Below are 56,600 nucleotides of genomic sequence, written 5' to 3' on the forward strand. Positions count from 1 at the left end.
TCGGCCCAGGCATCGGCCACCTCATGGAACAGCGCCGGCAGGTCGGCGGGTTTCTCGGCGTAGTAGGTCTGGCCTTCCAGGTCGATCACCGTGCTGCCCGAGGCTGGGGTCAGCGGGTTGGGGAAGGGCCGGGTCTCGAGGCCGAGCTTGTCGACATAGTGGTAGAAGGCTGTCGACGATACCGGGAAACGCATGCCGCCGAGCTCGGCGATGATCCCGTCGGTGCCGTTGAACGCCTGGGAGCGCAGGCGCCCACCCAGTTTGGAGGCCTCGTACACCACTGGCTTGAGGCCCAGCTTCATCAGTTCGTAGGCCGCCACCAGCCCGGCGATACCGGCACCGACGATCGCCACTTCCTCGCCATGTCGCTCGGCTGGAATGCTGCCCAGGCCAGCGGGGTGCTCCAGCCAATCGTCGAACGCGAAGGGGAAGTCCGGGCCGAAGATGGTGATGGGTTTCTTGCCGTCGGCGGGATGGCGGTTTTTCTTGTTCATGTGAGGACCTTGCCAGGGAGGCTGCGCAGGGGCGGAGCCTGAGTATAGGAAATGCCTGGTGGCCATTTTATGGAGCGGGGTGTTCGTAATTAAGATGCAGAGTGGCGTCGTTATGCTGTGTTAATCGTCTTAATGACATTAATTGATTGCATAATGACGACATTCAGCCCAGCGCGGCCAGGTGCTCGAGCGTTTCTGGGCACTTCTGCACCAGGCGGATCAGCGCCACCGCCTGGGCGTTGGGTCTGGAGCGGCCCTGCTCCCAGTTCTCCAGGGTGCGGGCATTGGTGCGCAGGTAGCTGGCGAATACGGCTCGGGACATATTCAGGCGTTGGCGCAGCTCGATCAGTTCGTTGGCGGCCAGTGGCGCCAGTTCCTGAAACGCCATTTTGTGGGTGCGCAGGGTCAGCTTCCCGGCGCGCTCCTCGGCGAGGGCGTCGAAGCCTTCGGTGAGTTCAGTGAAAATGTTGCGTGGCATGGGTTGTCCTCGTCAGGTATTCGCGTTCCAGCAGATGCTTGATTGCCTGCCGTTGGAGAGGGCTTAGGTCGTCCTGCAGGTCTTTTCCATAGAGCGTGAACAACCAGAACTGGTAACCCGCTTCCCACCCGTAGTAGATCACCCTGATACCCCCTCGCTTGCCCTTGTGGCGTTGGGGAGCGGCAAAGCGCATCTTGCGCAGCCCTCCGGTACCCGGGATGACATTGCCGACATAGGGATATGTCAGGAGTGTCTGCTGCAAGGTGCGAAAGCCCTCGTCATCGAGGTGTTCCGCGCGGTGCCGCTCGAAAGCCGGCAGTTCGATAAAGATCGCTTCCATGATCTGTACGCTACCTGCGTATAGCTTGGGGGTGTGGCCGCTCGTCAAGGGGCGACCTCTGGCAGCCTATCCGGGGGGAGGCACAGAGGTTGGGCTTGAGGTTTTCGAGGTGTTTCGGGGAACGTTTGCCTGGCGCTAGCCTCCGGCGAATGGCTCGCCAGTTGCCATGTTCGATGTAAAGGCAGCAATACCAAGCTTGGCGGCCGTGCTGGGAGAAGGACTTGTTGAAGTCTGGATCCGGAGCGGACGAGCCATTTCCTACAGACCTGCTTGTATTCAGGAACTATCCTACGAGCGTTGTCCACGCTAGCCTTCTGGCGCGCGGCATCGATGAAATCGCCAGTGACTGCGCCCAGCACCATGCCCGGAGAATGGGCGCGGGATGATTTGGTCGATCCAGCACTCGGCAGAAACGCTCAAGGCCCTGCTGGAGGGTGTGCTCGACGGCCAGGGCGCTTGATGCCCATCCAGGCAGCCGGCCCTCAGCCCGGCTGCCCCCGATCCACCTTGCTACTGAGGATGATGGAAGTGGTGGTCTTTTCCACGCCATCGAGGCTGCCGATCTGGTCGAGCAGTTGGTCCAGTTGCTCCGGTGAGTCGCTGTTCAGCCAGGCCACATAGTCGAATTCGCCGCTCACCGCGCACAGTTGCTGGACCTGGCCCATGGCGCTGAGGCGGCGCACGATGTCCTTGCCCGAGCGCGGCTGCACCTTGATCCCCACGTACGCTTGCAGGCCGCCACCGATCAGGCGCTGGCCCAGGCGTACGCCGTAACCGGTGATGACCTTGGCCTTTTCCAGCCGCGCCAGGCGCGAGTTCACCGTGGTCCGGGCGATACCCAGGTGGCGAGCGAGGGTGGCGACGCTTTCGCGGGCGTTGATCTGCAGCAGGGCGATCAGCTGGCGGTCGATTTCGTCGAGAGCGATGGGGCGGTAGTCGGACATGCAGGCTTCCTGTCTATATGGCCGCTTAGCCTAGATGGGACGTCAAGCGTGTACAAGAAAGCGGGCAACAGGGTTTCGTCTGTCACCATGGAAATACCGCGGTTATCATGCCTGGACGCGGCGATGTTGCCATCGCCAATCACACGAGTGACTTGGCCCAGGCCAGTGTGGGATGCATCTTGAATTTCGAACAGTTGCTTGAATGTTGGCGCATGGAGGTCTCCAACAAGAAAAAGCCCGGACGCAAAATCAGCTTGTTGCTCAACGTTCTCCGGCGGGCACGCAAGGACAACAAACTCCGCTACCTGTTCTGGTTTCGTATTGCGCAATACTTGTGCGCAAAGGGGGGGCTGCGTGCCGGCTATGCTCGGCGGCTCAACCAACGCCTGAATCTGCGGTACGCCGTCGACATAGACGTGGGGGCATCGATCGGGCCTGGGCTGCGCATCGCTCATCTCCCGGGCATTGTCATCAGTGGGCATGCGCGCATCGGCCGCAATCTGTTCATCCGCCAGAACAGTACGATTGGCATCAAGACGTTGGGGCGTGAAAGCTACAGCCTGGTAATCGGCGACAATGTGAGCGTGGGCGCGAACAGTTGCATCATCGCCGACCAAGTGCGAGTGGGGAACAATGTGACGATCGGGGCGATGTCTTTTGTCAACAAGAGCATTTCCGATAATTGTGTTTTCTATAACCAGCGCAATGCGGTGATCATCGAGAAATGAACAGCCGTCAGGGTTGCGGCGGCAACTCCACCATGGCGCGGAACCTGTCCAGCGTGATCTTGGGGATGACGTCGTCCGGAATCCTGGAGGTCGCGGACAGGTTATATATCCTGAAGCGATCCCCTACGACCTGGCGAGCCGTCAGTTCGAAGGATGGCAGGATCCTGCCTTGGAAGTGCTGGTCGAGTCCGCAAGGAGACTTGTCTGAACCCTCCTGCTCGTAGAAGCGGCCAGCCGACTGCTGCAGATCGACACCCACGAGAAACACTTGGGTGAAGCCGACATGGTAGGCGATCTGCAATGCCACATAAGCGACCGTGCGAGCATCGAAGAAACCCTGTTGAAGGTCCTTGCTGAAGCCCAGCGAGCGGGCTCTCTTGTCGAAGCTATTGCGGCTGCGCACCAGAGCCTGTTCGTTGCTGAGCAGTCGCTGGAGGAATGAAAGATCCCTGACTTTCCTGAGCAGGAAAACCTCCCCCTTTGGTGGCGGCTGAAGGTTTTCGTACTGGTCCTTCCACAGCGCTATCCGTTGGCTCTTTTCCATGGCCAGCGAGAACAACTCGGGTTGTTGGCGGGCAAAATCCCTATCAGTGCAGGCATAGAAGAACGGCGCTATTCCTGCTTCCAGCAACAGTGAGATCGAGCCATTCATGGCAATCACCGGGACATGGGCGAACTCAGCGATCGGAAAGTTTTTCGCCGATGTGCCGGATGCCAGAAGGATGACGGGGCCATTTGTGATATCCCGACAATCCGCGAATGCCCGAGGAGACGGAAGGACTGAGGACATTGACGCGCTCCATAGTGGGGTTGTGTAGGATCAAGTGCCTAATAATGCTGGAAGTGGTGCTTTCTACAAAGTCTGGATCAGCTGCATCTTGTAGGCGAAATCTGGGTGGTTCGCAGCTTTAAAGGACGCAGCCCGTCTTGCCTGTGAAAAAGGTAGGAGCACTCTCGCAAAGACCTAACCACCGGCTGGCCCATCATCCACCATCAGAAAGCCGCCCCGATGGCGAAAAAATGATACGACACGTCGGGTTCGCGGGAGTGGTCGCCTGACATTTGCGTTTATCGTTTTGCCCAACACAGCGGGAAGTTGGCCATGCACAACGAAAGAGCAATGATCGATAGCCATGTTCATTTCTATACAGAAGCGGACCTTGAAAAAGTCGCCGGAAAACTTCCCTATACGCTGCCGAAGCCTCATTCGTTAACGGGCTACTTGGCGCAGCTTTCAAAAAACAATGTGCTCCCGCGATTCTTGAACAATGTTCACCTGAGCATTCTTCCCGATTCGGAAAACGTCTTCGCTTCGTTCGAAGAACTCAAGGATTTACAGGCCCGTGACCCGGCCACGTATTCCGGCATACGCCTGGTCGGCACGATCAAGGCCGATCCTGCCTATGCGACGCAAGTCCGCCTGGCTCATCCGCAAGTGGCGGGAATCAGGATCGTGCTGCATGACGCGAAACCCGGCTCGGTTCGGGACGGTGCCTACAGCGATACGGCCTGGAATGCATTGTACGACCGTCTGCGCGATCACCAGCACGTCCATGTCTATGCCCAGGAAGCCGAGACCAACCTTCGCGTCCTCAGGCAGATACCGCGGCATGTGCGGGTGATGATCGACCACCTCGGCAGTTGCCACGCTTCACGGGGCGCGGAAGAAGAAGCCTATGTTTCCCTGCTGCGAGAAGCGCGGGAAAGAGGAAATGTCTGGTTCAAGGGCCCCGGCTATCGAACGTCTACCGACGTTGAAAAAGTGCTGCCGTTTGCAAGTCGCCTGATTTCGGAACTGGGGGCAGGCAAGTTGATTCTCGAAGCCACGGATGCGCCGCATGTTGGTGCTGATAGCGATGGGAGTGATTTTGCGCGCAGTTTCGATACCGCCGGGGCGTTCGGGTTTGTTCAGGATCTGGCCGAGCGGCTGTCGGTTAAATGCGCAATACCGGCCGGACAGATTCTCAGTGGTGCAGCAGCAGAAATATTCAACTTTGATTAAGCCAGAGTGCTAGGCAGGACGAAATATGAACAATAAAGTCTCGATGCAGGAAATTGAATTCGACGTTGACTACGCTGGCCACAGCGTGCGCCTGAAAGGGGCGGTATTCCAGCCCGAACAGGCAAGCGATCTTCCGCCCGTCGTCTTCAACTCTGGCTTCACCGGCGGTGTCTCGATGTACGGCCAGCTGTTCGGCCGCGCATTGGCTGCCCGTGGCTACCGTGTCATGACCTACGATGTTGCCGGATTCTTCTCCAACAAGCAGGTCCGTAACACCCATCAGGTCGGCGACATCACCGTGACCAACGTGAGCCTGGAAGACCAGAAGGACGAGGTGCTGGGCGCCGTGGCCTGGGCGCGTGAGGCCTTCGGCGAGATGCCGGTGGTCGCTTCCTGGGCAATGGGCTCGGTGGCCAGCCTTGCCGCGGTGGCCGAGCTGGCCAAGGCTGGCAAGGAGCAGATCAAGTTCTGGGTGCCGATGAGCTACACCCGCATCCAGGACCTGCAATCGCTGCGCGCCGATGCCAAGGCCGCTGATGCCGCGATTCGCGAACTCGATGGCGACGCGCCCATCCCGCCGTTCGACACCGGCACCGAGGCGACCCGCCTGGGTTACTACCCGCTCGATCCGGCCACCCAGCAATACGTGGATGAACAACTGGGCGCCTACACCGAAGCCGGTGGCGCCGACCGTTGGCCGGGCTGCAGCCACGTAACCGCCAAGTCGTACACCTCCTATGTGGCGTTCGATCCAGAGCAGGCCATCGAAGGGGCAACGGGCTTCCCGCCGGCCTTGATCATCCACGGTGCCAAGAACAGCCTGCACATGCCGGCCGAGTCCGAGCGTCTGTTCCGCCTGTACCCGGGGGACGCCGGTGAAGGCGTGTTCTTGCTGGCTGACATGCAACATGGCCAGCAGAACCAGGCGGACCACCCGGTGTTCCAGGCCATCATCGAGAAGATCGACGAGGCGGTCCGTCGGTACGCCTGAGTCGCAGCATGCAAGCTGGCGGGCCCGCACGTCGGGCCTTCCAGTCGCAGACCTTGTCTCGCCACCCCCCTCGCTGTACCCTCCCGACGCGCTTGGCCACCGATGGCCGGGACGCCAGATCGGTCGCCGCTTGTGTCGCGCTGCGATCGTCGTCGCAGAGTCTGCGCGCGGGCCCCGCCTGCTCCGCCAGCATGTCGTAATGTGGTATGCCTATGACTCGTGTCTCTCGCCCCTGAGAAATATCGAGGAAAGGTATGCTCAGCTCATCCACCGCCAACGTGCAAGGTGAAGCCCCCAAGCGAATCGGGCTGCTCATCCTTCCCCAGTTCTCCATGATGGCCCTGGCTGGCGCCAGCGAGCCGCTGCGGGCTGCCAATCGCCTCGCCGGAAAAACGCTCTATCAATGGAGCTTGTTATCGGAGGCCGGCGGTACCGTCAGCTCCAGCAGTGGCGTGGAGATCAATACCCAGTCGCTCGAAGAGGCGCCTGAGCTCGATCGGGTATTCGTGCTGGCGAGCCTGGATATCGAGCATCAGCGCCCACCGAAGATGATCAGGTTCCTGCACCGCTCCGTCGCCAAGGGCAAGACCGTGGGAGCCTTCAGCACCGGCACGTTCATCCTTGCACGGGCGGGCTTGCTGGAAGGGAAGAAGTGCACGCTGCACTGGGAGTCGATCAACCAGTTCGCCGAAGAGTTTCCCACCATCGAAGTGACGCGCGAACTCTACGTAAACCATGACAATCGCTGGACCTGTGCCGGCGGCACGGCGGCCATCGACCTGATGCTGGCGCAGATCTCCGTCGACTATGGTGGCAAGCTTGCCGCCGCGGTGGCTGAGCAGTTCCTGCATGCCAGGATTCGAGGGCCGGAAGAACAACAGCGGATGTCCATCCAATGGCGATTCGGTGTGCACGATAGACGCATCACAGCGGCCATCGCGCAGATGGAGGACAACTTCGAGCACGTCATCAGCATCGAGCAAGTGGCGCAGGTGTGCAATCTCTCCCAGCGTCAGCTCGAACGCTTGTGGCACCAGCATTTCGGCATGACGCCCCAGCGATTCTACCTGGAGCTGCGCCTGGCCGAGGCGCGGCGGATGCTGAGGGAAAGCACCAAGTCCATTGCCTCGATCGCCTACTCGTGCGGGTTCGTCTCTGCCTCTCATTTGGGCAGTGCCTATCGCAAGGCGTGGGGCTGCAGCCCGGGTGAGGAGCGGCGAAAGTTTGATATGGGCCAGGCATAGGCGCCGGCAGGATGTACCGCGATGGGATATGTCCGCGCCCGGCTTTTGGCGGCCTCGGGGACACGGCATGGTCCGACATAAATAGGTGGCTTAGTAACTAACCGACCTGGGCTTCGGGTGCTGTTTCCTTATATATGGCCGGCCTTTCGAAACGCGCTTTTAGAAGATTTGTACGGTGGTCTGCCGAGTATCAGCCCGTGGCTTTCGCAAGGGATATGCGCGGCATGGGTCATGTCGATTTTTTGATAAAGGTCGTCGAACCTGAAGCTCAGCCGGGAGAAGGGAGCGGGGTAAGGTCGTCATAAATCCGGCATCCGCTCCCGATGACCCGGAAATCACAAGAACCTTGCGGAGATAGGCATAACAAAAATGGAAACGCTAAGTTTCATTCTTTCCAATTCAGGGCTTGTCGCCCAGTTGTTGGGGCAACATCTCTTCATTGTGTTCGTCGCTGTCGGGCTGGCTATCTTGACGGGTGTGCCGGTGGGTATCTTCATCTCCCAGCATCCTCGTGCAAGCCGTTGGGTCTTGTCGTTTGCCGCCATGCTCATGACGATCCCCTCCGCCGCACTGTTTGGCCTCATGATCCCCGTCCTTTCCTTGATTGGCCAGGGGATCGGCGTCGTTCCGGCAATCATTGCGCTCTTTCTTTATTCGCAACTTCCGATCATCCGCAATACCCATACGGCGATCTCCAACGTCGACCCGGCCCTGCGCGAGGCGGCCCGGGGCATGGGCATGTCTTCCTGGCAGCGGCTCTGGAAAGTCGAACTGCCGTTGGCAACGCCCTTGATCATGGCCGGGGTGCGTGTGGCGACCGTGATCAATATCGGCATCGCGGCCATCGCCGCCTATATCGGCGCAGGCGGGTTGGGCAGCCTGATCGTGCGCGGCATCTCCCAGACCGATACGCGCCAACTGCTGGCCGGGGCCATCTTGATCAGCATCATCGCGGTGGCCGCTGATTATGCCCTGTCCGTCCTGCAGCGTGCGTTGACCCCAAAAGGGGTTATCAAGATGAATAACCCCAGCATGAAGGAAGCTACAACGTGATCCAGATTAATAATTTGAATAAAAAGTTCGGCTCTATCACGGCTGTGGAAGATGTTTCCTTTACCGTGGAAGAGGGCAAGATCTGCGTGCTTCTCGGTCCTTCGGGGTGTGGAAAGACCACCACGCTGAAGATGATCAACCGCTTGATCCCGCCGACTTCCGGGCGAATCCTCATTGGCGGGCGTGACACGGCAGAGCTGGATACCGTGACCCTGCGTCGATCGATCGGCTATGTGATCCAGCAAGTGGGCCTGTTCCCCAACATGACTGTCGAGGACAACATCTGCGTAGTGCCCGATCTGCTCGGCTGGGACAAGACCAAGAGCCGCAAGCGTGCCGCGGAGTTGCTGGAGGTGGTGGCGCTGGAGCCTTCGAAGTTTTCCAAACGCTTCCCTTGCGAACTGTCCGGCGGGCAGCAGCAGCGTGTCGGTGTCGCCCGTGCGCTGGCCGCCGACCCACCCGTGATGCTGATGGACGAGCCTTTCGGTGCGATCGACCCGATCAACCGGGACATCATCCAGGACGAGTTCATGCGCATCCAGCGCCAGGTCGGCAAGACCGTCCTGTTCGTCAGCCATGACATCGACGAAGCGGTGAAGATGGCCGACTGCGTGGCGCTGTTCAATGCGGGCAAGGTGGAGCAGTTCGGCACGCCCGATGACCTTCTGGCCCGCCCCGCCAGCGAATTCGTCGCCAACTTCATGGGCGGCGATCGCATCATGAAACGCCTGAGGCTCTTGCGTGCCGGCGATATCGCGCGGCAGACGCCGCCCCAGGAGCAGATGCAGATCGTCGGGGGCAATGGCGCGGCCTCGTTCGCGCCCCTGGTCGTGCAGCACACGGACGATCTGCGCCAGGTGCTGTCGCAATTGCTGGGGCAGGGGCGTGACTGGGCTGTGTGCAACGACAAGAACGGCAAGCTGGTCGGGTTCGTGCACCAGCAAGACATCCTTGCCCGCCTGGTCGAGAACACGACGACGGTGGTGCACTGATGAACGGCGTGGCCAACCTCTGGGAATGGCTCCAGGGCTACTGGAGCGAAATCATCTACCTCTCCCTCCAGCACATGCACATCGTCGCGGTGAGCAGTGCACTGGCGTTGATCGTGGCGCTGCCGGTGGGCATCTGGATGAGTCGCACGGGCAACCAGAAGTATGCCCTGGCTGTCATGCAGGTGCTCAACGTCGGCCAGGCGATCCCGAAGCTCGCGCTGCTTGCCTTGGCCATGAGCTTCGTGGGGGTTGGCGGGCCTGCCGCCATCTTTGCGCTGTGGGTGGCGACGCTGCTGCCGATCACCGTGAACACCTACGAGGGCCTGCGCTCGGTGCCGCGTCACCTGGTCGAAGCCGCCGAAGCCATGGGCATGACGCCGCGCGAGACATTGTTCAAGGTCGAGATCCCGAATGCGCTCAACGTGATCTTCGCCGGTATCCGCACCGCGCTGGCGATCAACGTCGGTACCGCGCCGCTTGCCTTTCTGGTCGGCGGGGGAGGCCTGGGCGAGCTGATCTTCACCGGCATCGACCTGAACGACTACCCCATGATGATCGCGGGTGCCGTGGCGACGGCGGGCCTGGCCATCGCAGTGGACCTGGCCTGCGGCTTCGTCCAGTACGCGACGGTCTCCCGTGGCTTGCGACTTGCGGCGCGATAGTCCTGATAACAACTCAAAACACATAGGTGCTGTATGTTCGCACGAGGCATTGTCGCACTGCTCACGATGGCGCTGCTGGGGGCCGCCCAGGCTGCCCAGCCGAGTGTCGTCGTCGGGGGCAAGAAATTCACCGAGCAACAGTTGATTGCCGAGATGACCGCCCAACTGCTGCGCAGCGAAGGGTACAAGGTGGACAAGCGTCCCGACCTGGGGTCGTCCGTGCTGCGTTCTGCACAGGAGAATGGCCAGGTCGACATTTACTGGGAATACACCGGTACGTCGCTGATCATCTACAACAAGGTCAAGGAGCGGCTCGATGCCCAGCAGACCTACGCGCGCGTCAAGCGCCTGGACGCTGCCAAGGGGCTGACCTGGCTGCAGCCGTCCGAGGCCAACAATACCTATGCCTTCGCCATGCGGGAGGAGGAGGCGAAGGCGAAAGGCATTGCCACGCTCAGCGACCTGGCCACCAAGGTCAACGATGGCGAACACCTGAAGTTCGCCTCCAACGCGGAGTTCTATTCGCGGCCTGATGGTCTGCGACCGCTTCAGGATCTCTATGCGTTCACGTTCGAGCGTGACGACATCATCCGCATGGACGGCGGGTTGACCTACCAGGCCCTGCGTGAGGGGCAGGCCGATGTGGCCTTGGTGTTGTCCACCGATGGTCGCGTTCCGGCGTTCGGCTTCGTGATCCTTGAGGACGACAAGGGATTCTTCCCAAGTTATGCCTTGACCCCGGTCGTCCGCACCCAATTCCTGGAAGCCCATCCTGGCGTCGCCGAGCTGCTCAACACGTTATCCGCGAGCCTCACCAGCGATACCATGGCGACGCTCAACTCGCGCGTCGATGTCGGCAGGGAGTCCATCGAGAAAGTGGCCAGCGAATATTTGTCGAAGAACAATATGCTCGCACCCGCTGTCGCAGGCCCTGCTGACTGATCATTCGACAGGTGCCCGCTGTTCGGGCGCTCCTAATCTATTCGCACCACCAGTAGGATTCGTCATGGTATCCATAACAAGAACCGTGGGCGCGGTATTGCTGTTCGCCACGATAAGTTCACGCGTGATGGCGGCAGACATAGATTCAATGAATCTTCTCCAACTTCGTGAAGCGCTCGATAGGGGAGAGGTGACATCGGAACAGTTGGTACGCCATTTCCAGGCGAACATCCAGAAAGACAATCGCCAGGGCCGGCATATCAATGCGGTGATCGCGGTGAACGGCAAGGCGCTCGAACAGGCCCGTGCCTGGGATGTCGAGCGAGCCCGGAACCCCCAGGACCACAGCGGCCCGCTTGCGGGGATACCGTTTTTGGCGAAGGACAACTTCGACACGCGCGACCAGGTGACCAGCGGTGGCGCCTATGTGCTGCGCGCTTCGATTCCTTCCCGGAACGCCTTCGCTGTCCAGCGCCTGCTGGACAGCGGGGCGATCCTGCTGGGCAAGGCGAACATGTCCGAACTGGCCGCCTCCTTCGGCTGGTTCGGCTACAGCTCGCTGGGCGGCCAGACGCTCAACCCGCTGAACACCAAGCGCGATGCCTCTGGCTCCAGCAGCGGCTCCGCTGCCGCGGTCGCGGCCCGGTTCGCCCCTTTTGCGCTGGGGTCGGATACCAGCGGGTCGATCCGTGGTCCGGCAAGCGTGACCGGCACCGTTGGGCTGCGGCCCTCCATGGGCCTGATCGGCCGCAGCGGCGTCATCCCCTTGTCCCTGACCTTCGACACCGTCGGGGTGGTCACCCGAAGCGTGGCTGACCAGGCGATCGTGCTCGACGTGCTCAAGGGCCAGGACGACAACGATGCGGCCACCCAGGGCATCGCAGCAGAGCGCATCGGGTTCGTCGAAGCGCTTCGCCCCAACGCGCTGGATGGCAAGACCATCGGTGTGGTGACCAACTTCGAAGGCGCGAATGCACAGGTCGACCAGGTTTTCCACCAGGCCCAGCAGCGGCTCGAAGGCAAAGGCGCGAACGTTGTGAGCATCACCTTGCCGAAAGCCTATGAAACCCTCTGGGCAGATGTACTGGGGCCTGTGGGGGATAGTGAGTTCAAGCCGCAGTTCGAGCGCTATCTCTCGACGCTTTCGGCCGATCAGCCGAAAACGCTGGAGCAATTCCTGGCGCGGGCAAAGCCTGAGCAGTCGAAGCGCGATGGGCATCCGATGAACCCCAAGCGTTTCGAGGCGCTGGAGGCGCTCGCTGGGCATTCGCAGGCTGACACGCCCCTGTACATCTCGATCCTGTCCAACCGGATCCCAGGCCTGCGTCGGGATCTTGAAAACCTGATGCAAGCCTCAGGCATCGATGGCTTGATGTTCGCGACCATCAACTGCCCGGCTTCGGTGGTGCATGGGCAGAAGGACGATAGCTTCGAGTGCCAGTCGGACGATACCTATGCGGCGGCCTATATCGCATCCGCCACCGGGTTTCCGGAGATCACGGTGCCGGCTGGAACCATCACGGGTGGGGTGTCGGTGGGGGTGTCCTTCCTCGGGCGCCATGGCGATGACGCGAAGCTCGTCGGCTACGGCTATTCATTCCTGGGTAGGTAAGTTTCTTTCAATATCTTGAATTGAACCCGGCTGGAACAATTGGTGGGCGGTGATTGTTTTTGTTCCAGCGCCTGGGGGCAAGTTCTCTCGGTATCGAATTCTCTTGGCGTAAGCGCTCCGGGTATTCCCTGCCTGGCGTTCAATAATAATTAAAGCGTGAAAGAGGTGGTCATGGTGTTGGCTAACAGGTTTGCACGTTCGGTTGCAGGCTCCAGGCAGTCTATTGGTTTATATATATCGCTGGGCGCGCTCATGCTCGCACCCTCCGTCAATGCGGCGGGGCAGGCAGGGGAAGTTGGGGAGAAGATGGGGCGCCTGAATGTCTTGGCAAAGAACTATTACTACAACACCAGCCGAGGCGAGCAGCGTTCGGATCAGGTGGACTGGACCCAGGCATTCCTTGCCAACTTCCAGTCGGCATTCACGCCGGGGCCGGTAGGGTTCGGTGTCGACCTGTTCGGCTATTGGGGCCTCAAACTCGATGGCGGTAGTGGCCGAACCGGCACCGGCAATCTGCCGGTCGGCGATGATGGGCGGCCGGACGACGAATACGGACGAGCCGGCGGTGCCGTGAAAGCCCGCTTCAAATCAACGGTGCTTCGCTATGGCGAGATGAGCCCGTCGGCCCCTGTCTTCGCCCAGAGCACCAGCCGACTGTTCCCCCAGACCGCCACGGGCTTCCAGCTCACGAGTAACGATTTCGCTCCGTTGCTGGTCGATGCCGGGCACTTCACGGCGGGGACCGATCAGGTCAATACCAACAGCGACGGTGAGCTCTGGGCCACCTATGCCCTGGTCACCACACCTTCGGTCAGCTATGCCGGCGGCAAGTACAGGTTTGCCGAAGGCGTGGTGGCCAGCCTTTACGTCAGCCGTTTCAAGGATGTTTGGGACCAATACTACGGGAACGTCAACTACGCGCTACCTCTGGGGCAGAACCAAGGCCTGACCTTTGACTTCAATGTCTATCGAACCCTCGACAGTGGCCAGGCCAAGGCCGGCACCATCAACACGACAGCTGTCGGCATGCAGGTGGCCTACAAGTACTCAGGCCATACCCTGACGCTTGCGCGTCAGAGCATCCATGGCGACCAGCCTTTCGACTACGTGGGCTTCGGGGATAGCGGGCGGGCCGGAGGGTCGATCTTCCTGCCGAACTCGGTGCAGTACTCGGACTTCAATGGCCCGGGCGAGAAATCGTGGCAACTGCGCTATGACCTCGACATGGTGGTCTATGGCGTGCCTGGGTTGTCGTTCATGGTCCGCTACCTCAACGGCCAGGACATAGACGGCACGAAGGTGTCTTCGGGGGCTTACTTCAACAAGTACGGCTCTGACGACAGCGAGTTCGAAACCGATGCCGAGGCCAGGTATGTGGTCCAGTCGGGGCCGGCGAAGGATCTTTCGGTGCGCCTGCGCCTGGCGTGGCACCGAGGGGATGCGAGTACGGGGGGCACCCAGGACCAGGTCAGGGTGATCACTGAGTATCCCATCGATGTGTTTTGAGAGGCCAAGGCGCTGCGGTTCGTCTCGAGCGAGTATCCCGGATCAAGCCCTGCGCCGGTCAGCCAAGACATGCAACCGCCATTGGGGCCGCTACGCAGCCCCAAAATGACAACTCAACGGCATTGAAGACAGGCCGCCAGGCGCCTAGCGCACCAGGCACGGACGCTTGTTGTCGAACTGCCAGCCGGGAACCAGGAACTGCATGGCGATGCTGTCATCCCGCGCGCCCAGGCCCTTCTGGAAATAGAGTTCGTTCGCCTTGGCCAACTGGTCCTCGTCGATGTCGACACCCAGGCCTGGACGCTCCGGTACCTTGACGAAGCCGTCGACGATCCGAAGCGGGTCGCGTGTCAGGCGTTGGCCGTCCTGCCAGATCCAGTGGGTATCGATGGCCGTGATCTCGCCCGGCGCCGCGGCTGCCACCTGGGTGAACATGGCCAGGGAAATGTCGAAGTGGTTGTTGGAATGGGAGCCCCAGGTCAGGCCCCAGTCATGGCACATCTGGGCCACCCGGACCGAGCCCTGCAGTGTCCAGAAGTGCGGGTCGGCAAGCGGGATATCCACCGACTGCAACTGGATCGCATGCCCCATTTCGCGCCAGTCGGTGGCGATCATGTTGGTGGCCGTCGCAAGGCCGGTCGCGCGGCGGAACTCGGCCATCACCTCGCGGCCGGAGTAGCCGTTTTCAGCGCCACAGGGATCTTCGGCGTAAGCCAGCACGTGGTGCTGGTCACGGCACAGCCTGATGGCCTCCTTGAGCGACCAGGCACCATTGGGGTCGAGGGTGATTCGAGCTTCAGGGAAACGCTCGGCGAGCGCGGTAACCGCTTCGATCTCTTCTTCGCCACGCAGTACGCCGCCCTTGAGCTTGAAGTCGGTGAAGCCGTAGCGTGCCTTGGCAGCTTCTGCCAGGCGTACCACCGCTTCAGGTGTCAGCGCCTTTTCATGACGGATGCGGAACCAGTCATTGTCGGCGTCAGGCTCGCTGCGGTATTCCAGGTTGGTGTCGTTGCGGTCACCGACATAGAAGAGGTAGCCGAGCATCTTCACTGCGTCGCGCTGCTGGCCTTCGCCGAGCAAGGCGGCCATCGGCACACCGAGGTGTTGGCCAAGCAGGTCGAGCAGTGCCGACTCCATGGCGGTGACAGCGTGCACGGTGATGCGCAGGTCGAAGGTCTGCAAGCCGCGCCCGTCGGCATCCCGGCTGGCGAACGTCTGGCGCATGGCGTTGAGCACGCGCTGGTAGTGCCCGATCGGCTGGCCCACGACCAGGCTACGGGCATCTTCCAGGGTCTGGCGGATACGTTCGCCCCCTGGCACCTCGCCGGCACCCGTGTTGCCCGCACTGTCGCGCAGGATTACGACATTGCGGGTGAAGTACGGGCCATGGGCACCGCTGAGATTCAGCAGCATCGCATCGTGCCCTGCAACCGGGATTACCCGTAGCTCGGTGACCACGGGCGTGCCATTGGACACTTGGGTGGAGGGGGTGAAAAAGGGCTGGGTTGGGCTGTGAAGGTTCATGGTCGTCAATTCCTGCAGGAAGTCAGTGAGGCTGGCTCAGCGCCGAGGGATGTTTGGCGTTGTCGTCACCCGCGCCCTTCGGGGCCGTGCGGATGAAGAAGACGAGCAGGGCAGCGAGCAGCGAGGTGCAGGCCAGGCCGTAGAGGCCGCCTTGGATCGAACCGGTCTGCTCTTCGAGAATGCCGAAGGTCGCCGGGGCGACGAAGCCGCCGAGGTTGCCCAGGGAGTTGATCAGGGCAATGACCGCTGCGGCGATGCGTGCATCCAGGTAGGCCTGGGGGATTGGCCAGAACAGCGCAGAAGCCGACTTGAAGCCGATGGCCGCGAAGCACACCGCCACGAACGCGAAGACCGGGCCGCCGGTGGTGGAGAGGAACATCCCCAGGCCGGCGATCAGCAGCGCAGCTGCAACCCACGCCTGCTGGAACCTCCAGCGACTGGCGCAGGCGGCAAAGGCATACATGGCGACGATGGAGATCAGCCAGGGGATCGAGTTGAAGAAACCGACCTGGATATCGCTGAGCCCACCCATGTTCTTGATGATGCTTGGCAGCCAGAAGGTCGCCGCGTAGATGGTCAGCTGGATGCAGAAGTACAGCACGCAGAACAGGATGATCTGGGGATCGCGTAGCAGGCGCCATACGGTAAGCCTTGGCCCCTTCAGCGCTTCACGCTCGCGCTGCTCGCGTTCGATGGCGCTGTTGAGCGCGTTCTTCTCGTCCGCGGTCAACCATTTGGCGTCGTTGGGCGTGGAGTCCAGCCAGAACCAGACGGCGAAGCACAGCACGACGGAGACCATCCCCTCGATGAACAGCATCCACTGCCAGCCGTGCATGCCCAGGCCCTCGATCTGCATCAAGGCGCCCGCCAGAGGGCCTGAAATCAGCGAGGCTGCTGCTGAGCCACTGAGAAAGATGGCGATGGCTTTGCCGCGTTCATCCTTGGGCAGCCAGCGGGTGAAGTAGTAGATGACGCCAGGGAAGAAACCGGCCTCGGCGACGCCCAGGAGGAATCGCAGGATGTAAAAGTGCGTTTCGTTCTGCATGAACGCCGTGGCACTGGCGACCAGGCCCCAGGTGAGCATGATGCGAGTGAGCCACACCCGTGCGCCGACGCGTTGCAGCAGCATGTTCGACGGCACTTCGAAAAGCGCATAGCCGATGAAGAACAGACCGGCACCCAGGCCGAAGGCGGCAGCGCCGATGCCCAGGTCCGTTTCAATGTGCGTGCGAACGAAGCCGATGTTCACCCGGTCGATGTAGTTGACGATGAACATGATGACGAACAGCGGTAGCACATGGCGTTTGACCTTGCCTACCGCGCGGCCGAGGACATCGCTGTCGGCGGCTGAATCTGCGATCTGGTTCATGACCTGATCTCCCACTAATTGTTTTTGTGCGGGCTGTACCGGCCAGGTGGCGTCCCTGGTTGGTGGTTCTTTGTCGCAATGGGCAGGCGGCGTGAGCCGCCAGGCCATCCGCTCTATTGCGGGCGGACTGCGTCGCGGGCAGCGTTCAAATCACCGTTGGCAGTGAAGTCGGTGACAGGGAAGGGCGAAAGCCCAGGAGGAAGGATCGATTTCAACTCTTGAGGATTCATGACGGGTCACAACCTGCTTGGATGTTGTTGTGGAGGAGGCAGCGTGGCTTGTCTGACATGTCGAGGGCGATGGTAGGACCGAAAATGTTGTACGACAAGCGTTTTTCGAGAAAGAATTCACAGGATACAACCTGCTTTTAGTGGCTAATATGCTGGAATATGATCACAATTCAGGCTATTTCATGTTGCTGTCGGGTTGCTCTGACACGTCGTAAATTAGATATAAAAATTAGTTGTCATACAACTTGGCGCTGCTAAAATCTCCCGAAAACGGCTTGGGTTGTCTGTCAACTGCCACCAGAGGTGAGGAAGCATGGCGTTTCAAGAGTCCCCTGCGCCGATCCCGCGCAAGAAAAGCCATACACGTGCTCATGACCTCGTGTCCGACCTGACGCGCCGCATACTGATGGGTACTTTCCAGCCGGGAGACAAGTTGCCGTCCGAGGGAGCTGTCGCACGCGAGCATGGCGTGAGCCGGACAGTGGTGCGCGAAGCGCTGTCGAAGCTCCAGGCTTCAGGCCTTGTTGAAACGCGGCATGGCATCGGTACGTTCGTGATCGAGCGACAACCGCAAAGCGGCTTCCATGTGGGGGTGGAGACAGCGGCGGGTGTACGCCAGGTGCTGGAATTACGCATTGGGCTGGAGGGGCAGGCCGCCGCCCTGGCAGCCCTGAGGCGCACTGACGACCATTTGCGACGCATGCGCCAGGCCCTGGATGACTATCAGGACCTGGCGGCAGCCGGGGATAGCTGCATCGAGCCTGACCGGCGTTTTCACCTGCTGATTGCGGAGGCCACGGGCAATGTCTACTTCACCGAGCTCATGAGCCACCTGGGAAGCGCCCTGATTCCCCGCAACAGGCTCGACCTGGTCGAGCGCTCCGGCGCGAACCTGGCCCGTCATGCATACCTGGCCAACCTGGAGCATGAGGCCATCCTCAATGCAATCCGCCGACAGGATCCGGATGCCGCGCGTGCGGCCATATGCTTGCACTTCACCAATAGCCGGGATCGGCTGGTGCCTGGTGTCGAGGGGGTGGATGGTTAGTCTGGGCAGATGGGCGGGGCGCTTACGTCTTGTGATGTTTCTTTGCTAGCGGAGCTGCGGCGATATCCCGCATTTGATGCCGGTGTGGACGCATTGTGGACGCAAAGGGGCTTGCAGGAGGGGGAGGAGAGGTGGATCGCTGGCTTTGAAAAGACGAAAGCCGCGCAGTGCGCGGCTTCTGGACTGGTGGGCCCACACGGACTCGAACCGTGGACCAAAGGATTATGAGTCCTCTGCTCTAACCAACTGAGCTATAGGCCCCAGGAGGTGGCCGGATTATAACGAGGGTTTCGAGACGGTGCCATCTGAAAGATCCGATAGTGCTATGCGCAGGCAGGTAGCGGCGAACTCCTCGGGCGGTAGAGGCAGGCTGACGATGTAGCCCTGGATCTGCTCGCAGCCTTCGGCGGCGAGGAAGCGTTGTTGTGCCTGGTTCTCCACGCCCTCGGCGATGATGGTCAGCTGCATGCTGCGGCCAAGGGCGATGATGGCGCGGGTGATGGCGGCGTCGTGGGGGTCGTCGGGGAGGCCGCGGATGAAGGACTGGTCGATCTTGAGGATGTCCAGGGGCAGGCGCTTGAGGTAGCTCAGGGACGAATAGCCGGTGCCGAAGTCGTCGATGGCCAGCTGTACGCCAAGGGCCTTGAGCTGGTGAAGAATGGCCAGAGCCTCTTCGGCCTGGCTCATGATGAAGTTCTCGGTGATTTCCAACTGCAAGTCGCCCGCCTTGAGCTGGTAGGCCTTGAGCAGGTGCTCGATGCGCCTGGCCAGGTTGGGTTGGCGCAGTTGGGCGCCGGCGAGGTTGATCGACAAGGGGCCGAACGGTTGATGGGTGCGCTTCCAGGCGTGCATCTGCCGGCAGGCCTGCTCCAGCACCCAGTCGCCCAGTTGGAGAATGGTGCCGTTCTCCTCGGCGAGGTGAATGAAGTGCTCCGGCGGGACTTCGCCGAAGGTCGGGTGGCTCCAGCGGATCAGGGCTTCGGCGCCGACCAGGCTCTGGGTCTTGAGGCTGAACTTGGGCTGGTAGCACAGGCTCATCTCGTTGCGCTCGATGGCGCGGCGCAGTTCATGCTCCAGGGCGATGCGTTCGCTGGCCTGGGCGGTGAGGTCGCGGGTGTAGGCTTCGACACGGTTGCGGCCCTTGGCCTTGGAGCGGTACATGGCGGCGTCGGCGTTGCGGATCAGGCTGGCAACGTCGCTGCCATCCTGTGGATAAAGGCTGATGCCGATGCTGGCGCTGGTGAAGAACTCGTGTTCACCGGCCTGGAATGGGGCGTGGAAGCAGGCCAGCAGCTTATTGGCGATGGCGCTGGCGTCGCTGGGCCTGTGCAGGCCGGGCAGGAGGATGATGAATTCGTCGCCGCCCAGGCGGGCCACGGTGTCGACGTCGCGCACCTGCTCCTTGAGGCGCTGGGCGATGCCTTTGAGCAGCAGGTCGCCGACCGGGTGGCCGAGGCTGTCGTTGATGTGCTTGAAGCGGTCCAGGTCAAGGAACAGCACCGCGCCCTGGCGATTGGAGATCTGTGCGCAGGTGAGGGCGGCTTGCAGGCGGTTCTCGAACAGCGCGCGATTGGGCAGGCCGGTGAGCGGGTCGTGGTGAGCCTGGTAGTCGAGCTTGGCCTGGGCGTGCTTGAGGCTGGAAATGTCGGCGAACACGGCGACGAAGTGGGTGATGCCACGCTCGCTGTTGCGCACGGTGCTGATAGTCAGCCAGCCGGGGTAGAGTTCGCCGTTCTTGCGCTTGTTGTAGATTTCGCCTTGCCAGTGGCCCTCAGCGGTCAGTTGGTGCCACATGGCGGCGTAGAAGGCGCTGTCGTGCTGGCCGGAGGCGAGCAGGCGCGGGGTCTGGCCGAGGGCCTCGATCTCGCTGTAGCCGGTGATCTCGCTGAAGGCGCGGTTGACCGCGCTGATGCGCTGGTCGGGGTCGGTGATCAGTACGCCTTCGGCGGTGTTCTCGAACACCGTGGCGGCCAGCTGCAGTTTTTCCTGCATCAGGTGGCGTTCGGTGATGTCGCGGGCGATCGTCAGCATGCAGTCGACCCCGGCGATCGGCAGTGGCCGAGCGGACAGTTCGCACAGGCGGATCTGCCCGTCGCTGCGGCGGATGTGGCAGCTGAAGTCGCGCACGAAACCGTCGCGCTTGAGTTGCTCGACCAGGCGACTGCGCTCGTTGAGGTCGACCCAGATGCCCAGGTCCAGGGAAGTCTGGTCGATGGCTGGGTTGATGTCGTAGCCGGTCAGGCGGCAGAAGCCTTCGTTAACCTCGATGAGCAGGCCATCGCTCTGGCGTGACAGCAGCAGGCCGTCGGGCGAGGCGTGGAAGGCCTTGGCGAACTTCTCCTCGGAGGTCTGCAACTGCTGTTGCGTTTCCTTGAGCTGGCTGATGTCGCGCACGGCGACCACCAGGGCCGGGATGCCGTCCAGGTCGAAGGTCTCGGCTGAGGTCAGGCCGGTGAACAGCTGGCCATTGCTGCGCCGGAAGCTCATTTCCAGGTTGCGGATGCCGCCGCTGTGCAGGCGTTCGAGCAAGGCCGGGCCGGCACCGGCGACGGCCCACAGGTCCAGCTCGGTGGCGGTGCGGCCGATCACCTGGGCCGCGCTCAGGCCGATCTGCTCCTCGAAGGCCTCGTTGACTTCCAGCAGGCAGCCGTCGCTGTGCCTGGCGATCAACAGGATGTCCGGGCATTGCTGGAACACCGAGGCGAACTTCTGCTCCGACAGGCGCAGGGCGTCTTCGGTGCGTTTGGTCTCGCTGATGTCGATCATCAGGCCGCGCATCAGCGGACGGTGGCCGTGCTCGATCATGCTGACGATATTGCGTACCCAGAGGGTGTGGCCATCGGCGCGGATCACCCGGTAGTCGAGGTTGTGGTCACGCCCGGCGGCGGTTTCGCTGTCGCAGTAGGCCTGGGCCCAGAGCGCATCTTCGGGGTGCAGGATGCTGCGCCAGAAGCCTGGCTTGAGCCACTCGTTGAGCGGGTAGCCGAGCAGGTCCTCGGCATGGGGCGAGACGTAGCTGTAGGTGAAGTCGTTGGCGTCGGCTTCCCAGGCGATGGCAGACAGGCTTTCGACCAGGCTGCGGTAGTGGTACTCGCTGCTGCGCAGTTCCTGTTCGAGGGCGATGCGCCGGGATATTTCCGAGCTCAGGCGCCGGTTGATGCGGATCACCACGGCGAGAATGGCCACCAGCAGCAGGACGGCGGGCAGGCCGTAGAGCAGCATGTCGTGCCAGAAGGTTCGTTGATCCACGACGTTGCCGACCCAGCGTTGCTGGATCTGGTTGATTTCGCCACTGCTCATGTCGGCCATGACTTTGTCGAGGATGCCGACCAGCAGCTTGTTCTCCCGTGGGGCAGCCATGGCCAGTTGATAGCGGTAGGGCGTCTCGCCGCTCACGTAGAGGCCTTCGAGCTTGAGCTGGCGCAGGCTCCAGATGCTCGAGGCGAGGTCGCCGACCACGGCATCCACCTCGTCGATGGCCAGTGCCTGGAGGGCTGAGCTGACATTGGGCAGGGCCACCAGGTTGAGGTCGGGGTGGTGGCTGCGCAGCAGTTCGTGGGGGGCGTAGTTTTCCACTACGGCGATCTTGAGGCCGTACAGGTCTTTCAGTGTGCGTGGTTGCGGGCCGCCTTCGTGGGCGAGGATAACGATGGGGAAATCGAGGTAGGGGCGGGTGAAGGCCAGGTAGGTCTGGCGCTCCGGCGTCGACATGATGCCTGGCAGCAGGTCGATGCGGTTCTGCCGGGCCTGTTCCAGCACCTGGGTCCAATTGCTGGGCTCGACGGGTTTGAGCGTGACGCCCAGGCGTTCCTGGATCAGGGTGATGTAGTCGGCGGCCAATCCCTGGTAGCGGCCTTCCTGGTCGCGGAACTCGAAAGGGGGCCAGGACGCGTCGATGCCCAGGCGCAGCTGTGGATGGGCGCTGAGCCAGGCTTTCTCCTCGTCGGTCAGGGTCAGGGCGCCGGCCGTTGTGTTCCAGATGAGCAGGATCAGCAACAGAAGGGCCGGCATAAAGGGCATAGCGGCCTCTCGTTCAGGGGGTCTGAATTCGAGTGTAGACGGGCATTGGGTGGGCGGTGGGAGATTGTCCGGCCTGCCGGGGCCCGTGGGAGCGGGCTTGCCCGCGAATCGGCTGGCTCGCCGGTGCGGGCAAGAGCCTACCCCAATGCCATTGCCCCAAAAGAAAAACCCCGGCCTGGGCCGGGGTTCGTCATCACTCATCGAGGAACGATCGCAGGTGTTCGCTGCGAGTCGGGTGGCGCAGCTTGCGCAGCGCCTTGGCTTCGATCTGACGGATCCGCTCGCGGGTCACGTCGAACTGCTTGCCCACTTCTTCGAGGGTGTGGTCGGTGTTCATGTCGATGCCGAAACGCATGCGCAGCACCTTGGCTTCGCGTGCGGTCAGGCCCGAGAGCACGTCACGGGTGGCTTCCTTCAGGCTTTCGACCGTGGCTACGTCGATCGGGGACTGCATGGTCGAGTCCTCGATGAAGTCGCCCAGGTGCGAATCTTCGTCGTCACCGATCGGGGTCTCCATGGAGATCGGTTCCTTGGCGATCTTCAGCACCTTGCGGATCTTGTCCTCTGGCATCTCCATGCGCTCGCCGAGCTCTTCCGGCGTCGGTTCGCGACCCATCTCCTGCAGCATCTGCCGGGAAATACGGTTGAGCTTGTTGATCGTCTCGATCATGTGCACCGGAATACGGATGGTGCGCGCCTGGTCGGCGATCGAGCGGGTGATCGCCTGGCGAATCCACCAGGTGGCATAGGTCGAGAACTTGTAGCCGCGACGGTATTCGAACTTGTCCACCGCCTTCATCAGGCCGATGTTGCCTTCCTGGATCAGGTCGAGGAACTGCAGGCCGCGGTTGGTGTACTTCTTGGCGATGGAAATCACCAGGCGCAGGTTCGCCTCGACCATTTCCTTCTTGGCACGGCGGGCCTTGGCCTCGCCAATGGACATGCGGCGGTTGATTTCCTTGATTTCGGCGACGGTCAGGCCGGTCTCGTTCTCGAGGTCGATCAGTTTCTGCTGGCAGGCGACGATGGCGGCGTTCTTCTCACCCAGGGCGGCAGCCCACTTGGTGTTGCGCTTGGACAGGTCGCCGCTCCAGGTCTGGTCGGTTTCGTTGCTTGGGAACAGGCGCAGGAAGTCGGCACGTGGCATGCGCGCATCACGTACGCACAGCTGCATGATGGCCCGCTCCTGGGCGCGCAGACGCTCCAGGGCGCTGCGTACGCGCTCGACCAGGACGTCGAACTGCTTGGGCACCAGCTTGATCGGCATGAACAGCTCGGCCAGGGCCTGCAGGGCGGCGATCCCTTCATCGCTGCCGCGACCGTGCTTCTTCAGCGCCTTGACGGTGACGTCCAGCTGGTCGGACACCGCGCCGAAACGCTGGCGAGCGACTTCCGGATCCGGGCCGCTTTCGCCTTCGTCCTCGCTGTCGTCAGCGTTTTCTTCGCTTTCTTCGTCCTCTTCTTCCTCTTCCTTGGCGGCCGCGGCCTTGGCGCCGAGCTGAGGGGTTTCCTCGGAAGGCGTGGCGATGCTGTCATCGGGGTCGATGTAGCCGCTGAGGACGTCGGACAGGCGGCCACCTTCGGTGGTGACGCGGTCGTATTCGCCGAGGATGTAGTCGACGGTACCCGGGAAGTGGGCGATGGCGCCCATCACTTCACGAATGCCTTCCTCGATGCGCTTGGCGATTTCGATCTCGCCTTCGCGGGTCAGCAGCTCGACGGTACCCATCTCACGCATGTACATGCGCACCGGGTCGGTCGTGCGGCCGATATCGGTTTCAACCGCCGCCAACGCGGCGGCGGCTTCTTCGGCTGCGGCTTCGTCGGTGTCGGCTTCCGCCAACAGCAGGGCATCCGCATCCGGAGCACTCTCGAATACGTTGATCCCCATGTCGTTGATCATGCGGATGATGTCTTCCACCTGTTCAGGATCTGAAATATCCTCAGGCAGGTGGTCGTTGACCTCCGCGTAAGTCAGGTAGCCCTGCTCACGACCGCGGGTGATCAACTCTTTGATACGAGACTGCTGTTGCGCTTTTCCGGACATAACACCCTATCCACTGAAGGTCTTGGCGGGCAAAAAACAAGCCGAGGATTATACCCGAGCATGGACCTCACGCGCCAGATGAGGTCGGGGTTTGTGCGGGAACATTGCGGCTCAGCAGTGCGAGCAGCTGAGATTTTTCCTCGGCGCTCAACTCACTTTGACGTGCTTTCCTGAGCAGATGTTCCAGGCTGCGCTCGCGTTGGCGGGCGGACAAGCTAGTTATAGTGTCGAAAAACTGTTGTTCAAGGTTGTCGGCATCGATCAACCATTCCTTTTCCGCCAGGGCGCGCAGCAGGCGGCCTTGTTCAGTGCCGTGCCAGCGTGCGATCAACTGCATTGAGCTTAGCCCAGGATTCTTCTGTGCGGCCTCGATCAGGGCCACCAGCAGTTGGCTGTAGAGATGCTCTTCGTCGGCGAAGTGGCTGGCGTCCTCGACCTTGCCGGCCAGCAAGGGGTGGTGCAGCAGGGTGCGCAAGGCCGACAGCGTCGGCGGCTCCACCGGGGCCGGCACGCGGGGTGGCGCTTCGCCGCGCTGGCCGTCGCGCTGCCAGGGCTTGCCGCCTTTCTTGTCCCAGGGCTTGCCGTCCCATTGCTTCTTGCCGCCGCCTTTGTTTTGCGTCCAAGGGCGCTGCTCCTGGTGGGCGGGGGCGTAGTCGGGCTGGTGCGTATCGCCATAGTCGGGCGTGTAGCTGGCCATGGCGTCGTAGTCGTAGCCAGGGTCGTAGTCCGGCGTGCTGGTCGCGGGCGCGCTCTGTGCCAGTTGTTCCACCTGCTGGGGGTCCAGTCCGGTGATTTCCTTCAGGCGATTGCGCATCAGCTGACGAAGGTTGGCGCCGGGGATCTTTTCGATCAACGGCGCGGCCAGGGTCGCCATGTGCGCCTTGCCTTCCAGCGAGCGTGGATCGGCCTCGTTGCCCAGTTGCTCGAAGAAATAGTCGGCCAGGGGCTGGGCGTGCTGATTGATGCGCGCCAGGAAAGCGTCGGTGCCCTCGGCGCGGACCAGGCTGTCCGGGTCTTCGCCTTCGGGCAGGAACAGGAAGCGCGCGCGGCGGCCGTCCTGCAGGCTCGCCAACGTGGACTCCAGGGCGCGCCAGGCGGCCTTGCGGCCGGCCTGGTCGCCGTCGAAGCAGAACAGCACGCTGGGGACTACGCGGAACAGGCGCTTGAGGTGCTCCTCGCTGGTGGCCGTGCCCAGGGTCGCCACCGCATTGCGCAGGCCCTGCTGGGCCAGGGCGATGACGTCCATGTAGCCCTCGACGACGATGATCTCGTCGAGGTTGCGGTTGTGCTTGCGCGCCTCGAACAGGCCGTAGAGCTCCTGGCCCTTGTGGAACACCGGGGTTTCCGGGGAGTTCAGGTACTTGGGCTTGTCGTCGCCCAGGACTCGCCCGCCGAAGGCGATGACCCGGCCACGGCTGTCGCGGATCGGGAACATCACTCGGTCGCGGAAGCGGTCGTAGCGCTTGCCGGTCTCGGCGTTCTCGATCAGCAGGCCTGCGTCGATCATGACCTTCTGCTGCAGGGTGTCGGCGCCCAGGTGCTTGAGCAGGTTGTCCCAGCCCGGCGGGGCGAAACCCAGGCCGAAATCGCGGGCGATCTCGCCGGACAGCCCGCGGCCCTTGAGGTAGCCCACCGCCGCCTTGCGGGTCGGGTGGCTGCGCAGGGCCTGGCGGTAGAACTCGGCGGCGGCTTCGAGCAGCGGGTAGAGCGGCGAGTCGGTGGGCTGGCGGGGTTTCTGCCCGCGCCGGCCCTCCTCCCGCGGGACTTCCATGCCTGCGGCCCTGGCCAGCTCTTCGACGGCCTGGGGGAAGTCCAGGTTGTCGTGGTCCATGATGAAGCCGAGCGCGTTGCCACCGGCGCCACAGCCGAAGCAGTAGTAGAACTGCTTGTCGGGGCTGACGGTGAAGGACGGGGTCTTTTCCTTATGGAACGGGCAGCAGGCAGAGAGGTTCTTGCCGGTCTTCTTCAGCTGGACGCGCGAGCTCACCACGTCGACGATGTCGGTGCGGTTGAGAAGGTCGTCGATGAAGCTCTGGGGAATCAGCCCGGCCATGGCAGTCTCGTCATCTGGCAACTGGCAAGTCTAATCGCTACGCGCGGGTTCGGGGCGAGTGGTGCTATTGGAGGGTGCGAGGAAAAAATGTGCTCGTCAGCCACGGAGGGCTCGTCAGTCACGACGTGCACGACTGGCCATTGACCAGCTCTGACGTGTTCAGGCGGATTGCCCGCAAGCTGCTGCAAGGGGCACCTCAGGCTTGGCGCCAAAGGTTTGAAGCTACCGCTGCCATCAACCCGGCACAAGGCCGGGCGGGGCAGAAGCTTTGCGTAGAACGCCTGTATCAGTACAGACGAACGGCGCGGCGCTGTTCGCGCTGGACCTTCTTGGCGTGACGCTTGACAGCGGCAGCGGCCTTGCGCTTGCGCTCGGCAGTCGGCTTCTCGTAAAACTCGCGGCTACGAACTTCAGCCAGTACACCGGCTTTTTCGCAGGAGCGCTTGAAACGACGCAGAGCTACGTCGAAGGGTTCGTTCTCTTTAACTTTGACGGCTGGCATCCAGGGCTACCTTCATTCATTACCGGGGTGGACGCGCTCCTGGCAAAACAAGGGTGTGCTGGAGAACGTCGGTTTTCAAGGGCTGCGGATGTTAACCCTTAGACGGCCGGAATGCAAAGCCTCTGATCGAAAACCGCTGGTCGGCATCGGGTACGGGGACTATCATGCGCGCCTTCGAATTCAGCCTCGACAAGGCACAGACCCATGCTAGTACTGGGATTGGAAACATCCTGCGACGAAACTGGCGTCGCATTATACGACAGCGAGCGCGGCCTGCTGGCCGATGCCCTGTTCAGCCAGATCGACCTGCACCGCATCTATGGCGGGGTGGTACCGGAGCTGGCTTCGCGTGACCACGTCAAGCGCATGCTGCCGCTGATCCGCCAGGTGCTGGGCGAAGCCGGCTGCGTCGCCACCGAGATCGATGCGATCGCCTATACCGCCGGCCCCGGCCTGGTGGGGGCCCTGCTGGTCGGTGCCTCGTGCGCCCAGGCACTGGCGTTCGCCTGGGACATTCCGGCGATCGGCGTGCACCACATGGAGGGCCACCTGCTGGCGCCCATGCTCGAAGAACAGCCCCCCGAGTTTCCGTTCGTCGCCCTGCTGGTCTCCGGTGGCCATACCCAGTTGGTGCGGGTCGATGGCGTCGGCCAGTACCAGTTGCTTGGCGAGAGCCTGGACGACGCGGCGGGTGAGGCCTTCGACAAGACCGCCAAGCTGATTGGCCTGAATTATCCCGGCGGGCCTGAAATCGCCCGCCTGGCCGAGCGCGGTGTACCCGGGCGCTTCGTCTTCCCCCGGCCGATGACCGATCGGCCTGGCCTGGAGTTCAGCTTCAGCGGCCTCAAGACGTTCGCCCTGAATACCTGGCAGCAATGCCGCGATGCCGGGGACGACAGCGAGCAGACCCGGTGCGACCTGTCCCTGGCATTCCAGCAGGCGGTGGTGGAGACTTTGACCATCAAGTGCAAGCGTGCCCTCAAGCAGACCGGGCTCAAGCGCCTGGTGATCGCCGGGGGGGTGAGCGCCAACAAGGCCCTGCGGGCCTCGCTGGAGGCCATGCTGTCCAGCATCAAGGGCAATGTGTATTACGCCCGGCCCCGGTTCTGCACCGACAACGGCGCCATGATCGCCTATGCCGGCTGCCAGCGCCTGCTCGCCGGGCAGCGCCAGGACCTGGCGATCAGCGTGCAGGCACGCTGGCCGATGGAGCAGCTACCGGCGGTATGAAGGTGAATGCCGTTCAGGCTGGCGATTCAGAAATGTCGTTCGCGCCCGGCGAACAGGTCGCGTAGATTGCTGCGGTGGCGCCAGACGATCAGCAGGGTGAGCGCGGCCATCGGCAGCAGTGCCTCGGGCTCGCGCCAGGCCAGCAATGGCAGGGTCAGCGGTGTGGCGATCAGCGCCGCCAGGGAGCTGGTGCGGGTGAGGTAGAAGGTCAGCAGCCAGGCAACGATGGCCAGCAGCGCGGCCGGCAGGTACAGGCCCATGAGCATGCCGGCGGCCGTCGCCACGCCCTTGCCACCCTGGAAGCGGAAGTACAGGGGGAACATATGGCCGACCACCGCACAGAGGCCGATCCAGGCCTGCTCCTGCAGGCCGAGCCCGAGCAGTTGGGCCAGCAGCACGGGCAACAGGCCCTTGCACAGGTCGCCCAGGAGGGTCAGGATCGCCAGCTTGCGGCCCGCCAGGCGCAGCATGTTGGTGGCGCCGGCGTTGCCCGAGCCGCTGGAGCGCGGGTCGGGGCTGCCGCTGAGGCGGCTGAGGACGATGGCGAAGGACAGAGAGCCAAGCAGGTAGGCGAGCAGCGCCAATAACCAAAACATGCTAACTATTCCGGGCGGGGATGCCCTGATTCTAACGGCGCCAGTCGCCCTTGTCGTGCTGTGGAGAGAAGTGCTTGGACAGAGTGTTCATCGAAGGCCTGGAAGTCGATACCGTCATCGGTGCCTATGACTGGGAGCGGGATATTCGCCAGTGCCTGCGCCTGGACCTGAGTTTCGCCTGGGACAACCGTCCGGCCGCCGCCGGTGACGATCTGCGCCTGGCGCTGGATTACGCCAGCGTTTCGGCGCGTGTCCAGGCGTTCGCCGAGCAGGCCCGCTTCGAATTGGTCGAAACCTTTGCCGAGCGCCTGGTGGCGGAGCTGATGGAGACGTTCGGCATTCCCTGGATGCGTCTGAAACTGACCAAGCCGGGCGCCGTACCAGCGGCCCGTGGCGGCGTTGGCGTGGAGATCGAGCGCGGATGTCTCTGAGCACGGTATACCTGGGGCTGGGCAGCAACATCGAGCGCGAGGCGCACCTGTGCGCCGGGCTCGACGCCCTGGCCGGCTTTCTGCGCGACATGCGTTGTTCGCCGGTGTTCGAGAGCCAGGCGGTGGGCATCAAGAGCGGGCCTTTCTTCAACCTGGTGGTGACCGGGCAGACCGATCTGCCGCTGCTCGAGCTGGATCGCCGGCTGAAGTTCATCGAGGCGGACAATGGCCGTTATGCCCCTGAGCGCAAGGGGTTGCCGCTGGACATCGATGTGCTGATGTTCGATGACTTGCTGGGCACCTTCAATGGCCTGGTGCTGCCGCGGGCGGAAATCCTGAAGAATGCGTTCGTGCTCTGGCCCTTGTCGTTGCTGGCGCCGGAGCTGGTGCATCCGGGCGTGGGCAAGCGCATGGCGCAACTGTGGCAGGAGGCGGATATCGAGCAGGTGCTGGCGCCGGTGTCGTTCGAGTGGCGTGGGTTGCAGCTGACCCGGATGTGAGGCGGGAGAGCCTCGGTGCTGGTCAGTCAAGGCATTGAGCGGCCCAATGCAGGCTGGCATCGAGGCACGTCCCACAAGGCGTGCAGGGCCCTGTGGCAGCGGGCTTGCCCGTGCATGGGCAAGCATGAGTGCCTAGGGTTTCTACGCTTCGTATTGTCGTTTGTAGGCTTCCAGCGCCTTCAGTCGCTCTCCCTTGAGCGCCTCGCCCAGCGCTTGCCCGGTCAGGCCTCGCTCCACCAGGCGCTTCACATCGACCTCCTTGGCCACCGCCGCGGCGCCACGCAGGTAACCGGCCTGTGGATAATCCCCGCTTTCCAGCCCCAGGCGTGCACCTGCATCCATCTCGCAGGCCGCGATGAAGTCCTCGAAGCGTTGCGGGCGGCGGTATACGTCGAACGTGTGCAGCAGTTCCAACAGCGCCCCAGCGGGTAATTCAAGGGCTCGTTGGAAAGAGGTGTGGCACTTGCCAACCAACTGCGCCAGTTCCTGGCATTCCCGGGGGGCCTTGAAGCGCTGATTCATCGCTTTGATCTGCGCTAGGCCCAGAGCGTGCAACAGGCAAGCCCAGCGTACATTCAGCGGTTGCCGGTGCCGAGCGGCCTGTTGCAGGACCGCGAGGGTATGGCTGCCGCTGTCGAGCCCGGTTGGTTGTTCGAACAGCGCATCGACCTCGGGCATCAGTTCCGCCAGGGCGTCACACGCACGCAATACCTGGATGAACACCTGTGGTTGGTCTTCCATCAGCGCTCGCTCGATTTCCTTCCAGCTACGCTCGGCGGTCAGCGCCTGCAGCTCGCCCGAGGCGCTGATCTGGCGCATCAGCTCGAGGGTTTCCTCGGCCACGCGAAAACCCAGCGGGGCATAGCGCGCGGCAAAGCGGGCCACCCGCAGAACGCGCAAGGGATCTTCGGCGAACGCCGGGGAAACGTGGCGTAATATGCGCCGTTCCAGGTCTTCCTTACCATGGTAGGGGTCGCACAGCGTGCCCTGCTCGTCCTCGGCCATGGCGTTGATGGTCAGGTCGCGGCGGATCAGGTCCTCTTCGAGAGTCACCTCGGGGCTGGCATGGAAGGTGAATCCGCCATAGCCACGTCCGCTCTTGCGTTCGGTGCGCGCCAGGGCGTACTCCTCGCCGGTCCTGGGATGGATGAATACCGGGAAATCAGCACCGACCGGGCGAAAGCCCTGGGCCTGCATCTGTTCGACCGTGGCGCCGACCACCAGCCAGTCGATATCGCTGACCGGGCGCCCGAGCAAGCGGTCGCGCACCGCGCCACCGACTTTGTAGATCTGCATGAGAAACCTCCATTACTGCCCACAGGATACCCTGTCGACAGCAATGGAGGTGCGCCTGCTAGAGGTGATGCACCACGGCCAGGTCCATGCGGCCGTATTCGCTCGCTTCGCCTTGTTCGCCACGCGGCGGCATGTGATGGGTCTTCATCACCTGGTCGCCCTGAACGGTTTCCAGGTGGATGTCGAAGCCCCAGAGGCGATGCAGGTGCTTGAGCACTTCCTCGGTGGAGTCGCCCAGCGGCTTGCGGTTGTGCTGTTGATGGCGCAGGGTCAGGGAGCGGTCGCCGCGACGGTCGATGCTCCAGATCTGCACGTTGGGCTCGCGGTTGCCCAGGTTGTACTGGGCGGCCAGTTGTTCGCGGATCAGCCGGTAGCCGGCCTCGTCGTGGATCGCCGGAACCAGCAGGTCGTCGCGTTGGTCGTCGTCGAGGATGCTGAACAGCTTGAGGTCGCGGATCACCTTGGGTGACAGGTATTGCAGGATGAAGCTCTCGTCCTTGAAGCTGCTCATGGCGAACTTGAGGGTAGAAAGCCAATCGCTGCCGGCAATGTCGGGGAACCAGCGGCGATCTTCCTCGGTGGGGTTCTCGCACATGCGACGGATGTCGGTGTACATGGCAAAACCCAGGGCATAAGGGTTGATACCGCTGTAGTAGGGGCTGTCGAAGCCTGGCTGGAACACCACGCTGGTGTGTGACTGCAGGAACTCCATGATGAACCCGTCGGTCACCAGCCCTTCGTCGTACAGGTCGTTCATCAGGGTGTAGTGCCAGAACGTGGCCCAGCCTTCGTTCATCACCTGGGTCTGGCGCTGTGGGTAGAAGTACTGGGCGATCTTGCGCACGATGCGCACCACTTCACGTTGCCAGGGTTCGAGCAGCGGGGCGTGCTTTTCGATGAAGTAGAGGATGTTTTCCTGTGGTTCGGCGGGGAAGCGTACATCATCCCGTTCGCCGCCCTTTTCCGCACCCTTGGGAATGGTGCGCCACAGGTCATTGATCTGCCGTTGCAGGTGTTCCTCACGCTCTTTCTGTCGACGGCGCTCTTCCTCGGCCGAGATCGGGTAGGGGCGCTTGTAGCGGTCGACCCCGTAGTTCATCAGGGCATGGCAGGAGTCGATCAGGTCCTCGACGGCATCGATGCCGTGGCGCTCCTCGCATTGGGCGATGTACTGCTTGGCGAAGACCAGGTAATCGATGATCGAGCTGGCGTCGGTCCAGGTGCGGAACAGGTAGTTGCCCTTGAAGAAACTGTTGTGGCCATAGCAGGCATGGGCGATCACCAGCGCCTGCATGCACATGGTGTTCTCTTCCATGAGGTAGGCGATGCAGGGGTCGGAGTTGATCACGATCTCGTACGCCAGGCCCATCTGGCCGCGGCTATAGGACTTTTCCGTGCTGAGGAACTGCTTGCCATAGGACCAATGGTGATAACCGAGGGGCATGCCGACGGAGGCATAGGCGTCCATCATCTGCTCGGCGGTGATCACCTCGATCTGGTTGGGGTAGGTGTCCAGGGCGTAACGCTCGGCCAGGCGGCTGATTTCCCGGTCGTAGGCCTGGATCAACTCGAACGTCCACTCCGAGCCGGTGGAAATGGGTTGGCGTCTCTGTGCTCTGGCGGTCATGTGGCTAACCTGCGCTGGAAGAGTTCACGGAAGACCGGGTAGATGTCGCCGGCCGATACCAACTGCTGCTGGGCGAACGTGTCGGGATAGGCCTCGCCGATGCGCTCGTATTCGTACCATAGCGCCTGATGCTCGCGAGGGGTGATCTCGACATAAGTGTAGTACTGCACATGCGGCATGATCTGGTTGGCGAGGATGTCGCGGCAGATCGGCGAGTCATCGTTCCAGTTATCGCCGTCCGAGGCCTGGGCGGCATAGATGTTCCATTCATTGGCCGGGTAGCGGTCGGCCATGATTTCCTGCATCAGCTTGAGCGCGCTGGAAACGATGGTGCCGCCGGTCTCCCGGGAGTAGAAGAATTCTTCCTCGTCGACCTCGCGGGCGCTGGTGTGGTGGCGGATGAATACCACCTCGATGCGATCGTAGTTTCGCTTGAGGAACAGGTAGAGCAGGATGAAGAAGCGCTTGGCGATGTCCTTGGTGGCCTGGGTCATGGAGCCGGAGACGTCCATCAGGCAGAACATCACCGCCTTGGAGCTGGGGTTGGGCTGCTTGACCAGCAGGTTGTACTTGAGGTCGAAGGTGTCGAGAAAGGGCAGGCGGTTGATGCGCGCCTTGAGGCGTTCGATTTCCGCTTCGGTTGCCTGGATATCGGTGAAGTTGTCGGGCTCCTCGACCTTCAGGCGAGCCAGCTCGGCCTGGGCCTCGCGCAACAGGGCGCGGCTGCTGCCGGTCAGGGCGATGCGCCGGGCATGGGCCGAGCGCAGGGTGCGCACGATGTTGATGCGCGACGGGTTGCCTTCGTTGGCGATGCCTGCGCGCACGGTCTTGAAGGTGTCGGCGCCGGTCAGGTGGCGCTTGACCAGGTTGGGCAGCTCCAGGTCCTCGAACATGAACTCGAGGAATTCCTCCTGGGTGATCTGGAAGACGAAGTCGTCCATGCCTTCGCCGGAGTTGCCGGCCTTGCCACGCCCGCCGCCACCTCCGCCACCCTGGGGGCGCGGGATGTGTTCGCCGGCGGTGAATTCCTTGTTGCCCGGGTGGACGATGGTCTGCTTGCCGCCACGACCATGGTGCAGCACCGGCTCGTCGATATCCCGCGCCGGGATGCTGATCTGCTCGCCATGCTCCATGTCCATGATGGAACGGCGGCTTACGGCCTCTTCGACGGCTTTCTTGATGTGCTCACGGTAACGCCGCAGGAAACGCTGGCGGTTGACCGTGCTCTTGTTCTTGCCGTTCAGGCGTCGGTCGATTACGTAGCTCATGGGCCCTCCGGTAGCTGGAAGCAGCTGCGAGCTTCAAGCGACAAGCTGCAAGACAAAGCAGCCCCCGCTGCCGCAAGCTGTCGCGCCTGTAGCAGGTTCGGCGCTGGACAGCTTGCAGCCCGCGGCTTGTAGCTTGCCGCTTTATTGCGATTTCCTGACCCGCAGATACCATTCCGACAGCAGGCGTACCTGTTTGTCGGTGTAGCCACGCTCCACCATCCGGGTGACGAAGTCGTTGTGTTTCTGTTGGTCCTCCTTGCTGGCCTTGGCGTTGAAGCTGATGACCGGCAGCAGGTCCTCGGTGTTGGAGAACATTTTCTTCTCGATCACCACCCGCAGCTTCTCATAGCTCAGCCAGCTCGGGTTCTTGCCATTGTTGTTGGCACGGGCACGCAGCACGAAGTTGACGATCTCGTTGCGGAAATCCTTCGGGTTGCTGATGCCGGCTGGTTTCTCGATCTTCTCCAGCTCCTCGTTGAGGGCGATGCGGTTGAGGATCTCGCCGGTTTCCGGGTCGCGGTATTCCTGGTCCTGGATCCAGAAGTCGGCGTACAGCACGTAGCGGTCGAAGATGTTCTGGCCGTATTCGCTGTAGGACTCCAGGTAGGCGGTCTGGATCTCCTTGCCGATGAACTCGATGTAGCGCGGTGCCAGGTATTCCTTGAGATAGCGCAGGTAGCGCTCACGCACTTCGGCAGGGAACTGCTCCTGTTCGATCTGCTGTTCCAGCACGTAGAGCAAGTGCACCGGGTTGGCTGCCACTTCGTGGGGGTCGAAGTTGAAGACCTTGGAGAGGATCTTGAAGGCGAAACGGGTCGACAGGCCGTTCATGCCTTCGTCGACGCCCGCGGCATCGCGGTATTCCTGGATCGACTTGGCCTTCGGATCGGTGTCCTTGAGGTTCTCGCCGTCGTACACGCGCATCTTCGAGTAGATGTTGGAGTTCTCCGGCTCCTTGAGGCGCGACAGCACGGTGAACTGGGCGAGCATCTTGAGGGTGTCCGGTGCGCAGTGGGCCTTGGCCAGCGAACTGTTGACCAGCAGTTTGTCGTAGATCTTGACCTCGTCGCTGACGCGCAGGCAGTACGGCACCTTGACGATGTAGATCCGGTCGATGAATGCCTCGTTGTTCTTGTTGTTCCGGAAGGTGTGCCACTCCGACTCGTTGGAGTGGGCCAGCAGGATCCCGGAGTAGGGGATCGCGCCCAGGCCTTCGGTGCTGTTGTAGTTGCCCTCTTGCGTGGCGGTCAGCAGCGGGTGCAGGACCTTGATCGGCGCCTTGAACATCTCGACGAATTCCATCAGGCCCTGGTTGGCCCGGCACAGGGCGCCCGAATAGCTGTAGGCGTCGGCGTCGTTCTGCGGGAATTCCTCGAGCTTGCGGATATCCACCTTGCCCACCAGCGCGGAGATGTCCTGGTTGTTCTCGTCGCCTGGTTCGGTCTTGGCGATGGCGATCTGGTTAAGGATGGAAGGGTAGAGCTTGACCACCCGGAACTTGGAGATGTCGCCGCCGAACTCCTGCAGGCGCTTGGTGGCCCAAGGCGACATGATGGTATTCAGGTAGCGCCGTGGGATGCCGAACTCTTCCTCGAGAATGGCGCCGTCTTCGGCCGCATTGAACAGGCCCAGGGGGGATTCGAACACCGGCGAGCCCTTGATGGCATAGAAGGGCACCTTTTCCATCAGTTGCTTGAGCTTCTCGGCCAGGGACGATTTACCGCCACCCACCGGGCCCAGCAGGTACAGGATCTGTTTCTTCTCCTCCAGGCCCTGTGCGGCGTGGCGGAAGTAGGACACGATCTGGTCGATGCACTCTTCCATGCCATGGAAGTCGGCAAAGGCCGGATAGCGACGGATCACCTTGTTGGAGAAGATTCTCGACAGCCTGGAGTTCGTTGAGGTATCGACCAGCTCCGGTTCGCCGATGGCCAGCAACAGCCGTTCGGCCGCCGAAGCGTAGGCGCTGCGATCCTCTTTGCACAGCTCGAGGTACTCCTGCAGCGAGAGTTCTTCCTGGCGGGTTGACTCGAAACGTTGTTGGAAGTGGCTAAAAATGCTCATGACGTCACCTCGCTCGATACGTGGAGCCGACGCCGGATCAGTCAGCTGATGCTGGCATGCAACCGGGCTGGCCGATTGCTGTATACCCCCCAGAACACCCGTAGAAACGCTACCGATGACCCGCACGCCGGTGTACCGGCTCTCCCCTTTTTTGGATGGCCTGGGCTTAAGGATAGTTGGTTATACGCAAGGTCAAGGGCACGAGGTCGAGAAGATGCCCACGACCGTTCGTCAGCTGATGCCCGAGCCCGCATGGGGCGCGGGCTGCAGGAAAAATAAAAAAATTATTCGGCAGTGCCCTGGGCCGTTTCGGCCGGGTAGGTGCTGCGCCACAGCTCGAAGCCGCCATCGAGGCTGTAGACATCGGAGAAGCCCTGGCCGACCAGATAGGCGGCGGCGCTCTGGCTGGAATTGCCGTGGTAGCAGACCACCAGGGTCGGTGCATCGAGGTCGGCATTGCGAATGAACTCGGCGACCGAATGGTTATCCAGATGTGTGGCGCCGGCGATGTGCCCGGCGGCGAAAGACTGCGGGTCGCGGATGTCGACGACCACCGCACCTTGCTCACGCAGGGCCTGGGCCTGCTCGGGAGGGATGCGCTTGAATTCGCTCATGGGACGGTTTCCTTCAGGACTGGTCATTGATTCTAGCCGGTTGTGCCGGCGGGCGCGGGGTGCCGTCGTCGGCGCAGTCGCAGCGGTGGAATTCGCCGCTGTCGACGTTGTACAGGGTCATCGCGCCGCCCCACACGCAGCCGGTGTCCAGGCCGATGACGTCGGGCACGTCGACACGCCCCTCGAGGGCGGCCCAATGGCCGAAGATGATCTTCACGTGGCGTGAACGGCGATCCTTGTGGGCGAACCAGGGCTTGTAGCCCTTGGGCGCGCTGCCTGGGCCTTCCTTGCTCTTGAGGTCGAGCTTGCCTTCGGCGGTGCAGAAGCGCATGCGGGTGAAGTAGTTGGTGATGACCCGCAGGCGTTCTATGCCGGTCAGGCTCTTGCTCCACTTGTTCGGCTCGTTGCCGTACATGCCATCCAAGTACAGTTTCAGGCGGCTGTCGTCGCGCAGGACTTCCTCCACCTCGGCGGCCAGCTCCAGCGCCTTGCCCAAGGTCCACTGGGGCGGGATGCCGGCATGAACCATGGCGATGCCTCGGGGCTCGTCGTAGTGCAGCAGTTTCTGCCGGCGCAGCCAGTCGAACAATTGGTCGGCGTCCGGTGCCTCGATGATTTCGCGCAGGGTATCGCTTTTCTTCAGGCGTTCGACGTTGTGCCAGGCGGCCAGCAGGTGCAGGTCATGGTTGCCGAGCACGCAGACCAGCGAATCGCGGATGCCATAGAGAAAGCGCAAGGTTTCCAGCGACTCGGGGCCACGGTTGACCAGGTCGCCGACCAGCCAGAGACGATCGACCGTTGGGTCGAAGCGTACCCGTTCGAGCAGGCACTTCAGTGGCTGCAGGCAGCCTTGCAGGTCGCCGACCGCATACACCGCCATCAGTGCAAGGCTCCCGGTACGGCCAGGCGGAAGGGGGCGATGAGGGCATCGAAGTGCTGACCGTCCTCGGCGAGCATCTGGTAGCTGCCCTGCATGGTGCCGACGCGGGTGGTGATCACCGCGCCGCTGCTGTAGGTGTGGCTCTGGCCCGGCTCGATGAGTGGCTGCTGGCCGACCACGCCGGCGCCGCGTACTTCCTCGACCTCGCCGTCGCCGTTGGTGATCAGCCAATGGCGTGACATCAATCGGGCCTTGACCGAGCCGTTGTTCTGCACCGTGATGGTGTAGGCGAAGGCGAAACGGTCGTTGTCGGGGTCGGATTGTTCTGTGAGATAGCGGGTGACGACGCTGACGTCGATCTGGTAGCGGGGGTCGGACATGCAAAGGCCTTGGACGAACGGACGCAAATACGGCAATGGGTGCAGTCTAGGCCATTGGCGGGGGTGTAGGCCAGTTGTGCGGGCGGTCGGTGACTGCCGGGGCCCATTTGCAGGCAAGCCCGCTCTCACAGGTGGCAGCGGTGTTGACGCGTCATGTGCCGTGCAGGGCACCTGTGGGGCTTGCCGGCGATGGGCTGCAACGCAGCCCCATGATTACAAGGCGCTGCCCTGCTGCTCTGCCAGCTGGTCAGCCAGGCGCACGAAGGCGGCCAGGTCGAGTTGCTCCGGTCGCAGGCTGCCATCGACGCCCGCCGCTTCGATGGCCTGGCTGTCGAGCAGCCCCTTGAGGGTATTGCGCAGCGTCTTGCGGCGCTGGTTGAAGGCTTCGCGGACGATACGCTCGAGCAGGCGCGGGTCCTTGGCCGGATGGGGCAGGGTCTCGTGGGGGACCAGGCGCACGATGGCCGAATCCACCTTCGGCGGAGGGTTGAAGGCGCCCGGCCCGACATTGAACAGGTGCTCGACCCGGCAGTGGTACTGCACCATGATCGACAGGCGGCCCCAGTCTCCACCGCCGGGGCCCGCAGCCAGGCGCTCGACCACTTCCTTCTGCAGCATGAAATGCATGTCGCGGATCAGCTCGGCATGCTCCAGCAAGTGGAAGATCAGCGGTGTGGAGATGTTGTAGGGCAGGTTGCCCACGACCTTGAGGCTGCGTGGCGGCACGCCCAACTGGTTGAAGTCGAACTTCAGGGCGTCGCCCTGGTGCAGGCGGAAGTTGGGGTTGCCTGCGAACTTGTGCTGGAGGATCGGCACCAAGTCCTTGTCCAGCTCCACGACGTCCAGCTGTGCGCCGCTGCCCAGCAGGCCCTCGGTGAGGGCGCCCTGGCCTGGGCCGATCTCCAGCAGGTGCTCGCCGGCCTTGGCGTTGATCGCCCGCAGGATGCGGTCGATGATCCCGGCGTCATGCAGGAAGTTCTGGCCGAAGCGCTTGCGCGCCCGGTGTTGGTATTGCTCGTTCATGGTCGGTTCTCGGCCATCTGGTAGGCGGTTTCCAGGGCGACGCGCAGGCTGCCGGTGTCGACCTTGCCGGTGCCGGCCAGGTCCAGGGCGGTGCCGTGATCGACCGACGTGCGGATGATCGGCAGGCCCAGGGTTACGTTGACGGCGGCGCCGAAGCCTTTGTATTTGAGTACGGGCAGGCCCTGGTCGTGGTACATCGCCAGCACTGCGTCGCAGTGCTCCAGGTATTTGGGGGTGAACAGGGTATCGGCCGGCAGCGGGCCGCGCAGGTCCATGCCTTCGTTGCGCAGGCGCTGCAGTGTGGGCTCGATGATGTCGATTTCTTCGCGGCCCAGATGGCCGCCCTCACCGGCATGCGGGTTGAGGCCGCAGACCAGGATGCGCGGATTGGCGATGCCGAACTTGTCGCGCAGGTCGGCATGCAGGATGCGCGTGACACGCTCCAGGCGCTCGGCGCTGATGGCGTCGGCGATCTCGCGCAGGGGCAGGTGGGTGGTCACCAGGGCCACGCGCAAGCCGTGGGTGGCGAGCATCATCACCACCTGGGCGGTGTGGGTCAGGTCGGCAAGGAATTCGGTGTGGCCGGAGAAGGCGATGCCGCTTTCGTTGATCACGCCCTTGTGCACGGGGGCGGTGATCATGCCGGCGAAATGCCCGTCGAGGCAGCCTTGGCCGGCCCGGGTCAGGGTTTCCAGGACGAAGGCAGCGTTGGCCTTGTCCAGTTGCCCCGGCACCACCTTTGCGGCCAGCGGCGTATCCCAGACGTACAGGCTGCCGGCGGGAGCCGGCTGGTCGGGCCAGGCGTCTACCGAGACGGGCAGCAGGTTGACGGCCAGCCCCAGTTGCGTGGCCCGCTCGGCGAGCAGGTCACGGCTGGTGATGGCGATCAGGGGGTGGGGCTGGGCCTCGGCGGCGAGCAGCAGGCACAGGTCGGGACCTATGCCGGCCGGCTCGCCGGGCGTGACGGCGAAGCGCAGGGGCTTCACTGGGCGGCCTGGTCGGCGCCAGGCAGCTTGATTTCAACGTAGGCTTCGTCGCGGATCTGGCGCAGCCAGGTCTGCAGCTCTTCGTCGTACTTGCGGTTGCGCAGGACGTTCATGGCCTGCTGCTCGCGGGCCTGTTCGGTGCTGTCGGTGGCGCGGCGGCCCAGTACTTCGAGCACATGCCAGCCGTATTGGCTGCGGAACGGACGGGACACCTCGCCCTGGGGGGCGCTGGTCATCACTTCGCGGAACTCCGGCACCAGGCTGTTGGGGTCGACCCAGTTGAGGTCGCCGCCGTTGAGCGCCGAACCCGGGTCTTCCGAGAAGCTCTTCGCCAGCTCGGCGAAGTCTTCGCCGTTCCTGATGCGCTCGTACAGGCGTTCGGCCAGCTGTTGGGTAGCCGCTTCGCTGCGGATCTCGCTGGGCTTGATCAGGATGTGACGGACATGCACCTCGTCACGCAGGACGTTGCCGCCGCCACGTTTCTCCTCGAGCTTGAGGATGATGAAGCCGTTGGGGATGCGGATCGGCTGGGTGATGTCACCCACGGCCATGCTGCTGAGCAGGCCGGCGAAGTCTGGCGGCAACTGGCCGGCCTTGCGCCAGCCCATCTCGCCGCCTTCCAGGGCGTTCTCGCTGGCCGAGCGGGCGATGGCCATCTGGCCGAAGTCGGCGCCCTGCTTGAGCTGCTGGTAGACCTCGCCAGCCTGTTGGGCAGCCGCCTGGATGGCGCTGGAATTGGCGCTTTCCGGGGTGGGGATGAGGATGTTGGCCAGGCGGTATTCCTCGGACAGCTGCATCTTGCCCAGGTCGGAGTTGAGGAAGTTCTTCACTTCCTGCTCCGAGACCTGGATGCGCTCGGCCACGCGGCGCTGGCGCACGCGGCTGATGATCATCTCGCGCTTGACCTGGTCGCGGGCGTCGTCGAACGACAGGCCGTCCTGGGCCAGGGCGGCGCGGAACTGCTCCAGGGTCATGCCGTTGCGCTGGGCAATGGTGGCGATGGCCTGGTTGAGTTCCTCGTCGGTGATGCGGATGCCCGAGCGCTCGCCGATCTGCAGTTGCAGGTTCTCGACGATCAGGCGCTCCAGGACCTGCTGCTCCAGGGCTCCGGGCGGTGGCGTGCCACCGCCGCGCTTGGCGATGGTCTGCTGCACTTCACGGATACGCTGGTCCAGCTGGCTCTGCATGACTACGTCGTTGTCGACGATAGCCACGACCCGGTCCAGGGGTTGCACCGCGGCATGCACCGCGCCACTCAGCAATACAGCGCCCAGCATCAGCGGGCGCAGTCGATCAATAAGCTTGCTCTTCACGTGTACGGTAACCTTGAATGCCTTCGTCGAGGAACGACTCGACCTTGTTGCCCACTACGCCACCGAGGCCTTTGAGCACGATTTGCAGGAAGACGCCGTGGTCGCCTTTTTCATTCTGCGGAACGGCCTGGCTGAAGTCGTCGTAGTCGAGCCAGTAGCGGTTGATCAAGCGCAGTTTCCAGCAGCAGTTGTCGTACTCGAAGCCACCCATGGCTTCCAGGGTACGGTTGCGGTTGTAATCGTGCTGCCAGCGACCGATCACGCTCCACTGCGGCACGATTGGCCAGATGACCGAGAAGTCGTGTTGCTCGATCTTGTAGTAGTCCTTGATGTAATTCGGGCTGCCTGGAGTGCCGTAGTCGCCGCCGCCCACCTGCCAACGTCCGGTCAGCGAGTCGTAGCGGACCAGGTCGTTGCGGTAGCGGTAGCCCAGGTTGACGATCTTGTTCGGATTGTCCTCAGGCTGGTAGTGGAACATGGCGCTGCCCGAGCGAGGGCTGCGGCTGTCCGGGTCCCAGTTGTAGTCGGAGTTGAAGCGCCAGTCGCGGTTGAAGGCGTACTGGTACTCCAGGGCGTAAGGTGACACGTCCGATTGCGAGTCGTCGCGGGTACGCCAGTCGATGCCTGGCATCTGTACCTTGCGGTCCTTGAAGTAAAGCGCCTGGCCGATACTGATGCGTTGACGTTCGAAACCGTTTTCCTCGATCCAACGACTGGTCACGCCCAGCGACAGTTTGTTCTCGTCGCCGATGCGGTCGGAACCACTGAAGCGGTTGTCGCGGAACAGTGAGGAGTAGCTGAAGTAGCTCTCGCTGGTGTCGAAGACCGGGATGTCCTTCTGGTCCTCATACGGTACATAGAGGTAGAACAGCCGGGGCTCCAGGGTTTGGCGATAGTTCTTGCCGAACCATTGAGTGTTGCGGTCGAAATACAGGCCACTGTCGACGCTGAAGACTGGAACGCTGCGGTTCTGGTTACTGGAGAAATCACCGCGCAGGTCAAGTTGTGCAGGGTCTCTGACTGCAAGCGTTGCAATGTCACTTTTGCCTTTGCTGTCCAGATCCAGGTCGTAGTGAGTGTATACGTACTTAAGCTTCGGCTTGATGAAGCCGTAGCTGGCCTCCATGGGCAGGCTGATTGCCGGGGCCACGTTCAGGCGGGTGCCGTTGGCACGTGCTAGGCCGAAGACGTTTTCATCCAGTCGCCGTCCTGCTGCGCCGGCGGAAAAGTCCGGGTTGCCATCCTCGTCGCGGACGAAGTCGTCCTTCAGGTCACGATCGAAGCGAACTGCTTCGGTCTGATAGCTGAAGTCGAACCCGCCCGGATGATAAGGCAGCATGCCATTGAAGGTAATCTGCGGCAGTTTGTCGTACGGCGTGATGCGGGAAATGGTCGCCATCTCGTAGGCATGCACGTTCAGCCGTGCGGTATAACTGTCGCCACGGTAGGTCAGGGCACCCTGCTGGTCGACGACATCCTTACTCTCGACACCAATCTGATCCGACTCCAGATCCTGGAAGTAGAACGGATCGCTGATGTCGGTGTAGTCCACCTCGGTCATCAACCGCGAATCCAGGCCGCCCTTGTGCTGCCAGTTGACCATCCAGCGCTGGTCCTTGTAGTCGGTCTGGTCCTTGCGGTCATCGTCCTGGTCGTTCAGGTACGCGCCGCCGAACTGGCCTTCGCTGGACTTGGTCAGGTAGCGGAACTCGCCTTCCATCAGCAGGCCACGCTTGGTCATGTAGCGTGGATACAACGTGGCGTCGTAGTTCGGCGCCAGGTTGAAGTAGTACGGTGTGACCAGCATGAAGCCGGTGTCGCTGCTGGTGCTGAACGACGGTGGCAGGAAGCCGGACTGGCGACGGTCGTCGATCGGGAAATAGATGTACGGTGTATAGAACACCGGGAAATCCTTGACCCGCAGGGTGACGTTGGTCGCGGTACCGAAGCCGGTGGCCGGGTTCAGGGTGATGTTGTTGCCCTTGAGCTGCCAGGCGTTGCTGTTCGGCTCACAGGTGGTGTAGGTGCCGTCCTTGAGGCGAATGATGGCATTCTCGCCACGCTTGGCGTACAGGGCATTACCGCGGATGCGCGATTTGTGCATCACGTACTCGGCGTTGTCGACCTGGGCTTCGCCGGTGTCCAGCTGGATTTCTGCCTGGTCGCCAACGACCAGCGAGCCGTTGTCGCGCAGCTTGACGTTACCCTTGAGCTCGCCCCGGTTTTCGGCCTGGTACAGGTTGGCCTCGTCGGCCTCGACCTGCATGCTGCCCTGGCGCATGACCACGTCGCCGGCGAGCGTGGCGATCTGCTGTTCCTGCTGGTAGCGGGACACCTTGGCGTTCAGGTAGGTCGGCGACTCGTCCTTGGGCGTGGTGTCGTTCATGCCCGGGCGTTCCGGCTCGATGTACGCACCGGCGCAGTACGGGCCGGTCTCGGCCAACTGGGCAGGGGTGAGCTTCTCGCGCGGGACCCAGTCCAGGTGGCTGTAGTCTTCGCTGCGCGACTTCAGGCCACGGCCCTTGCTCTCGGTGACCAGGACCGGCTTGGGTTCGGCGCTGGCCTCGGCGACCTGCGCCTCGGTACCCTCGCTGCTGGAGCTGGGGGCGGCGCCTTCGTGCACCGGACGCGGTGGCAGGTTGCTGGCAGCGGTCTTGGGCTTGCAGTCCCAGCCACCGGAGGCGGACACTTGGCAGTCGAACTGCTCGGCTGCCACCACATAGGGGGTGGCCAGAGGTTGCAGGGCCAGCAAGCCGCCAGTCACCAGCAGCGGGAACTTTCTACGAAACGCGGGGGATTTCAATGCCATCTTATTAGTCCGGGCTTCCTTCGTGCCATCTGCCCGCGTGTGGGGCCGCACGCCTCTCGATGGTCTGGAAAAGATGCTGGATAATAAAGCATGACCCGCTTGACGGCTAGGGCCGTCGGAGACCCTTGTAATGCCCGATCACGATGTACGCCTGCAGCAACTGACCGCCTGGCTCGATGAGCAGCTCCACCCTCTTTTCCATGACAACGCCTGGGGCGAAGTGCCCGAAGGCACCTTGACCGCCGCCAGTAGCGATGCGAGTTTCCGTCGCTATTTCCGCTGGCAGGGCGGCGATCATAGCTTCGTGATCATGGACGCGCCTCCACCTCAGGAGAACTGCCGCCCCTTCGTCGATATCGACCACCTGCTGTCCAGCGCCGGTGTGCACGTGCCGATCATCCATGCCCAGGACCTGGAGCGTGGCTTCCTGCTGCTGGGGGATCTTGGCCGCCAGACCTACCTGGATATCATCGACGCCGACAACGCCGATGTACTGTTCGCCGATGCCATCGACGCCTTGCTGGCATTCCAGCGCCTGCCGATGACAGCACCGCTGCCGAGCTACGATGTTGCCTTGCTGCGTCGCGAGCTGGAGCTGTTCCCGCAGTGGTACGTCGGCCATGCCCTGGGCCTGGCGCTTTCCGAGGCCCAGCAGGCGGCCTGGGAGCGGGTCAGCCAACTGCTGATCGACAGCGCCCTGGCCCAGCCCAAGGTGTTGGTGCACCGCGACTATATGCCGCGCAACCTGATGCGCAGCGAGCCCAACCCAGGCGTGCTGGACTTCCAGGACGCGGTCTACGGCCCGGTGACCTATGACATCACCTGCCTGTTCAAGGATGCCTTCGTCAGTTGGCCCCAAACCCGTGTCGAGGGCTGGCTGCGCGACTACTGGCAGAAGGCGCGCGAGGCGGGTATCCCGGTGCAGGACGACTTCGAGGTATTCCACTGCGCCAGCGATCTGATGGGCGTGCAGCGCCACCTCAAGGTGATCGGCATCTTCGCCCGTATCTGCCACCGTGATGGCAAGCCCCGCTACCTTGCCGACGTGCCACGCTTCTTCGCCTACATCGAAGAGGTCATCGGTCGTCGGCCCGAGCTGGCCGAGTTGGGCCAACTGATCGCTGAGCTGCAGATCGGGGCGCGCCCATGAAGGCGATGATCCTGGCGGCGGGCAAGGGCGAGCGCATGCGCCCCCTGACCCTGCACACCCCCAAGCCACTGGTGCCTGTCGCTGGCCAGCCCTTGATCGAGTACCACCTGCGCGCACTGGCCAGGGCAGGTTTCACCGAGGTGGTGATCAACCATGCCTGGCTCGGCCAGCAGATCGAGGACCACCTGGGCGATGGTTCACGCTTCGGCCTGAGCATCCGTTATTCGCCCGAGGGCGAGCCGCTCGAGACCGGTGGCGGGATCTTCAAGGCGCTGCCGTTGCTGGGCACGGCGCCGTTCCTGCTGGTCAATGGCGATATCTGGACCGACTACGACTTCACCCGCCTGCGCACTCCGCTGGAGGGGCTCGCGCACCTGGTGCTGGTGGACAACCCTGGGCATCACGGGCGCGGTGACTTCCGCCTGGAAGGCGAGCGAGTCCTCGACGGTGACGAGGCCGCCGATACCCTGACGTTCAGCGGCATCTCGGTGCTCGCCCCGGCACTGTTCGAAGGCTGCCAGCCCGGTGCCTTCAAGCTGGCGCCACTGCTGCGCAAGGCCATGGGCGAGGGGCGGGTGAGCGGCGAGCACTACCGTGGCCGCTGGGTCGATGTCGGGACCCTGGAGCGCCTGGCCGAGGCCGAGCGCCTGATCGTCGGGTGCGACTGACATGTGGTGGCCGAGCACGGTGATAGGCGCCGGCGCCGGCTTTGCCCTGGCCAGCATCCCAGGTGCCCTGCTGGGTGCCCTGCTAGGCCAGGCCATGGACCGTCGCCTGCGCCTGCAGGGCTGGGAGGATGTGCGAGAGCGCCTGGGCGGGCGCCCGGCGCTGCGGGACGAAGAACTGCTGTTCGTGTTGCTCGGGCGCTTGGCCAAGAGCGATGGCCGGGTTGGCGAAGGGCATATCCAGCAGGCGCGTCAAGAGATGGCGCGCCTGCACATGGCCGAGCCTGCGCGGCTCCGGGCGATTGCCGCCTTCAACCGTGGCAAGTCGGGCAAGGATTCTCTGGCGCGTCACCTGCAACGGATCAGCCAGCAGCCCCATGCCGCGGAAGGGACGGTGCGCGCCTGTTGGCGGATGGTCTGGGCCGACGGCAAGGCAGGCCTGCGCGAGCGTGAGCTGTTGCTGGAGTGGGGGCGGGCGATGGGGCTGACGCGACCGCAGGTGCAGGCCCTGTCCCTTGAATACGAACCCCGCAGGGGCGCACCGGAAGGTGGCGCGATGACCTATGCGGCGGCCTTGCGCCTGCTTGGCGTCGAGGTCGACACCGATGTCGACGCGGTGAAGCAGGCCTACCGCCGTCTGCTCAGCCGGCATCACCCGGACAAGCTGGTCGGTAGTGGCGCGAGCGAAGCGCGGGTGCGTGAGGCGACCGAGCGTACTCGTGAGTTGCACCAAGCCTATGCCCTGGTGCGCAAGCGGCGGGGGCTTTGAGCAGCTGCAAGCTTTAGCGGCACGCTGCAAGATGAGCCGGGTAGATAGCTCCACTCTATACGACTGAAAAGCCGCAAGTAGGCGCCTTGACACAGGACCTGCTTGCGGCTTGGAGCTTGCGGCTTATTGACGGGACAAGCGCCATGAGCCTGCTGGTCGACTCGAAACGGCAATCACTCCTGCGGCATCAACCACCCTCGAACCCGGCGGAACAGTTGCTCTTGCTCCGCCGCCGCGTTACCCGGCATGGCGATCAGCGACAGTTGCCGGTACTGGCTGTCCTTCTGCCGCTTGCTGGCCTGCAGGCGCAGCTCGGCGGCCTGGCGGTCGCGGGGGCGCGTGGCGTAGTAGAGGTCGGCGGTGGGCAGCTTGAGGGTCGGCGCCAGGCTCTGCAGGTCGTGCTCCACCCGTGCTGGCGTCTGCGCCGCGATCATCACCAGCTTCTGTACCTGGGGCGGTTGCCGCTCACCCAGGTAGCGCGCTGCCCAGTAGGCGCCGCTGCCATGGCCGAGCAGGACGATGCTGCGAGGGTTGTGCTGCTGGGCATAGGCCAGCGCTGCGTCGAGGCGGGCGAAGATGCGCTCGGCATCGGCTTGGTCGCCTTGCTCCCCGGCTTCACTGGCGTCAGTGCCTTGTGCACTGTCGGCCTCGGCAGCGGTGGCTTGGGCGACGTTGGCGTTGGCGTCGGCCGGGGTGTCCTGGGCTGGCGCGGTCTCGCCCTGGTTGTCTGTCGGCTCTGCTTCCGGCGTGCGCTCGGCGCGTGCCTGCGGGCTGTCGACGACCAGGTCGGGAAGGCTGACGCTCAGGCTATGCCAGCCGACATCGGGAAACTTGTGGCGCAGCGGGCCGACCACCTTGGGCCAGTCAGCATTTTCTCCCGCACCCGGGACGATGATTACCGCCCCCTTCGGATCACTGTCGTTGGCCGGTTTCCACAAGGCCAGGAAGCTCTCGCCACCGGCCTGCAAGGTCTGCTGTTCGGCTTTGGGCACCAGGCGCTCGAGCGCCTGGGCGTCTTCTTCGCTGCGTTCGGCCAGGGGCGGGCGTGGCGCGGGGGCGGTTGCTGTCTTGGCGGCAGCTTGTGGTTGCTCGGCCTCGGCGGCCTGTGCGCCGAGCGATAGGATCGAAGCCAGGCAGAACAGGGCCAGCGTCGTGCGATAAAGTGTGAACATGAATCAACCCAAAGCCAGAATGATACCGGCAGCCTAATAGTATTTGTCCGTGACGACCAAGCAGATGGCCGTCCTTGCCAAGACGAGCGTATAGATGAAGCGAGTGCGTCGCCTGTTGGTTATCGGCTGTTTGTGGCTGCCCTTGATCGCCCTGGCCAGGCCTGAGCCTGCGCCGTCGGTAGTGCTGGAGCCGGCCCAGCAGCAATGGCTGGACAACCACCGCAGCCTGCGGGTCGGTGTGGTGCTGCAGGCGCCCTATGCCCAGTTCGATCGCCGCCTGCAGCAGTTGTATGGCGCCAATGTCGAGTTGGTGAACTGGCTGGCGAGGGCACTCCGGCTGGACCTCACCTGGCGCAACTTCAGCGACCAGGCGGCCCTCGAGCATGCCTTGCAGGCCGGCGAGATCGATTTCGCGCCAGGGCTGATGCAAACACCGGCCAGCCTGCGCCTGTGGCTGTTCAGCGACCCCTACATGCGCATACCACAGCTGGTGGTCGGTGCCCGCACCGGCGCGGTGGCGGTCGAGTTGGAGAAACTGGGTGCCAATGACCGGGTCGCGGTGCGCATGCCCAGTGCCCTGGCCGATTACCTGCGAAGCAACTATGGCAACCTGAACCTGCAAGGCGTTCCCGATGAGCGCGAGGCCTTGCAGCTGGTGTTGGGGGCGCAGGCAAGCTACGCAGTGCTCGACGAAGCCCAGCTCAGCCGGCTGTCCCGGGAGGGGGAGTTCGGTGACCTGGCGGTGGTCGGCGACATCGGCCTGCCACAGTTGCTGCGGGTCGGCTCGCGGCGCGACTGGCCCTTGCTGGCCGATGTCCTGGAGCGCGGCCTGCAGGCCATGCCGGCCAAGGAGTTGGAGCAGCTGCACCAGCGCTGGCTGCAACCCAAGTACCCGCGCCTGAGCGAGACCACTGGTTTTTGGCAGAACCTCGCCCTACTGTTCGGTCTGTTGTTGCTCTGTGCCATGGCCACGCTGGTCTGGCAGCGCCGCCAGCAGCGTCAGCTGGAGCGCAATCTGCTGGCGGCACGGGAAAACCTGGCCGAACGGCAGATGCGCGAAGAGGCGCTGCGCCTGAGCCAGTTCTCCATCGACCAGAGCACCGTGGGTATCCTCTGGGTCAACTGGGACAGCCATATCCGCTACGCCAACCATGCCGCCGAACGCATGCTCGGCTGTGGCGAGGGCGAGCTGCTGGAGCGGCCGCTGATCGACTTCGAGCCGGCCTTGCACATGGACCGCTGGCTGGAGCTGTGGAGGCGCGTGCGCACCGGCGAGGGTGGCGTCGAACAGTTCGAGACCCATTGCCTGCGTGCCGATGGCAACCTGCTGCCGGTGGACCTGTCGCTGAGTTTCCTGCGCTTTCGTGATGCCGAATACCTGGTGGTGTTCATCACCGATGTCACCGAGCGCCGCCGCGCCCTGGCTGCTCTGCGCGAGAGCGAGGCGCGGCTCAAGGGGATCGCCGGCAACGTGCCGGGGCTGGTGTTCCGCCTGGAGCGCGACCCCGCCGAGGGCGATCTGGAGTTCCCCTACATCAGCGAAGGCAGCGAGGCGTTGGTCGGCTACGCGCCCGCCGACATCCAGCACCCCGACATGGGGTTGCGCAATCTGGTCCACCCGCAGGACCGCGCCGACTACCATCGCGTCCAGGACTTGGCCCTGGCCAGCGACCAGGACTGGTCCTGGCAAGGGCGCATCCTCACGCGCCAGGGCGAGGAGCGCTGGGCCGACATCAAGGCCAGTACCCGACGCCTGCCCGATGGCCGAGTGGTGTGGGATGGCATTGTCTGGGACATTACCCAGAGCAAGCGGGTCGAGCATGCGCTGGCGCGCTCGCAGGAACAGTTGCGCGAGCTGTCGGCGCACCTGGAAAGCGTGCGCGAGGAAGAGAAGGCGCGTATCGCCCGGGAGGTGCATGACGAACTGGGGCAGATGCTCACGGTGCTCAAGCTCGAAGTCTCCATGTGCGAACTGGCCTACGCCGAACTCGACCCAGGCCTGAACGAACGCCTGGCCAGCATGAAACGCCTGATCGCCCAGTTGTTCCAGCTGGTGCGCGATGTGGCGAGCGCCTTGCGTCCGCCGATTCTCGATGCGGGCATTGCCTCGGCCGTCGAATGGCAGGCCCGGCGTTTCGAGGCACGCACGCAGATCCCCTGCCTGGTACAGGTGCCGGAGAATCTGCCACCATTGAGCGATGCCAAGGCCACCGGGCTGTTTCGCATCCTGCAGGAGGCGCTGACCAACGTCATGCGCCATGCCCAGGCGCATACCGTGCAGATCGAGCTGGCGCGCGAAAACGGCTCGCTGCGGATGACCGTCATCGATGATGGCGTGGGGTTTCGCACCGACCAGGCCCGGCCGGCGTCGTTCGGCCTGGTGGGCGTACGCGAGCGGGTGCTGATGCTGGGCGGCAGCATGACCCTGGACAGCGAGCCGGGCGAGGGCAGCAGCCTGAGCGTGGCCATACCATTGGATTAGGAGAGCGACCGTGATTCGAGTGCTGGTGGCCGAAGACCACACCATCGTCCGCGAGGGCATCAAGCAGTTGATCGGCCTGGCCAAGGACATGCAGGTGGTGGGGGAGGCCGGCAACGGTGAGCAATTGCTCGAGACCCTGCGCCATACGCCCTGCGAGGTGGTGTTGCTGGATATCTCCATGCCGGGGGTGAACGGCCTGGAGGCGATTGCGCGGATCCGGGCGCAGGGCAATCCGCCGGCAATCCTGGTGCTGTCGATGCACGACGAGGCGCAGATGGCCGCTCGTGCCCTGAAGGCTGGCGCCGCTGGCTACGCCACCAAGGACAGCGATCCGGCCCTGCTGCTGACGGCCATCCGCCGCGTGGCAGGCGGTGGGCGCTACATCGACCCGGCACTGGCCGACCGCATGGTCTTCGAGGTCGGCCTGACCGAGACCCGACCCCTGCATACCCTGCTCTCGGAGCGTGAGTTCTCGGTGTTCGAGCGCCTGGCCCAGGGCGCCAACGTCAACGACATCGCCCAGCAACTGGCGCTCTCCAGCAAGACCATCAGCACCCACAAGGCGCGCCTGATGCAGAAGCTCAAGGTCAACTCACTGGCGGAACTGGTGAAGTACGCCATGGAGCACAAGCTGGTGTGAGTGTCCCGTTTGCGACATGGGGTGAGCCCGGGGGGCTCCCGGCCTGTGCGAGCAAGCCCGGCCTTCGATTGGGGCTGGGCTGCGGCGCAGAGCACCTTCGGTTGGCGCAAGCCCTATGGGGGCGGGCCGCTGGAATGTCTGAAACCGTCACGCTTGTAGGGCAATCCCTACAGCAAATCTTCCATCCGGATGATGGCATTCTCTCAGCACCCCCGATTTCCGGGGGCTTGCCGCTTCTCTAGTCTTGGCTCACGCAGTCATTCCAAGAAGAAGGTGCAGGCATGAGCGAGGTGAATTCGAACGCTGCCGGTGGCGAGACGCTGGTAGCTTTCCGGGGTGTACAGAAGAGCTACGACGGCGAATCGCTGATCGTCAAGGACCTCAACCTGGACATCCGCAAGGGCGAGTTCCTCACCTTGCTCGGCCCGTCCGGCTCGGGCAAGACCACCAGCCTGATGATGCTGGCCGGCTTCGAGACCCCCACCGCCGGCGAGATCCAGCTGGCCGGGCGTTCGATCAACAACGTGCCGCCGCACAAACGCGACATCGGCATGGTGTTCCAGAACTACGCGCTGTTCCCGCACATGACCGTGGAAGAGAACCTGGCCTTCCCCTTGAGCGTGCGCAACCTGAGCAAGACCGACATCAGCGAGCGGGTCAAGCGGGTACTGGCCATGGTCCAGCTCGATGCCTTCGCCAAGCGCTACCCGGGCCAGCTCTCCGGTGGCCAGCAGCAGCGGGTGGCCCTGGCCCGCGCCCTGGTGTTCGAGCCGCAGCTGGTGCTGATGGACGAGCCGCTCGGCGCGCTCGACAAGCAGTTGCGCGAGCACATGCAGATGGAGATCAAGCACATCCACCAGCGCCTGGGCGTGACCGTGGTCTATGTGACCCACGACCAGGGCGAGGCGCTGACCATGTCCGACCGGGTGGCGGTGTTCCACCAGGGCGAGATCCAGCAGATCGCCGACCCGCGCACCCTCTATGAAGAGCCGCGCAACACCTTCGTCGCCAACTTCATCGGCGAGAACAACCGCCTCAACGGCACCTTGCTGTCGCACGATGGCGACCGCTGTCAGGTGCAGCTGCCCCGCGGCGAGCGGGTCGAGGCGCTGGCGGTGAACGTGGGGGCGGCGGGCGAGCCGGTGACCCTGTCGATCCGCCCGGAGCGGGTGCGCCTCAACGGCCACAGCGAGCGCTGCGTCAACCGTTTCTCCGGCCGGGTGGCCGAGTTCATCTACCTGGGCGACCACGTGCGGGTGCGCCTGGAAGTCTGCGGCAAGGCCGACTTCTTCGTGAAGCAGCCGATTGCCGAGCTCGACCCGGCCCTGGCCGTGGGCGATGTGGTACCGCTTGGCTGGGAGGTGGAGCACGCCCGCGCGCTCGATCCGATTGCCGAAGCCCACTGATGGTTTGCTTCACCAACCCTGTACTGTGGAGAGAATAATAATGCGCAAGCAGTTGAAACTGACCGCCCTGGCCCTTGGCCTGTTCGCCGCCGGCCAGGCCCTGGCCGCCGACCTGACCGTGGTGTCTTTCGGCGGTGCGAACAAGGCCGCCCAGGTCAAGGCGTTCTACGAGCCATGGGAGAAGGCGGGCAAGGGCAAGATCATCGCCGGTGAGTACAACGGCGAAATGGCCAAGGTCAAGGCCATGGTCGACACCAAGAGCGTGTCCTGGAACCTGGTGGAGGTGGAGTCGCCAGAGCTGGCCCGTGGTTGCGACGAGGGCATGTTCGAGGAGCTCGACCCGGCCCTGTTCGGCGATGAGGCCGACTACGTGCCTGGCGCCATCCAACCCTGTGGCGTGGGCTTCTTCGTCTGGTCCACCGTGCTGGCCTACAACGCCGACAAGCTCAAGACCGCGCCCACCAGCTGGGCTGATTTCTGGGACACCAAGCAGTTCCCGGGCAAGCGCGGCCTGCGCAAGGGGGCCAAGTACACCCTGGAGTTCGCCCTGATGGCCGACGGTGTGGCGCCGAAGGATGTGTACAAGGTGCTGGCCACCAAGGAAGGCCAGGACCGTGCCTTCAAGAAGCTCGACGAGATCAAGCCGAGCATCCAGTGGTGGGAGGCCGGTGCCCAGCCGCCCCAGTACCTGGCCTCGGGTGACGTGGTCATGAGCTCGGCCTACAACGGCCGCATCGCCGCGGTGCAGAAGGAGAGCAACCTCAAGGTGGTGTGGAACGGCGGTATCTACGACTTCGACGCCTGGGCCATTCCGAGGGGCGCCAAGGATACCGACGAAGCGAAGAAGTTCATCGCCTTCAGCGTGCAGCCCCAGCAGCAGAAGATCTACTCCGAGAACATCGCCTATGGCCCGGCCAACGCCAAGGCGGTCAGCCTGCTCTCGGACGAGGTGAAGAAGGACATGCCGACCACGCCTGAGAACATCGCCAACCAGGTGCAGATCGACGTGGCCTTCTGGGCCGACAACAGCGAGCAGCTGGAACAACGCTTCAACGCTTGGGCGGCGAGGAAGTAAGCCGCACCGAAGGAGCGCCGGGGAACGGCCCGGCGCTCCTCGTTCCCCAGATTTTTCGGAGTTCGCCATGGCCATTGCAGTGCCCCTGAACGAAGGCGCAGGTAAAAGCCTCAAGCAGCGTCTCAAGCATGCCGAGCGGGTCAACCGCTGGAAAGCGCAGGCGTTGATCGCGCCGCTGGCGCTGTTCCTGTTGCTGGTGTTCCTGGTGCCGATCGCGGCACTGCTGTACAAGAGCGTCGGCAACCCGGAGGTGGTCGCCGGCCTGCCACGTACCGTCGAGGCCGTGTCGCAGTGGGACGGCAAGGGCCTGCCGGGCGAAGAAGTGTACAAGGCGCTCAGTCAGGACCTGGCCGAATCGCGTCGCAACCAGACCTTGGGCGACCTTTCCAAGCGCCTGAACATGGAACTGGCCGGCTACCGCAGCCTGCTGGCCAAGACCGCCAGGGCGCTGCCGTTCAAGACTGAGCCGAGCGCCTACAAGGATGCCTTGCAGACGCTCGACGAGCGTTGGGGCGATCCGGCCTATTGGCAGGCGATCCGCCGCAACACCAGCACGGTCACGCCGTTCTACCTGCTGGCCGCACTGGACCACCGCATCGACGACCTGGGCGAGCTGGCCAAGGCCACGCCCGACCAGGCGATCTACCTGGACATCTTCGCCCGCACCCTGTGGATGGGCGTGGTGATCACCGTGATCTGCCTGCTGCTGGCCTATCCGCTGGCCTACCTGCTGGCCAACCTGCCGACCCGGCAGAGCAACCTGCTGATGATCCTGGTGCTGCTGCCGTTCTGGACCTCGATCCTGGTGCGGGTGGCGGCCTGGATCGTGCTGTTGCAGTCGGGCGGCCTGATCAACAGTGCGCTGATGGCGGTGGGCATCATCGATGAGCCGCTGGAGTTGGTGTTCAACCGCACCGGCGTGTACATCTCGATGGTCCATATCCTCCTGCCGTTCATGATCTTGCCGCTGTACAGCGTGATGAAGGGCATCTCGCCCAGCTACATGCGCGCGGCGATCTCCCTGGGTTGCCATCCGTTCGCCAGTTTCTGGCGGGTGTACTTCCCGCAGACCTATGCCGGTGTCGGCGCCGGTTGCCTGCTGGTGTTCATCATCTCCATCGGCTACTACATCACCCCGGCGCTGCTCGGCAGCCCCAACGACCAGATGGTCAGCTACTTCGTCGCCTTCTACACCAACACCAGCATCAACTGGGGCATGGCCACCGCGCTGGGCGGGTTGCTGCTGCTGGCCACCGTGTTGCTGTACCTGATCTATAGCTGGCTGGTCGGCGCCAGCCGCCTGCGCCTGAGCTGAGGAGCCTTGCCATGCTGAGCCCTTACATGTCGCCCGTGGAGCGGGTCTGGTTCTACAGCCTGCGAATCCTCTGCGGCCTGATCCTGCTGTTCCTGGTATTGCCGGTGCTGGTGATCGTGCCGTTGTCGTTCAACAGCGGCAGTTTCCTGGTCTACCCGCTGCAGGGTTTTTCGCTGCAGTGGTACGAGGACTTCTTTTCGTCCGCTGAATGGATGCGTTCGTTGAAGAACAGCATCATCGTCGCCCCGGCGGCCACCGTGCTGGCCATGGTGTTCGGCACCCTGGCCGCCATCGGCCTGACCCGCAGCGACTTTCCTGGCAAGTCGCTGGTGATGGCCCTGGTGATTTCGCCGATGGTGGTGCCTGTGGTGATCATCGGCGTGGCCAGCTATCTGTTCTTCGCCCCGCTGGGCCTGGGCAACAGCTTCATCTCGCTGATCCTGGTGCATGCGGTACTGGGCGTGCCGTTCGTCATCATCACCGTGTCGGCGACCTTGCAGGGCTTCAACTACAACCTGGTGCGAGCGGCGGCCAGCCTGGGAGCCTCGCCGCTGTTGGCCTTCCGCCGGGTGACCTTGCCGCTGATCGCGCCCGGGGTGATCTCCGGGGCGTTGTTCGCCTTCGCCACGTCGTTCGACGAGGTGGTGGTGACCCTGTTCCTCGCCGGGCCCGAGCAGGCGACGTTGCCACGACAGATGTTCAGCGGCATCCGCGAGAACCTGAGCCCGACCATTGCCGCGGCGGCGACGTTGCTGATCGCCTTTTCGGTGGTTCTGCTGCTGACCCTGGAGTGGTTGCGCGGGCGGAGCGAGAAGATGCGAACCCAGCAGCCGACCTGATTGGCAGGTTGTGCCGGCCCTTTCTAAGGGGTATTTGGGGCTGCAAGGCAGCCCCAAAGATGACAAAGCGCTGCCAACCGAATGATTTTGTGTCGCCATCGGCACCGCTTGACGCCAATCAGCCCCGATTCGCTCGCCTGGGTTACAATGCGCGCCACCGTGATTCTGCCAACAGGTGCGCCATGCAGCCCTACGCTATTGCCCCCTCCATCCTCTCCGCCGATTTCGCCCGCCTGGGCGAGGACGTCGACAAGGTGCTCGCCGCTGGCGCCGACATCGTCCACTTCGATGTGATGGACAACCACTACGTACCCAACCTGACCATCGGCCCGATGGTCTGCAGCGCCCTGCGCAAGTATGGCGTGACCGCGCCGATCGACGTGCACCTGATGGTCAGCCCGGTCGACCGCATCATCGGCGACTTCATCGAAGCCGGCGCCACCTACATCACGTTCCATCCGGAAGCCTCCCAGCACATCGACCGCTCCCTGCAACTGATCCGCGACGGTGGCTGCAAGGCTGGCCTGGTGTTCAACCCGGCCACCGGCCTGGACGTGCTGAAGTACGTGATGGACAAGGTCGACATGGTCCTGCTGATGAGCGTCAACCCAGGCTTCGGTGGCCAGAAGTTCATCCCCGGCACCCTCGACAAGCTGCGCGAGGCGCGCGCCTTGATCGATGCCAGCGGCCGTGACATCCGCCTGGAGATCGATGGCGGCGTCAACGTCGGCAATATCCGCGAGATCGCGGCCGCAGGTGCCGACACCTTCGTGGCGGGCTCGGCGATCTTCAATGCGCCGGATTACCAGGACGTCATCGCCAGCATGCGCGCCGAACTGGCCCAGGCCCACCCATGAGCGGCTTCGAGCAGCTGTTCCCAGGGACGCTGCCCAGGCTGGTGATGTTCGATCTGGATGGCACCCTGATCGATTCGGTCCCCGACCTGGCTGCCGCCGTGGATCGCATGCTGCTCCAGATGGGGCGCCCGCCCGCTGGCCTGGAGGCCGTGCGCCAATGGGTCGGCAATGGTGCCCAGGTCCTCGTGCGCCGCGCCCTGGCCGGCGGCCTGGATCACGCAGGCGTCGACGATGCACTGGCCGAGCAGGGCCTGGCCCTGTTCATGGAGGCCTACGCCGAAAGCCACGACCTGACGGTGATCTACCCCGGGGTGCGCGACACCCTGCGCTGGCTGCGCAAGCAAGGCGTGGAGATGGCGCTGATCACCAACAAGCCTGAGCGTTTCGTCGGCCCGCTGCTCGATCAGATGAAGATCGGTCGTTACTTCCGCT

Annotated in this window: 49 protein-coding genes, 1 tRNA gene and 1 pseudogene (2 of these 51 only partly in view); 25 read left to right on the forward strand and 26 right to left on the reverse strand. The window is 63.2% G+C overall.

The genetic code is table 11. The features are described from left to right. The 4 genes from ABFA30_RS06585 to ABFA30_RS06600 form a co-directional block, all read right to left on the reverse strand. Window positions 1–494 carry the 5' portion of a flavin monoamine oxidase family protein gene (locus ABFA30_RS06585; protein WP_225786467.1) on the reverse strand. The gene continues 1,189 nt to the left of window position 1, outside the view, so only the first 494 of its 1,683 coding nucleotides appear in the window; it begins with the start codon at window positions 492–494; the stop codon falls past the left edge of the window. 163 nt (window positions 495–657) lie between these two features. Continuing rightward, entirely contained in the window at window positions 658–972 is a 315-nt protein-coding gene (locus ABFA30_RS06590) for a helix-turn-helix domain-containing protein (protein ID WP_253090724.1), read from the reverse strand. Continuing rightward, window positions 950–1,312 carry a toxin gene (locus ABFA30_RS06595; protein ID WP_253090725.1) on the reverse strand — a complete coding sequence of 121 codons (363 nt, stop codon included), beginning with the start codon at window positions 1,310–1,312 and terminating at the stop codon, window positions 950–952. Before ABFA30_RS06595 ends, ABFA30_RS06590 begins: the two co-directional genes overlap by 23 nt. Before the next feature lie 482 nt (window positions 1,313–1,794). Beyond that, entirely contained in the window at window positions 1,795–2,256 is a 462-nt protein-coding gene (locus tag ABFA30_RS06600; protein WP_253090726.1) for an Lrp/AsnC family transcriptional regulator, read from the reverse strand. A gap of 179 nt (window positions 2,257–2,435) precedes the next feature. On the opposite strand from ABFA30_RS06600, the gene ABFA30_RS06605 reads away from it, so the two are divergent. Beyond that, on the forward strand, window positions 2,436–2,984 hold the full coding sequence (locus ABFA30_RS06605; RefSeq protein ID WP_253090744.1) for a serine acetyltransferase: 549 nt from the start codon (window positions 2,436–2,438) through the stop codon (window positions 2,982–2,984). A gap of 7 nt (window positions 2,985–2,991) precedes the next feature. Here the strand turns inward: ABFA30_RS06605 and ABFA30_RS06610 are convergent, their stop codons facing one another. After that, window positions 2,992–3,774 carry a lipopolysaccharide biosynthesis protein gene (locus tag ABFA30_RS06610; RefSeq protein WP_253102121.1) on the reverse strand — a complete coding sequence of 261 codons (783 nt, stop codon included), beginning with the start codon at window positions 3,772–3,774 and terminating at the stop codon, window positions 2,992–2,994. Window positions 3,775–4,086: 312 nt separating this feature from the next. On the opposite strand from ABFA30_RS06610, the gene ABFA30_RS06615 reads away from it, so the two are divergent. The 9 genes from ABFA30_RS06615 to ABFA30_RS06655 all read left to right on the forward strand — a co-directional run bounded on the left by ABFA30_RS06615 (window position 4,087) and on the right by ABFA30_RS06655 (window position 13,988). Then, window positions 4,087–4,986: an amidohydrolase family protein gene (locus ABFA30_RS06615; protein ID WP_410045254.1), complete on the forward strand. Its 900-nt coding sequence runs from the start codon at window positions 4,087–4,089 to the stop codon at window positions 4,984–4,986. A gap of 25 nt (window positions 4,987–5,011) precedes the next feature. Next, complete coding sequence (locus ABFA30_RS06620) at window positions 5,012–5,977, forward strand: alpha/beta hydrolase (RefSeq protein ID WP_225786461.1); 966 nt, start codon at window positions 5,012–5,014, stop codon at window positions 5,975–5,977. Between the two features lie 254 nt (window positions 5,978–6,231). Beyond that, window positions 6,232–7,221, forward strand: a complete 990-nt coding sequence (locus ABFA30_RS06625) for a GlxA family transcriptional regulator (RefSeq protein WP_225786460.1) — start codon at window positions 6,232–6,234, stop codon at window positions 7,219–7,221. 369 nt (window positions 7,222–7,590) lie between these two features. Continuing rightward, the gene (locus ABFA30_RS06630) at window positions 7,591–8,274 is read left to right on the forward strand and encodes an ABC transporter permease (protein ID WP_225786459.1); all 684 of its coding nucleotides are present in this window, start codon (window positions 7,591–7,593) and stop codon (window positions 8,272–8,274) included. Next, a complete protein-coding gene (locus ABFA30_RS06635) occupies window positions 8,271–9,266 on the forward strand; it encodes an ABC transporter ATP-binding protein (protein ID WP_410045255.1) in 996 nt (331 codons plus the stop codon). The genes ABFA30_RS06630 and ABFA30_RS06635 overlap by 4 nt, the downstream gene beginning before the upstream one ends. After that, window positions 9,266–9,928: an ABC transporter permease gene (locus ABFA30_RS06640; RefSeq protein WP_253080197.1), complete on the forward strand. Its 663-nt coding sequence runs from the start codon at window positions 9,266–9,268 to the stop codon at window positions 9,926–9,928. The genes ABFA30_RS06635 and ABFA30_RS06640 overlap by 1 nt, the downstream gene beginning before the upstream one ends. Before the next feature lie 33 nt (window positions 9,929–9,961). After that, window positions 9,962–10,870, forward strand: a complete 909-nt coding sequence (locus ABFA30_RS06645; RefSeq protein WP_225786456.1) for a glycine betaine ABC transporter substrate-binding protein — start codon at window positions 9,962–9,964, stop codon at window positions 10,868–10,870. A gap of 148 nt (window positions 10,871–11,018) precedes the next feature. Next, window positions 11,019–12,482 carry an amidase gene (locus ABFA30_RS06650; RefSeq protein WP_253080196.1) on the forward strand — a complete coding sequence of 488 codons (1,464 nt, stop codon included), beginning with the start codon at window positions 11,019–11,021 and terminating at the stop codon, window positions 12,480–12,482. A 252-nt stretch (window positions 12,483–12,734) separates the two neighbouring features. Then, entirely contained in the window at window positions 12,735–13,988 is a 1,254-nt protein-coding gene (locus ABFA30_RS06655) for an OprD family porin (protein ID WP_410045256.1), read from the forward strand. Between the two features lie 144 nt (window positions 13,989–14,132). On the opposite strand, the gene gudD is transcribed toward ABFA30_RS06655, so the two are convergent. From gudD to ABFA30_RS06670, 3 genes and pseudogenes are all read right to left on the reverse strand, one after another. Continuing rightward, a complete protein-coding gene (gene gudD / locus ABFA30_RS06660; protein ID WP_225786453.1) occupies window positions 14,133–15,512 on the reverse strand; it encodes a glucarate dehydratase in 1,380 nt (459 codons plus the stop codon). A gap of 22 nt (window positions 15,513–15,534) precedes the next feature. Next, window positions 15,535–16,881, reverse strand: coding sequence for an MFS transporter (locus ABFA30_RS06665; protein WP_410045257.1), 1,347 nt, complete (start codon window positions 16,879–16,881; stop codon window positions 15,535–15,537). A 137-nt stretch (window positions 16,882–17,018) separates the two neighbouring features. Further along, window positions 17,019–17,111: pseudogene (locus ABFA30_RS06670) on the reverse strand (5-dehydro-4-deoxyglucarate dehydratase); the annotation flags it as partial. Between the two features lie 313 nt (window positions 17,112–17,424). Between ABFA30_RS06670 and ABFA30_RS06675 the strand changes: the two are divergent. Then, entirely contained in the window at window positions 17,425–18,159 is a 735-nt protein-coding gene (locus tag ABFA30_RS06675; RefSeq protein ID WP_225786451.1) for a FadR/GntR family transcriptional regulator, read from the forward strand. 184 nt (window positions 18,160–18,343) lie between these two features. Here ABFA30_RS06675 and ABFA30_RS06680 read toward each other — a convergent pair. The 5 genes from ABFA30_RS06680 to rpsU all read right to left on the reverse strand — a co-directional run bounded on the left by ABFA30_RS06680 (window position 18,344) and on the right by rpsU (window position 26,781). Then, a tRNA-Ile gene (locus tag ABFA30_RS06680) sits at window positions 18,344–18,420 on the reverse strand. A gap of 15 nt (window positions 18,421–18,435) precedes the next feature. Then, window positions 18,436–22,179 (reverse strand): bifunctional diguanylate cyclase/phosphodiesterase, encoded by a 3,744-nt coding sequence (locus ABFA30_RS06685; RefSeq protein ID WP_410045258.1) that lies wholly within the window; start codon window positions 22,177–22,179, stop codon window positions 18,436–18,438. A 193-nt stretch (window positions 22,180–22,372) separates the two neighbouring features. Next, window positions 22,373–24,226, reverse strand: coding sequence for an RNA polymerase sigma factor RpoD (gene rpoD, locus ABFA30_RS06690; protein WP_253102132.1), 1,854 nt, complete (start codon window positions 24,224–24,226; stop codon window positions 22,373–22,375). 67 nt (window positions 24,227–24,293) lie between these two features. Then, on the reverse strand, window positions 24,294–26,279 hold the full coding sequence (gene dnaG / locus ABFA30_RS06695) for a DNA primase (RefSeq protein WP_253102134.1): 1,986 nt from the start codon (window positions 26,277–26,279) through the stop codon (window positions 24,294–24,296). Between the two features lie 286 nt (window positions 26,280–26,565). Next, window positions 26,566–26,781 carry a 30S ribosomal protein S21 gene (gene rpsU, locus ABFA30_RS06700; RefSeq protein ID WP_003255575.1) on the reverse strand — a complete coding sequence of 72 codons (216 nt, stop codon included), beginning with the start codon at window positions 26,779–26,781 and terminating at the stop codon, window positions 26,566–26,568. A 204-nt stretch (window positions 26,782–26,985) separates the two neighbouring features. Between rpsU and tsaD the strand changes: the two genes are divergently transcribed. Then, window positions 26,986–28,011, forward strand: coding sequence for a tRNA (adenosine(37)-N6)-threonylcarbamoyltransferase complex transferase subunit TsaD (tsaD, locus tag ABFA30_RS06705; RefSeq protein WP_225786447.1), 1,026 nt, complete (start codon window positions 26,986–26,988; stop codon window positions 28,009–28,011). A 26-nt stretch (window positions 28,012–28,037) separates the two neighbouring features. Here the strand turns inward: tsaD and plsY are convergent, their stop codons facing one another. Continuing rightward, window positions 28,038–28,607, reverse strand: coding sequence for a glycerol-3-phosphate 1-O-acyltransferase PlsY (gene plsY / locus ABFA30_RS06710; RefSeq protein ID WP_225786446.1), 570 nt, complete (start codon window positions 28,605–28,607; stop codon window positions 28,038–28,040). Window positions 28,608–28,681: 74 nt separating this feature from the next. Here plsY and folB point away from each other — a divergent pair, with 74 nt between their 5' ends. After that, a complete protein-coding gene (folB, locus tag ABFA30_RS06715; protein ID WP_225786445.1) occupies window positions 28,682–29,038 on the forward strand; it encodes a dihydroneopterin aldolase in 357 nt (118 codons plus the stop codon). Further along, entirely contained in the window at window positions 29,029–29,538 is a 510-nt protein-coding gene (gene folK / locus ABFA30_RS06720) for a 2-amino-4-hydroxy-6-hydroxymethyldihydropteridine diphosphokinase (RefSeq protein WP_225786444.1), read from the forward strand. Before folB ends, folK begins: the two co-directional genes overlap by 10 nt. A gap of 141 nt (window positions 29,539–29,679) precedes the next feature. Here the strand turns inward: folK and ABFA30_RS06725 are convergent, their stop codons facing one another. The 11 genes from ABFA30_RS06725 to ABFA30_RS06775 form a co-directional block, all read right to left on the reverse strand. Then, complete coding sequence (locus ABFA30_RS06725) at window positions 29,680–30,834, reverse strand: multifunctional CCA addition/repair protein (RefSeq protein WP_410045259.1); 1,155 nt, start codon at window positions 30,832–30,834, stop codon at window positions 29,680–29,682. Window positions 30,835–30,892: 58 nt separating this feature from the next. Then, window positions 30,893–32,461 carry a SpoVR family protein gene (locus tag ABFA30_RS06730; protein WP_225786442.1) on the reverse strand — a complete coding sequence of 523 codons (1,569 nt, stop codon included), beginning with the start codon at window positions 32,459–32,461 and terminating at the stop codon, window positions 30,893–30,895. After that, entirely contained in the window at window positions 32,458–33,729 is a 1,272-nt protein-coding gene (locus ABFA30_RS06735; RefSeq protein ID WP_225786441.1) for a YeaH/YhbH family protein, read from the reverse strand. Before ABFA30_RS06735 ends, ABFA30_RS06730 begins: the two co-directional genes overlap by 4 nt. Window positions 33,730–33,870: 141 nt before the next feature. Then, on the reverse strand, window positions 33,871–35,793 hold the full coding sequence (locus tag ABFA30_RS06740) for a PrkA family serine protein kinase (protein ID WP_225786440.1): 1,923 nt from the start codon (window positions 35,791–35,793) through the stop codon (window positions 33,871–33,873). 284 nt (window positions 35,794–36,077) lie between these two features. Then, window positions 36,078–36,407, reverse strand: a complete 330-nt coding sequence (gene glpE, locus ABFA30_RS06745) for a thiosulfate sulfurtransferase GlpE (protein ID WP_225786439.1) — start codon at window positions 36,405–36,407, stop codon at window positions 36,078–36,080. 13 nt (window positions 36,408–36,420) lie between these two features. Beyond that, entirely contained in the window at window positions 36,421–37,287 is an 867-nt protein-coding gene (locus tag ABFA30_RS06750) for a symmetrical bis(5'-nucleosyl)-tetraphosphatase (RefSeq protein ID WP_225786438.1), read from the reverse strand. Further along, entirely contained in the window at window positions 37,287–37,667 is a 381-nt protein-coding gene (apaG, locus tag ABFA30_RS06755; protein WP_225786437.1) for a Co2+/Mg2+ efflux protein ApaG, read from the reverse strand. The genes ABFA30_RS06750 and apaG overlap by 1 nt, the downstream gene beginning before the upstream one ends. A gap of 213 nt (window positions 37,668–37,880) precedes the next feature. Beyond that, window positions 37,881–38,690, reverse strand: coding sequence for a 16S rRNA (adenine(1518)-N(6)/adenine(1519)-N(6))-dimethyltransferase RsmA (gene rsmA, locus ABFA30_RS06760; RefSeq protein ID WP_253167860.1), 810 nt, complete (start codon window positions 38,688–38,690; stop codon window positions 37,881–37,883). Next, window positions 38,687–39,676: a 4-hydroxythreonine-4-phosphate dehydrogenase PdxA gene (pdxA, locus tag ABFA30_RS06765; protein WP_225786435.1), complete on the reverse strand. Its 990-nt coding sequence runs from the start codon at window positions 39,674–39,676 to the stop codon at window positions 38,687–38,689. Before pdxA ends, rsmA begins: the two co-directional genes overlap by 4 nt. Further along, entirely contained in the window at window positions 39,673–40,989 is a 1,317-nt protein-coding gene (surA, locus tag ABFA30_RS06770) for a peptidylprolyl isomerase SurA (RefSeq protein WP_225786434.1), read from the reverse strand. Before surA ends, pdxA begins: the two co-directional genes overlap by 4 nt. Then, the gene (locus ABFA30_RS06775) at window positions 40,970–43,798 is read right to left on the reverse strand and encodes an LPS-assembly protein LptD (protein WP_253167861.1); all 2,829 of its coding nucleotides are present in this window, start codon (window positions 43,796–43,798) and stop codon (window positions 40,970–40,972) included. Before ABFA30_RS06775 ends, surA begins: the two co-directional genes overlap by 20 nt. 130 nt (window positions 43,799–43,928) lie before the next feature. On the opposite strand from ABFA30_RS06775, the gene ABFA30_RS06780 reads away from it, so the two are divergent. From ABFA30_RS06780 to ABFA30_RS06790, 3 genes are read left to right on the forward strand one after another with little or no spacing between them, the layout of a single operon-like run. Next, entirely contained in the window at window positions 43,929–44,948 is a 1,020-nt protein-coding gene (locus tag ABFA30_RS06780; protein WP_410045260.1) for an aminoglycoside phosphotransferase family protein, read from the forward strand. Beyond that, window positions 44,945–45,616: an N-acetylmuramate alpha-1-phosphate uridylyltransferase MurU gene (murU, locus tag ABFA30_RS06785; protein WP_225786431.1), complete on the forward strand. Its 672-nt coding sequence runs from the start codon at window positions 44,945–44,947 to the stop codon at window positions 45,614–45,616. Before ABFA30_RS06780 ends, murU begins: the two co-directional genes overlap by 4 nt. A 1-nt stretch (window position 45,617) precedes the next feature. Further along, window positions 45,618–46,382 (forward strand): TerB family tellurite resistance protein, encoded by a 765-nt coding sequence (locus ABFA30_RS06790; protein ID WP_225786430.1) that lies wholly within the window; start codon window positions 45,618–45,620, stop codon window positions 46,380–46,382. Window positions 46,383–46,555: 173 nt separating this feature from the next. On the opposite strand, the gene ABFA30_RS06795 is transcribed toward ABFA30_RS06790, so the two are convergent. Beyond that, window positions 46,556–47,554, reverse strand: a complete 999-nt coding sequence (locus ABFA30_RS06795; RefSeq protein WP_410045261.1) for an alpha/beta hydrolase family protein — start codon at window positions 47,552–47,554, stop codon at window positions 46,556–46,558. A gap of 94 nt (window positions 47,555–47,648) precedes the next feature. On the opposite strand from ABFA30_RS06795, the gene ABFA30_RS06800 reads away from it, so the two are divergent. From ABFA30_RS06800 to ABFA30_RS06835, 8 genes are all read left to right on the forward strand, one after another. Further along, complete coding sequence (locus tag ABFA30_RS06800; RefSeq protein ID WP_410045262.1) at window positions 47,649–50,036, forward strand: PAS domain S-box protein; 2,388 nt, start codon at window positions 47,649–47,651, stop codon at window positions 50,034–50,036. Window positions 50,037–50,046: 10 nt separating this feature from the next. Next, a complete protein-coding gene (locus tag ABFA30_RS06805) occupies window positions 50,047–50,676 on the forward strand; it encodes a response regulator transcription factor (RefSeq protein ID WP_225786427.1) in 630 nt (209 codons plus the stop codon). 281 nt (window positions 50,677–50,957) lie between these two features. Continuing rightward, on the forward strand, window positions 50,958–52,082 hold the full coding sequence (locus ABFA30_RS06810; protein WP_225786426.1) for an ABC transporter ATP-binding protein: 1,125 nt from the start codon (window positions 50,958–50,960) through the stop codon (window positions 52,080–52,082). A gap of 40 nt (window positions 52,083–52,122) precedes the next feature. Then, window positions 52,123–53,157 carry an ABC transporter substrate-binding protein gene (locus ABFA30_RS06815; RefSeq protein WP_410045263.1) on the forward strand — a complete coding sequence of 345 codons (1,035 nt, stop codon included), beginning with the start codon at window positions 52,123–52,125 and terminating at the stop codon, window positions 53,155–53,157. Window positions 53,158–53,224: 67 nt separating this feature from the next. Further along, on the forward strand, window positions 53,225–54,472 hold the full coding sequence (locus ABFA30_RS06820) for an ABC transporter permease (RefSeq protein WP_253080175.1): 1,248 nt from the start codon (window positions 53,225–53,227) through the stop codon (window positions 54,470–54,472). A gap of 11 nt (window positions 54,473–54,483) precedes the next feature. Further along, on the forward strand, window positions 54,484–55,311 hold the full coding sequence (locus ABFA30_RS06825) for an ABC transporter permease (protein ID WP_225786423.1): 828 nt from the start codon (window positions 54,484–54,486) through the stop codon (window positions 55,309–55,311). Between the two features lie 182 nt (window positions 55,312–55,493). Beyond that, window positions 55,494–56,168, forward strand: a complete 675-nt coding sequence (rpe, locus tag ABFA30_RS06830; protein WP_225786422.1) for a ribulose-phosphate 3-epimerase — start codon at window positions 55,494–55,496, stop codon at window positions 56,166–56,168. Beyond that, on the forward strand, window positions 56,165–56,600 hold the 5' portion of the coding sequence (locus ABFA30_RS06835; protein WP_225786421.1) for a phosphoglycolate phosphatase. 383 nt of this gene lie beyond the right edge of the window; only the first 436 of its 819 coding nucleotides appear in the window; its start codon is at window positions 56,165–56,167; its stop codon lies off the right edge, out of view. The genes rpe and ABFA30_RS06835 overlap by 4 nt, the downstream gene beginning before the upstream one ends.

Source organism: Pseudomonas sp. HLMP, from assembly GCF_046365545.1.
GTDB lineage: Bacteria > Pseudomonadota > Gammaproteobacteria > Pseudomonadales > Pseudomonadaceae > Aquipseudomonas > Aquipseudomonas guariconensis_B.

What these genes read in the sequence shown, in the direction of transcription:
- ABFA30_RS06590 (WP_253090724.1), bottom strand. Translation starts at nt 972, where the DNA reads ATGCCACGCAACATTTTCACTGAACTCACCGAAGGCTTCGACGCCCTC.
- ABFA30_RS06595 (WP_253090725.1), bottom strand. Translation starts at nt 1,312, where the DNA reads ATGGAAGCGATCTTTATCGAACTGCCGGCTTTCGAGCGGCACCGCGCG.
- ABFA30_RS06600 (WP_253090726.1), bottom strand. Translation starts at nt 2,256, where the DNA reads ATGTCCGACTACCGCCCCATCGCTCTCGACGAAATCGACCGCCAGCTG.
- ABFA30_RS06610 (WP_253102121.1), bottom strand. Translation starts at nt 3,774, where the DNA reads ATGTCCTCAGTCCTTCCGTCTCCTCGGGCATTCGCGGATTGTCGGGAT.
- ABFA30_RS06615 (WP_410045254.1), top strand. Translation starts at nt 4,087, where the DNA reads ATGCACAACGAAAGAGCAATGATCGATAGCCATGTTCATTTCTATACA.
- ABFA30_RS06620 (WP_225786461.1), top strand. Translation starts at nt 5,012, where the DNA reads ATGAACAATAAAGTCTCGATGCAGGAAATTGAATTCGACGTTGACTAC.
- ABFA30_RS06625 (WP_225786460.1), top strand. Translation starts at nt 6,232, where the DNA reads ATGCTCAGCTCATCCACCGCCAACGTGCAAGGTGAAGCCCCCAAGCGA.
- ABFA30_RS06630 (WP_225786459.1), top strand. Translation starts at nt 7,591, where the DNA reads ATGGAAACGCTAAGTTTCATTCTTTCCAATTCAGGGCTTGTCGCCCAG.
- ABFA30_RS06640 (WP_253080197.1), top strand. Translation starts at nt 9,266, where the DNA reads ATGAACGGCGTGGCCAACCTCTGGGAATGGCTCCAGGGCTACTGGAGC.
- ABFA30_RS06645 (WP_225786456.1), top strand. Translation starts at nt 9,962, where the DNA reads ATGTTCGCACGAGGCATTGTCGCACTGCTCACGATGGCGCTGCTGGGG.
- ABFA30_RS06650 (WP_253080196.1), top strand. Translation starts at nt 11,019, where the DNA reads ATGAATCTTCTCCAACTTCGTGAAGCGCTCGATAGGGGAGAGGTGACA.
- ABFA30_RS06655 (WP_410045256.1), top strand. Translation starts at nt 12,735, where the DNA reads ATGCTCGCACCCTCCGTCAATGCGGCGGGGCAGGCAGGGGAAGTTGGG.
- gudD (WP_225786453.1), bottom strand. Translation starts at nt 15,512, where the DNA reads ATGAACCTTCACAGCCCAACCCAGCCCTTTTTCACCCCCTCCACCCAA.
- ABFA30_RS06665 (WP_410045257.1), bottom strand. Translation starts at nt 16,881, where the DNA reads ATGAACCAGATCGCAGATTCAGCCGCCGACAGCGATGTCCTCGGCCGC.
- ABFA30_RS06675 (WP_225786451.1), top strand. Translation starts at nt 17,425, where the DNA reads ATGGCGTTTCAAGAGTCCCCTGCGCCGATCCCGCGCAAGAAAAGCCAT.
- ABFA30_RS06685 (WP_410045258.1), bottom strand. Translation starts at nt 22,179, where the DNA reads ATGCCCTTTATGCCGGCCCTTCTGTTGCTGATCCTGCTCATCTGGAAC.
- rpoD (WP_253102132.1), bottom strand. Translation starts at nt 24,226, where the DNA reads ATGTCCGGAAAAGCGCAACAGCAGTCTCGTATCAAAGAGTTGATCACC.
- dnaG (WP_253102134.1), bottom strand. Translation starts at nt 26,279, where the DNA reads ATGGCCGGGCTGATTCCCCAGAGCTTCATCGACGACCTTCTCAACCGC.
- rpsU (WP_003255575.1), bottom strand. Translation starts at nt 26,781, where the DNA reads ATGCCAGCCGTCAAAGTTAAAGAGAACGAACCCTTCGACGTAGCTCTG.
- tsaD (WP_225786447.1), top strand. Translation starts at nt 26,986, where the DNA reads ATGCTAGTACTGGGATTGGAAACATCCTGCGACGAAACTGGCGTCGCA.
- plsY (WP_225786446.1), bottom strand. Translation starts at nt 28,607, where the DNA reads ATGTTTTGGTTATTGGCGCTGCTCGCCTACCTGCTTGGCTCTCTGTCC.
- folK (WP_225786444.1), top strand. Translation starts at nt 29,029, where the DNA reads ATGTCTCTGAGCACGGTATACCTGGGGCTGGGCAGCAACATCGAGCGC.
- ABFA30_RS06725 (WP_410045259.1), bottom strand. Translation starts at nt 30,834, where the DNA reads ATGCAGATCTACAAAGTCGGTGGCGCGGTGCGCGACCGCTTGCTCGGG.
- ABFA30_RS06730 (WP_225786442.1), bottom strand. Translation starts at nt 32,461, where the DNA reads ATGACCGCCAGAGCACAGAGACGCCAACCCATTTCCACCGGCTCGGAG.
- ABFA30_RS06735 (WP_225786441.1), bottom strand. Translation starts at nt 33,729, where the DNA reads ATGAGCTACGTAATCGACCGACGCCTGAACGGCAAGAACAAGAGCACG.
- ABFA30_RS06740 (WP_225786440.1), bottom strand. Translation starts at nt 35,793, where the DNA reads ATGAGCATTTTTAGCCACTTCCAACAACGTTTCGAGTCAACCCGCCAG.
- glpE (WP_225786439.1), bottom strand. Translation starts at nt 36,407, where the DNA reads ATGAGCGAATTCAAGCGCATCCCTCCCGAGCAGGCCCAGGCCCTGCGT.
- ABFA30_RS06750 (WP_225786438.1), bottom strand. Translation starts at nt 37,287, where the DNA reads ATGGCGGTGTATGCGGTCGGCGACCTGCAAGGCTGCCTGCAGCCACTG.
- apaG (WP_225786437.1), bottom strand. Translation starts at nt 37,667, where the DNA reads ATGTCCGACCCCCGCTACCAGATCGACGTCAGCGTCGTCACCCGCTAT.
- rsmA (WP_253167860.1), bottom strand. Translation starts at nt 38,690, where the DNA reads ATGAACGAGCAATACCAACACCGGGCGCGCAAGCGCTTCGGCCAGAAC.
- ABFA30_RS06775 (WP_253167861.1), bottom strand. Translation starts at nt 43,798, where the DNA reads ATGGCATTGAAATCCCCCGCGTTTCGTAGAAAGTTCCCGCTGCTGGTG.
- ABFA30_RS06780 (WP_410045260.1), top strand. Translation starts at nt 43,929, where the DNA reads ATGCCCGATCACGATGTACGCCTGCAGCAACTGACCGCCTGGCTCGAT.
- murU (WP_225786431.1), top strand. Translation starts at nt 44,945, where the DNA reads ATGAAGGCGATGATCCTGGCGGCGGGCAAGGGCGAGCGCATGCGCCCC.
- ABFA30_RS06790 (WP_225786430.1), top strand. Translation starts at nt 45,618, where the DNA reads ATGTGGTGGCCGAGCACGGTGATAGGCGCCGGCGCCGGCTTTGCCCTG.
- ABFA30_RS06795 (WP_410045261.1), bottom strand. Translation starts at nt 47,554, where the DNA reads ATGTTCACACTTTATCGCACGACGCTGGCCCTGTTCTGCCTGGCTTCG.
- ABFA30_RS06800 (WP_410045262.1), top strand. Translation starts at nt 47,649, where the DNA reads ATGAAGCGAGTGCGTCGCCTGTTGGTTATCGGCTGTTTGTGGCTGCCC.
- ABFA30_RS06810 (WP_225786426.1), top strand. Translation starts at nt 50,958, where the DNA reads ATGAGCGAGGTGAATTCGAACGCTGCCGGTGGCGAGACGCTGGTAGCT.
- ABFA30_RS06815 (WP_410045263.1), top strand. Translation starts at nt 52,123, where the DNA reads ATGCGCAAGCAGTTGAAACTGACCGCCCTGGCCCTTGGCCTGTTCGCC.
- ABFA30_RS06820 (WP_253080175.1), top strand. Translation starts at nt 53,225, where the DNA reads ATGGCCATTGCAGTGCCCCTGAACGAAGGCGCAGGTAAAAGCCTCAAG.
- ABFA30_RS06825 (WP_225786423.1), top strand. Translation starts at nt 54,484, where the DNA reads ATGCTGAGCCCTTACATGTCGCCCGTGGAGCGGGTCTGGTTCTACAGC.
- rpe (WP_225786422.1), top strand. Translation starts at nt 55,494, where the DNA reads ATGCAGCCCTACGCTATTGCCCCCTCCATCCTCTCCGCCGATTTCGCC.